Raw genomic sequence first — 47316 nt, 5'->3', positions numbered from 1 at the left:
CCCCGCGGGCTCGCGGGGCGCGGGGGGGGGCGGGGGGTCTCTCCCCGCCGGCCGGCCCCGGGCCGGGGATCGGCGCGGGGGGGGGGGGGGGGGGGGCGGCGACCCGCGGGGCGGGGGCGGGGCGCGGCCGGCGCGGGCCGCAGACCTTCCGAGCCGCTGGTCGCCTATGTCAGCGGCCGAAGGAGAACCGGCGCCTCTTCTGCCGCCGGAAGCCGCCCAGCGTGTCTGCTCCCTGCCGCAGCAGGCGAGTCGCCCGGCTGGGTCCGCGCCGTGCTTCGAGGGCGTCGCTGAGCTTGCGGGCGCCGGCGGCCGCGAGCGGCACGGCGATCGCCATGATGACGAAGCGTCGAATCAGGTTGGGCACCATGGCCGGACTCCTCGGGACAGTGGACGACACCACATATGTACCCGGCGTATCCAGAATCAAGCGTGGAGTTGAACCCCGTCCTGCGCAAGGTCTCGCTCGCGAGGGCACGCCGTCCGACGAAATGCGGCCTCCGTCAGCCGCGCAGCGGCATCAACCCCGGCCCCTCCGAACGGACGACCGCGTTCCGGTGAATGGCCGGAAGCGCCTCGGCAGGCCTCGCCGGCCCAGCATATTTTAGGCGGTAATAGGCGTTTAAAAACGATTGGATGCGTTATGAGAATTGTTCGTGCTGCCGGACTCATCCTCGGGGCCGCCGCGGCCGTCACGGGCATGGCCACCCCCGCCTTCGCGACGACGCCGGAGCCGCCACGCACCGTGGAAACCATGAAGGCGAAGGTCGACACGAAGGCGGACCACATCACCGCCAAGCTGCAGGCGCTGCAGGCCCGGCTCGCCGCCAAACCGAAGCTCGCGGCCGCCCGGACGGTCCTGCTGGCCGACATCACCAAGGCGCTCGCCGACACCGCCGCATGGCGTAAGCAGGTCGACGCGGCGACCACGAAGGCCGGCATCCGCGCCGCCGACCCGGCCCACCAGGCCGTCAAGGTCGACCTCGCCAAGCTGCACGCCGACCTCACCAGCGCCAAGGGCACGACGACGGCCGGCTGAGCCCTCGACGAATCGGACGGTGGCCGAGTCGCTTCGGCGCCCGGCCGGCACTTCGCGGGTCCCGGCCTCCCCGGCCGGGACCCGCGTTCATCGACCTACGGCTGTTTCTCCTCGCCGGTCAGGAGCTGGTGCAGGAGAGGTCGCTGGGCGCGGTGTTGCTGCTCCCGGTGACGGTGAAGCCGAAGGTGGTCGACGCGTTCGCGGCGAGGGAACCGTTGTAGGAGGCGTTGCGGACGCTGACCGCGCCGGTGGTGCCGGTGCCGGTTCCGTTCCAGACGCTGGCGAGGGTCTGCCCACCGGCCAGTGTCAGATAGGCGGTCCAGCCGCTGATCGCGGCGGAGCTGCCGTTGGCCACGGTCACCTCGCCCTGGAAGCCGCCCGGCCAGCTGTTCGCCATCCGGAACGTCGCGGTACAGGCGCCCGTCTGCCCGGTCGGGGGCGGCGTGGTGGGCGCGGTCGTGGGTGGCGTGGTAGGTGGCGTGGTGGGCGCGCTGGTAGGCGGTGTGGTCGGCGGCTGGGTGGTGGGTGCGGCGTTGAGCGCGCCGAGGACCGCGGCGTACGCGGGCTTGGGGTTGCTGTTGCGATCGAAGAGCAGCGGGTTCTCGCTGCCGCGCCAGGAGTCGCTGTCGCGGATGCCCCACGTCGTGATGCCGACGCAGCGGGGGACGTTCACGCAGGCCTGGGTGAGTCCCTGGTACTGGTTGGTCGCCGCGTTGGTGACGTCGACCTCGGTGAGCGCCACGTCCACCCCGAGGGCGCCGAAGTTCGACAGTGTCTGCTGGAAGGTGCTCGGCAGCGAACTACCACCGGTGAAGTGGGTCTGGAAGCCGACGCAGTCGACCGGCACCCCCCGGGCCTTGAAGTCCTTGATCATGTTGTAGACGCCCTGCGTCTTGGCGTAGTTCCAGTTCTCGATGTTGTAGTCGTTGTAGCAGAGCTTCACGCTCGGGTCGGCGGCGCGCGCGGTCCGGAACGCGGCCTCGATCCAGTCGTTGCCGGTCGCCTGCAGGTTGGACTGCCGACGGCTGCCGTCCTCGGCGAAGGCTTCGTTGACCACGTCCCAGTAGGCGAGCTTGCCCCTGTAGTGGGCCATCACGCCGTTGATGTGCTCGATCATCGCCGAACGCAGCGCGCTGCCGCTGAGGTTGCGCCAGAAGGCCGGTTGCTGTCCGTGCCAGGCCAGGGTGTGGCCCCGGACCCGCATGCCGTGCTGAACGGCCCAGTTGTAGATCGCGTCACCGGCGCCGAACGTGAAGTTGCCGCTGCTGGGCTCGGTCGCGTCGGGCTTCATCTCGTTGACGGGGGTCATCATGTCGAACTCGCGGTTGGCGATCGCGAGGAAGCCGGAGTCGCTGAGGCGGTCCTGCCCCATGGCGGCACCGAAATAGCGGCCGCTCAGCTCGGCCGCCGCCTTCAGGGTGGTCCCGGCTGCCCGGGTGGTGTCGGCGTGGGCGACATTGACCAGGACCATCGACGACGCGGCGACCAGCGCGGCGCAGGCGCCGCCGAGAAGCGGTCCGAATCGGCTGCCGGTACGGCGTTTCGGGTGTACGGGAATGTCGTGCATCGATGCGCTCCTCGGTGTTCATACGGTTCTCTGGGAGCGCTCCCACATTCCCGATATCGAAGTATGCCACAGCATTTGAGTGGGTGGTAGCGCCCGAACATCGGCTGTCTTCGATCGAGCGACGAACGGGGTACTCGGGAAGGATCCGGCAGGCTCAGATCCGCGACCACCGCTGATTCGCCGCGGCGGTGCAGGTCCACAGCAGTACGGCCGTACCGTTCGCGGTGAGATTGTGGTCGACGTCCAGGCAGAGCCCGGACTGGACACCCCGGACCGTACCGTCGCTGTTGAATGACCACTGCTGATTGGTGCCGCCGTTGCAGTCCCAGACCTGGACCTTCGTCCCGGCGGCGGCGTTGACCGGCGCGTCCAGGCACTTGCCGAGGGCCTGGATCGAGGCGCCGCTGACCGCCCAACGCTGGTTGGCGCCCCCGTTGCAGTCCCAGATGACCGGCTGGGTGCCGTTGGCGCTGTTGCTGCCGGGAACGTCGAGGCAGCGTCCGGACGAGGTACTGACCAGCGTTCCGGCCGTGCCGCTCCCCCCGGCGTCGCCGATCGTTCCCGGCACCGAGCGCAGCGCGGCGTACCAGGTGGCGGCCATCTTGTCGTAGCCGGCGGCGGTGGGATGGATGCCGTCGGTCAGGTCGGCCGCGGTCAGGGCGGCGTGCATGTCGACGAGGTGGACGTGCTTACCCGCGTTGACCTTGCTCTGCACGATGCCGGGAACGGCGGCGTTGAAGGTACGCGCGGCGGCCTCCTGGCTCGCCGAGGCCAACGGGATGATCGTCGCCACGAACACGTCCGCGGCCGGCGCGCCGGCGGTGATGTGGTCGATGAGGGCCGAGAGCCGGCTCGGCGCCCCGGCGAGGTTGTAGTTCTGCAGTACGTCGTTGGTCCCGATGTGCAGCAGAACCGTCCGCGGGGCGGCGGTACTGAGCCAGCCGGTGATGTTGGCGTCGATCTGGTCGATCCGCCATCCCGGATGACCCTCGTGGTCGTGGTCACCGAGGGCGGCCGGGCCGTTGGACTGCGTGCCGACGAAGTCGACCCGGTAACCACCGGCGGCCAGCCGCTGCCAGAGGCCGATGCGATAGCCGCCGGGAACCTGGGTTCCCTCGGTGATCGAGTCGCCCAGCGGCATGACCCGGACACCGCCGTTCGACTCCGCCGCGGCCATCCCGGCCCGGGTGACCGCGCCGGTCAGGGCCAGCACGGCGACGAGTACGGCGCCGAGGGCGCGCCGTTTGCTTCCGGCCATCTCGATCTCCTGAGGGGTGAGAGCGTTAACACGCTGTGCCCGAGGTTGCCAGAACGTCGTCGGACATTCAAGCACATGAATTTCGCGGAACTCCCGGGCTCATCGGTGAAAACCCGTTATCGGCACCCCGCGGAAATGGTCGGCTTGAACTGTCAGGAAATAGCCTGGCAATATCGGTGAATCCGAATGGGAGCGCTCCCACCCTCTCAGGTACCCCGCCCGTCGATCGTTGTGCCGCCACCGAGGAGACAATCCGCGTGAGACGCCTGCGCCGGCTCACCATGACCGTGGTTCTCGCGCTCAGCCTGAGCGTCGCCGCCGTCGCCACCCGCGCCGAGGCCGCCACCGGCTGCCGGGTCACCTACACCCTCACCAACCAGTGGCAGGGTGGCTTCGGCGCCTCGGTCACCGTCACCAACCTCGGCGACCCCGTCACCGGCTGGAACCTCACCTGGTCGTTCGCCGCCGGCCAGACGGTGAGCCAGGCCTGGAACGCCGCTGTCACCCAAGCCGGATCACAGGTAACGGCGAAGAACATGGACTACAACTCGAGCATCCCGACCGGGGGCGACGCCGGCTTCGGTTTCAACGGCGCCTGGACCTCGTCCAACCCGGTTCCCGCGGCCTTCGCGCTCAACGGAGTTCCGTGCACCGGCGACACCGGACCCACGACCGGGCCGACCACCGGACCCACCACCGGGCCCACCACCGGGCCCACCACCGGGCCCACCACCGGGCCCACCGCCGGGCCGACTACTGGACCGACCACCGGGCCACCTCCCTCGGCGCCGGTCACCTTCAGCAACCCGGTGATCTGGCAGGACTTCGCGGACGGCGACATCATCCGGGTCGGCGACGTGTACTACTACTCGGCGTCGACGATGCACTACTCGCCCGGCGCGCCCATCCTGCGCTCCTACGACCTGGTCAACTGGGAGTACGCCGGGCACTCGGTGCCCCGCCTCGACTTCGACTCACCGGCCTACGACCTCAACGGCGGCCGTGCCTACGTCAAGGGCATCTGGGCGTCGGCCTTCAACTACCGGCCCAGCAACCAGACGTACTACTGGCTCGGCTGCACCGAGTTCAACCGCACGTACGTCTACAGCTCGACCTCGATCGAGAACGGTTGGACCAGGAAGGCCCGCATCAACAACTGCTACTACGACGCCGGGCTGCTGTTCGACGGCGACACCCCGTACGTCGCGTACGGCAACACCACGATCAGCGTCGCCCAGCTGTCGCCCGATCTGACCTCGCAGGTCCGTGCCCAGACCGTTTTCCAGACCCCGTCGGGCATCGGCACCCTCGAAGGCTCCCGGATGTACAAGCGCGGCGACTACTACTACATCTGGTGCACCCGGCCGGCCAACGGCCAGTACGTTCTCCGCTCGACCAGCCCGTGGGGGCCGTACGAGCAGCGCCAGGTCCTGCTCGACCTGCCCGGCCCGATCAGCGGCGGCGGTGTCCCCCACCAGGGCGGCCTCGTGCAGACCCAGAACGGCGACTGGTGGTACATGGCGTTCACCGACGCGTACCCCGGCGGCCGGATGCCGACCCTCGCGCCGATCACCTGGACGAGCGACGGCTGGCCGACCCTGCAGACCGTCAACGGCCGGTGGGGCGCCTCCTATCCCCGGCCGAACCTGCCCTGGCACCCACTCGCCCCGATGACCGGCTCGGACGACTTCACCGGCGCGGCGCTCGGCCCGCAGTATGAGTGGAACCACAACCCGGACACCTCGAAGTTCAGCGTCGGCGGCGGACTGCACCTGTCCACCGCGACCGTGACCAACGACCTCTACAACGCCCGCAACACGCTCACCCGTCGCATCCCGGGCCCGACCTCGGCCGCGACCATCGCCCTCGACTACTCGGCGATGGCCGACGGCGACCGGGCCGGCCTGGCCATGCTGCGCGACCAGTCGGCCTGGATCGGGGTACGCAAGGACAACGGCGTCACCCGGGTCTCGATGACCAACGGCCTGACCATGTCGACCAGCGGGTGGACCACGACCGGCACCGGGAACGAGGCGGCCGGCGCGAACATCTCCGGCGGCCGGATCTGGCTGCGGGTCAACGCCGACATCCGGCCCGGCTCCGGCCGCACCGCGACGTTCTCCTACAGCACCGACGGCACGACGTTCACGACGCTGGGGCCGCCGTTCACGCTCACCAACGACTGGCAGTTCTTCATGGGCTACCGGTTCGGGGTCTTCGACTACGCCACCAGAGCCCTCGGCGGTTCGGCGACCGTCAACCAGTTCGCCGTCACCACCCCCTGACGGTCAAAGGTGATCGCCGGCCGGCCGCCCGGCCGGTCAGCTCCGGGCGATCTCGTCCAGCAGCCGGGCCAGCTCGGCCGGCCTGGACAGGAAGGGGGAGTGGCTGGTGGCGATCCGCCGCACACCCTTCGCGTGGCCGGACATCGACTCCTGCAGCGCCACCGGCAGCGAGCCGTCGTTCTCGGTGACGATGTATGTGGACGGGACGGTGTGCCATGCGGCCTCGGTGACCCGGTCCGCCCATGGCTGGATCCGCTGCCGCACCAGCCGGTTGACGGCCGACTCGGCCACGTCGTCCGGAACGTCAGCGTAGAGCTGGGCCCGGGGGTCGTCGCCGATCGGGAAGTAGCCCTCGGTGTCGTCCGGGTCGGGCATGCCGTGAAGCGTGAACATCGACTCGTTCACATCGGGCAGGTAGGCGGCCAGGTAGACCAGATGCTGAACGTTCGGCCGGCCGGCCGCGCCCTCGGTGACCGGGATGCCGCCGTACGAGTGGGCCAGTACCACGGCCGGCCCGTCGACCGCCTCGATTGCCGCGCGCACCGCCGCCGCGTCCTCCGCGAGGCCGCCAAGCGCCTCCGGCCCGCTGGTCACCAGCTTCACCGCGATGCTCGGATAGCCGAGCCGGTCCAGCTCGCCGCGCAGCAGATCGAAGGTCGACGGCAGGTGCCAGGCTCCCGGAACCAGAACAAACGTTGTCATGTCGTTTCCTTTATCGGACGCCGTGTCGGACAGTGTGTCCGAGTAAAGCATATGGGTAGCCGCCTAAAATTCCCGCATGCCATCAGTCACTCGCCGGTCCTCGTCCGGCGCGACCCGTCGCGCCGCGGTAGAGGCGAAGATTCTCGAGTCGACCGAGCGGCTGCTCGCCGGCGGCGCGCGTTTCACCGAACTGGGCGTACAGCGGCTGGCCGCCGAGGCCGGGGTCGCCCGGTCAACCTTCTATCTGCACTTCCGGGACAAGACCGAGCTGCTCCTGCGCCTGATCGACACGTTGGCCGACGGCGCGTTCGAACTGATAAGCACCGCCCCGCCGGTCGAGGGCATGGCCGGGATGGTCGAGGCGATGGTCCGCGACCTGAGCTACTACCGTGAGCGACGGCACCTGCTGGCCGCGGTGCTCGAGGTGGTCGCGTACGACGAAGTGGCGCGCGAATACTGGGACGGCCAGCTGCAGCGCTTCATCGAGCAGGCCGAGACCTGGCTGCGCGCCGACCAGCAGGCCGGCCGTACGGCGAGCGACCTGGACCCGGCCACCGCCGCCCGGGTCTTCGTCTGGGGCGGCTTCCAGGTCCTGGCCCACCAGGTCTTGACCGGCCCGCCGGACCAGGACGAAACGGTGGCCCGCGAGATCGCCAAGCTGGAGTGGTACGGCGCCTTCCGTCGCCCACCCGGCTAGCGCCGTTCGGAGCCCGGATCACCCACTCGGCGCGAGCGATGCCCTTCGGTCGAGCGGGCACGGCCCGACAACCTCATGCGGACAAACTCCCGGCCTCGTCGCGGACCCTGCGCCCGCGATCAAGAGCGTCGCTTCCCGGAAACCGGGAGGGCAGCGTTCTTTAGGTCTGACATTCAACCGGCTGGTGTGCCCGTTGCCCTGGTCCGGCCGCAAAGTTAGCCTCATCGATATACGTAGGCGGAAGCCGTTCACATATGTGGCAGCTGGACACCTCTGGGAGGCCGGAGACATGCAACGGATTGTTCGGTCGTTGGTCGCCGTCGCGGCGGCCGGCGCCGTCGTGACCGCGCTCGCCGCGGCAACCCCGGCGACCGGCCCGGGTGCCGGCTGCGCGGGCGAGCCGTGGATGGACACCCACCGCTCCCCCGGCCAGCGAGCCACGCTGCTCGTCGCGCAGATGACGCTCGCCGAGAAGACGCAGGAGATGCACACCCTCTCCGACGCCGAACACTCCCGCGAGGTGGCGCCGATCCCCCGGCTGTGCATCCCGGCGCTGCTGATGAACAACGGCCCGGCCGGGGTCGGCTCCGGCGGCCCGGTACAGCACGCGGCGACCGCGCTACCCGCTCCGATCGGTCAGGCGGCGACGTTCGACCCGGGCGCCGCCCGCGGCTACGGCGCGATCGAGGGCGCCGAGACCCGGGCGCAGGGGCGCAACCTGATGGAGGGCCCGAACGTCAACATCGCCCGGGTGCCGCTCAACGGCCGTACGTTCGAGGCGTTCGGTGAGGATCCGTACCTGGCCGGGCAGATCGCGGTCGGCAACATCCGCGGCATCCAGTCCCAGGGCGTGATCGCCGACGTGAAGCACTACGCCGCCAACAACCAGGAGGCCAACCGCGACTCGGTCAACGAGCTGATCGACCAGCGGACCCTGCACGAGATCTACGAGCCGGCCTTCCAGGCGGCCGTCCAACAGGGACGCTCGGGCTCGGTGATGTGCGCCAAGAACCTGGTCAACGGCGTGCACGCGTGCCAGAGTGCCGACCTGCTCGCGAACACCCTCAAGGACGCGTGGGGCTTCCCCGGTTTCGTCATCTCCGACTTCAGCTCCTGCCACGACACCGTCGGGTGCGCGGACAACGGGCTCGACATCGAGCTGCCGTCCGCCACCTACTACGGCGACGCGCTCACCCGGGCGGTCCAGTCCGGCCAGGTGAGCGAGGCCACGGTCGACGAGCACGTGCACCGCATCCTGGCCACGATGATCCGCTTCGGCCTGTTCGAGCGGCCGCCGACCACCACGCCGATCGATGCCAAGGCGGACGGGGCGGTCGCTCGCCGGCTCGCCGAGCAGGCCACCGTGCTGCTCAAGAACAGCCGCGGCCAGTTGCCGCTGGACAGCGACCGGCTGCGCTCGGTCGCGCTGATCGGGCCGGGCGCGGCCACCGCAACGACCGGCGGCGGTGGCAGCCCCGCGGTGGCGCCGCTCTACACCGTCAGCCCGCTGGACGCCATCACGAAGCGGGCCGGGCACTCGAAGGTCACGTACGCCGAGGGGATGCCGCCGGTGAACCTGGGACCGCAGCCGGCGGTGCCGAGCTCCGCCCTGCACAATCTGACCGCCTCGTACTATCCGAACAGCACCTGGTCCGGCGCGCCCGCACTGACCCGGGCCGAGCCGTGGATCGACACCGATTACCACTTCGTGCCCCCGGTGGCGGGCCTGCCCGCGACCGGCTGGTCGGTGCGCTGGACCGGGTCGCTGACCGCGCCGGTGACCGGTGACTACACGTTCAACCTGACCAGCCGGGGCGCGGCCACCCTCTACCTCGACGGCGCCCAGCTGACCCACGGTGGCGGCAACTTCCCGTCCGGCACGACCTCGGTCACCGTGCACCTGGTCGCCGGCGAGGCACACCAGGTGCAGGTCGACTATGCCGGCACGAGCACCATCGAGCTCGGCTGGACGGCACCGTCCGATGCGTACGACAGCGACATCGCCGACGCCGTGCGGACCGCCCGGTCGGCGGCCGTCGCGGTGGTCTTCGTCGGCGAAGAGGAGGCCGAGGGCATCGACCGGAGCACCCTGCAACTGCCGGGCTACCAGGACCGGCTGGTCTCCGCGGTGGCCGCGGCCAACCCGCACACGATCGTGGTGCTCAACACCGGCGGACCGGTGCTCATGCCGTGGCTGAACCAGGTCGCCGGGGTGCTCGAGGGCTGGTATCCGGGCGAGGAGGACGGCAACGCGATCGCGGCCACCCTGTTCGGCGACGCCGACCCGGCCGGCCGGCTGCCCATCACCTTCCCGAAGAACCTGGCCGACACGCCCGCCGACACTCCCGCGCAGTATCCCGGCGTGAACGGCGTCGCCACGTACTCCGAGGGCGTGTTCGTCGGCTACCGCCATTACGACGCGGCCGGCATCCGGCCGCTGTTCCCGTTCGGGTACGGCCTGTCCTACACCGGCTTCCGCCTCGGCCACCTGCGGTACTCCCCCGGCCGGGACGGCGTCACGGTGCGGGTCGAGGTCACGAACACCGGCCGGCGCACCGGCAGCCAGGTCGTGCAGGTGTACACCGGCATCCCGGGGTCGGCCGCCGTGCCCGAGCCACCGCACCAGCTGGCCGGTTTCGCCAAGGTGACCCTCCGCCCCGGGCAGACCCGCCAGGTCGTGATCCAGATCGCCGCGCGCGCGTTCGCTCATTGGGACACCGCGACCGGCCGGTGGGTGGTGCCTGACGGCACCTACCGGCTCTCCGCCGGCACATCCTCGGCGGATCTCCCGCTCTCCGCGACGCTCCGGCTTTCGGGCGTACGGCCGTGACTATCTGATCGAGCGCGTGGCCGGGGCCCCTTCAGCGACCGGGGGCCCCGGCCACGTACACGTCGCCGTCGGCCACCGCAACGTCGCGGTCGCTGCTGGCGCCGGTGGCCAGGATCCTCGCCGGGTCACGGTGATCGGCGATCACCTCGATCCGCTGCACGGCCCGCGGCGTGGCGATCGCCGACTCGAACCGCCAGCGGGTGCCGCCGGTCAGCCGATAGGTGGTGATTCCGGGCGTCCCCGCGTCGTCGGTGCCGTAGACCCGCCACGTCGTCGCGTCGAGGCGTTCCATGTCGCGGACCCGCACACCGGTGGTCACCTCCCGGTTGCGCCAGCCGCCGAGCGGCGACCACAGCGCGGCCTCGTCATGCACCCGGCCGTCCGCGTCGAGGCGCATCCAGACCACGAACGGCCAGGCGCCCAGCGTGCTGCCGACCAGGCTGATGTAATCGGGCGAGCGCGGGTTGACGGTCTGCAGCGGCGTGTCCACCACCTTGAGGTGCGCCTCCTGATCGGCGTCGTCGACGGTGGTGCCCAGGTCGTGCCCGTCCGCGGCGTGGAAGTGCAGATCGGCCGGGGTGAAGGTGGCGTAGTAGATGTTCCGGTGATAGCGGTCGTGCAGGTGGCCCTCGGGTCCGCCGCCGGCGAGGGTGTAGACGATCCCGATCCGCTCGCCGTGCAGCAGCGTGGCCGGCTCGTAGCGGAGCTGACCGACGTAGACCTCGTTCATGTTGTCGGCCCGGCCGAGCGGCGCGATCGCCCACCGGTCGCCGGTCAGCGACGCGGAACTCTGCCAGGTCAGCCCGTTGTCGGTGGAGCGCACGTACTTCATCGGCCGGGTGTCGGTCGGATAGCCCGGGTCGAAGTCGCCGGCCGTCTCCCGGATGAAGACGAAGAGCGTGCCGTCGGCGGTGCGTACCGGCATCGGATAGGTCGCGCCCAGTCCGGCCGGGATCTGCACGTCGGTCCAGGTTCCCTCGATCGAGTGCGGCTTCGGGGAGCGGGCCACCCAGAGTTCCTTGTTGTGCAGCCCCCGGAAGACGAGCAGGTGCCCGTCGGCGGCCTGCACCATCGTCGGGTAGTTGTGCGAGTCGTTGTCGCCACCGGCCACCAGCACGGGCGCCGACCAGGTGCGGCTGCGGTGGTCGTAGGCCTGCACGTAGTTGTCCTCGTACTGGCCTCCCCAGGAGATGAAGGTCTTCCCGGCGGCGGCGTCATAGAGGCCGCCCGCGACAGGCCGCCGGTCGGTGCGCGCGGCGACCGCGGTCGCCGGCGTCATGACCGGGGCGGAGGCGGGCGGCGGGGCGGCGCCCGCCGCGGCGACCAGGGCGGCGAACGACGCCGCCATTGCCTGTGTACGCATGGCAACTCCCTTGAGCGGCTCATGTCCACATATATAGACGCGATTCATATTCGTGGAAGTCAAGTAAGCACAAGTTAGCTTTCACTCTCATGGCCGTCAAGACGACGACATAGGCGCTTGCGGCAAACGCCTCCGTGAACAGCTGAGCTCACTTCGCTGCCTCGATCGGTGCCCCACGGGTGAGGCATACTGGCCTCGTCGTTGGATGGTGAACGCGGCGGTGGACGACGTCGCGAGCCGCACGTGTGCGGCAGCTGACTCGCGGCTGGGGTGTCGATGACGAGCGTTGACGGCAGAGCGGGTGTCCGGTCCCGGCGCCAGGGCTCGGCGCCCGCGGACGGCTACACAATGCTGCTGATCGAGGACGACCCGGGTGATGCCGTGCTGGTCCGGGAACATCTGGCCGACAGCGACGTGGTGGCTCGTCTCGAGACAGCCGGCACCCTGACCCAGGCGCTCACCTCGAACTGCACCCCCGATGGTGTGCTGCTCGACCTGCACCTGCCGGACGGGCACGGGCCGGCGGCGTTGCAGCAGGTCCTCAACCGGTGGCCGCAGTCCGCGGTCCTGGTCCTGACCGGTCTCAACGACGCCGCCGCGGCGGCCGCGGCGGTGGCCGCCGGCGCCCAGGACTACCTGGTCAAGGATCAGATCGACGGGCTTGTCCTCGGCCGCACGATCCACTACGCGATCCACCGCAAACGTGCTCAGAACGCCGAGCGCAGCCTGCGCGACAGCCAACTGCTGGCCAGCGAGAACGTCCGTCTTCAGCGGGGCCTGCTGCCCAAGCCGATCCTCGCCGACCCGGCCGTGCGCCTGGTCAGCCGATACCTTCCCGGGCGGCAGCGGGCGTTGCTGGGCGGCGACTTCTACGACGTCGTGCAGACCAGCGACGGCGCGGTGCACGCCGTGATCGGCGACGTCTGCGGCAGCGGCCCCGACGAGGCCGCCATGGGCGTCGCCCTGCGGGTCGGCTGGCGCACCCTCACCCTGGCCGGAGTGCCCAAGACCCAGCGGATGCGGCTGCTCGAGGACGTGCTGGTCGCCGAGCGCCCGCACGACGGCATGTTCGCGACCGTCTGCGGCGCCCGCATCGAACCGGACCGGTCGCGGGTCGTACTGACCAGCGCCGGGCACCCCGCGCCGCTGATCATCACCCCGGCCGGCGCCCGGCCGGCCGGGGTGCGCAACGGTCTGAGCCTGGGCATGTTCCCCGGCCGCGGCCGGTGGCACGAGTCGACGATCGCCCTGCCACCCGGTGCCGGCCTGCTGCTCTACACCGATGGCGCCTTCGAGGGTTTCTGCACCGACGGCACCCGCCTCGGCGAGGACCGCTTCCTCGACCTCGCCGGCCGCCTCGCCACGATCGGCGACCCGGTCGAATACGTCGACGCCCTGCTCGCGGCGGTGCAGCACGACGACGGCCGGCACAACGACGACACCGCCCTCCTCTACATCACCCACACCGGCGCCGCCCGGGCACCCGGCCCGGTGAGCCCCGGCCGCGCCTGATTAAAACTCGTAGAGATCGGGAATCCCCCCGCCCATGAAGGTGATCTCGGTGGCCGCGGCAGCGGTGCTCGTGGCCGGGCTGGCGGGGTGCGGGTCGGTCGGTGACCGGCAGGCTGCCGCGTCCGCCGCGGCGGTCCGCCTGCTGACCGCGGTGCAACAGCATGACGGCAGTGCCGCGTGTGTGCTCCTGGCCCCGAAGACCGCCGCGGAACTGACCGAGTCGGCGGACAAATCCTGTCCGGAGGCGATCCTCGACGAGAATCTGCCGGCGCCCGGCGAGGTGACCGGTGCGCAGGTGTACGGGCAGTGGGCGCAGGTCCGGCTGACCGGCGACACCGTGTTCCTGGCGGTTTTCGGTGGCGGGTGGCGGGTGGTCGCGGCCGGCTGCACGCCGCGTGGCGACCAGCCCTATGACTGCACGCTGCAGGGAGGTTGAGCTGATGCGGCCGTTGTTCACGCTTCTGCTGCTGGTCATCGCCGTCGGCCTGGTCTATTTCTCGGCGCTGGGGGTGCTGCACCGATGAAACGGTTCCTGCGGGACAACTCCCTCGGGCTGGTGTTCGGGGCTCTGTTCCTGATCGTGCTGATCGCGCAGGCGTTCGCCGGGCACGCCGACTTCAACCAGCAGCAGCTGACCGAGGGTCTGCCGCCGGTCTCCTTCGCCCGCTACGTGACGTCGGCCAGTTTCGGCGCCGACGTGCTGGAGAACTGGCAGTCGGAATATCTGCAGTTCTTCCTCTACATCTTCCTGACCGTCTGGCTGCTGCAGAAAGGGTCGCCGGAGTCCAAGGAGCTCGACAAGGCGGGCCTCGAATCCGAGCGGGAGCAGAAGATCGGCGCGTTCGCGGACGCCGGCTCACCGAAATGGGCCCGGGTCCGCGGGTTGCGGCTGTGGTTGTTCTCCAACTCGCTGGGCCTGGTCATGGGACTGATCTTCGTGCTGTCCTGGCTCGGCCAGTCCATCGCCGGGGTGGCCTCGTTCAACGAGCAGCAGCTCGGCGACCTGCAGGATCCGGTGTCCTGGCCGAAGTACCTGACCGAGCCGGACTTCTGGAACCGCACCCTGCAGAACTGGCAGTCCGAGCTGCTCGCGGTCGCGTCGATGGCCATCCTCGCGATCTACCTGCGGCAGCGGGGCTCCTCCCAGTCGAAGCCGGTCGGCAGCGCGCACACCTCGACCGGCGTCGAAGGCTGAGAGCACGGCACCCTCGTCGCCGGGCTCCTCATCCGCTCCGGTCGCAAGCCCATGCCGGAAGACCCGGCCGACGCCGAGATCGAAATCGCGCAGTCACTCGCCGAATGATCCGGTCCCTCCTTGGGCAACCAGAACGCCCGAGCCGGGCGGCCCGCTTCGTGGAAGGATCGGGGGAATGAAGGCGATCATCTACCGCGGCAACGGCGACCCCGAGGTTCTCCAGCTGGTCGATCGGGAGGTGCCCGCGCCCGGCGCGGGTGAGGTGCGGGTACGCGTCGTGGTGTCGGGCGTCAACCCGACGGACTGGAAGACGCGCTCCGGCGCCACCAACCCCCTGCAGTTTCCCGAGGTCACACCGCACCTCGACGGAGCCGGGGTGATCGACGCCGTCGGAGAGGGTGTCGACCCCGGCCGGGTCGGGCAACGGGTGTGGCTGTGGATGGCGACCGCCGGCCGGCCGACCGGCACCGCCGCCGAGTTCACCGTGGTGCCCGCCGAGCGGACCGTGCCGCTGCCCGACGAGGCCGGCTTCGACCTGGGGGCGTCGCTCGGCGTGCCGGCGCTCACCGCGCATCGCGCGCTCACCGTCTCCGAGGACGGGCCTCGCCGTCTGCGGCCAGGCGCTCTCGACGGCAAGGTGGTGCTGGCCGCGGGTGGCGCGGGGGCGGTCGGGCACGCCGTGATCCAGCTCGCGCGCTGGGCCGGCGCGACCGTGATCAGCACGATCAGCGGGCCGGAGAAGGCGCGGCTGGCCACCGCCGCCGGCGCCCACCACGTGGTCAACTATCGCGGCGACGACCCGGCCGGTGAGATCCGCGGGATCGCGCCGGACGGCGTCGACATCGTCGCCGAGGTGGCGCTCGGGGCCAACCTGGCGCTCGACCTGGCCGTGCTTCGCACGCGGGGCACGATCGCGACGTACGCCAACGACGGCGGCCGGCCGGTCGAGCTGGACGTGCGGCAGAACATGACGCTGAACAGCCGCTTCCAGTTCCTGGTCCTCTACACGGCCGGCTTCGACGTGCTCACCGCGGCGGTCGAGGACGTCGCCGCCGCGGTGCGCGACGGCGCGCTGCCGGTCGGCGAGGAACACGGGCTGCCGCTGGTCCGCTTCCCGCTCGACCAGACCGCCGAGGCACACCGGGCGGTGGAGAACGGCGCGGTCGGCAAGGTCCTGGTCGACGTCACCGATCGCTGAGGGTGCGACAAGTACGACAACGATCATTGAGGGCGTCGAGGAGTGCGGCGGCCACGATCGCGTGGCCGCGCGCGTTGATGTGCAACCCGTCATCGCCCAAAACCCCGTCGCCCTGGCCCGGGTGCTCGGCGAAGTCGACGTGGAGGCCGCCGTGGTGGCGGCAGAGGCGTTCGGTCAGCGCGCCGAGGGTGCGCAGCCGGTGGGCCGTCCCGGTCCCCAGGGTGGCGGAGAGGTCGAAACAGCCGAGCGTCACCACCAGCGCGCCGGCCCGGCTCAGTGGTTCGATCATGCCGGCCAGATCGGTCTCGACCTGTTCCGGCCGGAAGGAGCGCCGGGCGGCGTCGTTGGCGCCGGCCGCGACAACCGCCAGGTCGGGGCGGAACGCCAGGGCCGGCCCGAGCTGTCCGGCGCTGATCTCGGCCGCCCGGGCGCCGGCGACGCCGAGGTTGAGATAGGCGTCCGGGTCGAGGGCCCGCACCAGGCGCTCGGCCCAGGTCAGTGTCGGATAGCCGTCGACCGGGTCGCCCCGGTGGACGGCGATGCTGTCGCCGAGCACCGCGATTCGGTGCCAGGCCTTGGTTTCGGTCATGCGGCGGACCGTAGGCGGCCGGTCTTGAAGCTTTCTGGCGCGTCGTAGAGTCCACGGCGTGACCGAGGTGCGGTTGCGTTTGCTGGGTGCGGTGGGGCTGCGCGTCGACGGGACGGACGTGCCGCTGGGTCCGGCGCGGCAGCGTACGGTCCTGGCCGCCCTCGCGATGGACGCCGGCCGCCCCGTCCAGATCGACACCCTCGTCGATCGCGTGTGGGGTTCGTCCCCGCCCGACCAGGTCCGAAGCGTGGTCTACAGCTATGTCAACCGGCTCCGGCAGGCGCTGCGCGGGGCCCGCGACCGGGCGGCGCTGACCCGGCGGTCGGGCGGGTACGCGCTCGACATCGACCCGCCGTGCGTCGATCTCCTGCTGTTCGAGCGGCTGGCCCGCGGCGGTTCGCCGGCGGAACTCGACGCGGCGCTCGCCCTGTGGCACGGGCCGGCACTGGCCGATCTCTCCGGCGAGTGGGTGTCGCGCACCCGCGACCTGCTCGCGCAGCGGCGGCTCGACACGACGGTCGAGTGGGCGCGGGCCCGGCTCGCGGCGGGCGGAACCGACGCGGTGATCGAGGTGCTGCGCCCGCTGGTCGAGGAGCACCCGCTGGTCGAGCCCCTGGCGGCGCTGTTCATCGAGGCCCTGCACCGGCAGGGCCGGGGCGCGGAGGCCCTCGACCGGTGGGCGGCCGTACGCGGTCACCTCGTCGCCGAACTCGGAACCGAGCCCGGCCCGCAGTTGCGCGCGCTGCACCAGGTTCTGCTGCGGCCGACCGCGTCCGGCCCCAGTTCGCTGCCGGCCGACACCGCCGCGTTCACCGGCCGCGAGCGGGAGATCGCCCGGCTGGTACGGGCCGGCCCGGGTGTGCACGCCATCGCCGGCATGCCGGGGGTGGGCAAGACCGCTCTGGCGGTGCATGTGGCGCACCGGCTGCGGGACTCCTTCCCGGACGGGCAGATCTTCGTCAACCTGCACGGCCACACCGCCGGGCGCGACTCCGCCGATCCGGCCGAGGTGCTCGCCACGCTGCTCACCGCGGACGGGCTCGACCCGCGGCGGCTTCCGTCCGGTGTGGAAGCCCGTTCGGCGCTGTGGCGGTCGCGCATGGCCGGGCGCCGCGCGCTGGTCGTGCTCGACAACGCGTACGACAGCGCCCAGGTGACCCCGCTGCTGCCGACCGCCGACGGCTGCCTGGTGCTCGTCACGAGCCGGCGTTTCCTCGGCGACCTGCCGGCCGACGCGGTGCCGGTCGCGCTCGACGTACTCGCGTCCGACGAGGCCAGCGCCATGTTCCGCCGGCTCGCGCCGTCGCCGGGCGGTGACCCGGCCGCGCTGGTGGCGGCGTGCGGCCACCTTCCGCTCGCGGTCGCCCTGCTGGCCCGGCTGCTGCGCCGGCATCCCGGCTGGACGGTCGCCGACCTGCTGCGCGAGACCCGCGAGCGGCTCCTCGACGTGACGGCCGAGCACGCCAGCATCGCCGCCGCCTTCGATCTGTCGTACCGTCACCTGCCCGCCGTCCGGCAGCGCTTCTTCCGGCTTCTCGGGTCGCATCCGGGCACCGAGTTCGAGCCGTACGCGGCCGGCGTGCTGGCCGGTCTTCCGCCCACGGCGGCCCTGGCCGAACTGGACGCGTTGCACGCCGACCACCTGCTCATCGAGGTGGGCCGGCGCCGATACACGATGCACGACCTGATCCGCTCGTACTGCCGAACCCTGGCCGATCCGGCCGACCACGACGCCACCGCCCGCCTGCTCGACTTCTATGCCGCGACCGCGGCCGCCGCGAACGCCCGTCTCGCCCGGATGACCCGGCCGGGGCCACCGCCGCCGCCCCTTCCCGAGGGGGTCGACCCACTCACCTGGCTGCGCGTGGAGCGAGCCAACCTGCTCGCGGCCGCCGACCTCGGGCCGGTGGTGGCCGTCACCGCCGGAATGGCCGAGCTGCTGCGCCGGGACGGGCCGTGGAGCGAGGCGCTGGTCCGGCACACCGCCGCGGTCGAGCGGGCGGCCGGCGTGGAACGGGCCGGCGCGCTCCTCGATCTGGCCACCGTGCGGCGGCTCACCGGCGACTATCCGGGCGCCGCCCGGGACGCCCGCGAGGCACTGGCCGGTTATCGGGCGGTGAGCAACCGGCTCGGTGAGGCCAACGCCCTGGTCGTCCTGGCCAAGGCGCTGTCCCGGGCCGCCGGATATGTCGATTCGATGCCGGTCGTAGCGCGGGCGCTCGACCTCTACCTTTCCCTGGGCGATCGGCTCGGCGAGGCCGGCGCTCTCGTCGAGCTGGCGATCGCCCGCGGCATGACCTCCGACTTCCGCGGTGCCCAGCAACTGCTGCGCCAGGCGCTGGAGCGCTACCGGGCGCTGGGCGACCGGCCGGGCGAGGCGTACGCGCTGCGCGTCCTCGGCATCGCGCACGGCCGGGTCGGCGACTTCACCGGCGCGCGCGAGTTGCTGACCGAAGCGCTCGACCTCTACCACCGGCTGGGCGCCCGCATGGGCGAGGCTCTCACCCGCAACGACCTCGGGCGGGCGATGGCGGGGACCGGCGACTATCCGGCCGCCGTCGATACGCTGCGCGCCGCCCTGCGCGGCCACCGTCGCCTGGAACACCGGGTCGGACAGTCGACCGCCCTGCACTACCTGGGCGCGGTCCTCCGCCGCTCCGGCGATCTGGCCGGCGCCTCGACCGCGCTTCAGGGGGCACTCGCGCTCGACCGCGAGATCCACAACCGGAGCGGCGAGGTGATGGTTCTCAATGAGCTGGGCGCCGTACACCGGCTGTCAGGCGACGTCGACCGGGCTCTGACCGCCCACCGGGAGGCTCTCGCCCTGGCCGACGAGGTCTCCAGCCCGTTCGACCGGGCCCTCTCGCTGGCCGGCTTCGGCCGGTGCGCCATGGCCCGGGGCCGCACCGGCGAAGGCCGGGCCCAGCTTCGCGCGGCGCTGACCATCCTTCGGCGGATCGACGCGGCCGAGGCGGCGGAGGTGGCCGCCGACCTGGCGGCCCTCCCCTGAGGCGCAAGAATTCTTCCAGATCGCCGTCGCACGCTGCCGCCATGACAACGCTTTCCTACGCCCACGGGACTTCGACCGAACCACTGCTGGGCGACACCATCGGTGCTCATCTGCGGCGCACCGCCGACCGGCTCGGCGACCGGGAGGCGCTGGTCGACGTGCTGAGCGGCACCCGGTGGACCTATCGGGAACTCGACGACCGGGTCGACGTGCTGGCCCGCGCGCTGCTCGGACTCCACGTCGCCAAGGGCGACCGGGTCGGGATCTGGGCCCCCAACCGGCCGGAATGGCTGCTGCTGCAATACGCGACGGCCCGGATCGGGGCGATCCTCGTCAACATCAACCCCGCTTACCGTACGCACGAGCTGCGCTACGTCCTGCGTCAAGCGGGAGTCAGCGTGCTGGTCGCCGCCGAGGCGTTCCGCTCGGCCGACTACCGCGCGATGGTCCGCGAGGTCCGGCCGGACTGCCCGCGGCTGTCGACCGAGATCTTTCTCGGCACCGACTGGCACGACCTGCTCGGCCTGGCCGACGGGGTGACTCTCTCCGACCAGGATCTGTCCCCGGACGATCCGATCAACATCCAGTACACGTCGGGGACGACCGGCTTCCCCAAGGGCGCGACGCTGTCGCACCACAGCATCCTCAACAACGCGTACTTCGTGGCGCACCGCCAGGGGTGGTCGGCGGCCGACCGGGTCTGCGTACCGGTGCCGTTCTACCACTGCTTCGGCAACGTGCTCGGCACCCTCGCGGCGATGACCCACGGTGCGTGCGTGGTGGTCCCGGCGCCCGCCTTCGACGCGCGGGCCACGCTGGCGGCGGTCGAACAGGAGCGGTGCACCGCCCTGTACGGCGTACCGACGATGTTCATCGCCGAGCTGGCCGAGCCCGGGTTCGGCCGCTTCGACCTGTCCAGCCTGCGTACCGGAGTGATGGCCGGGTCTCCGTGCCCGGTCGAGGTGATGAAGCGGGTCGTCGCCGACATGGGGATGGCCGAGGTGACGATCTGCTACGGAATGACCGAGACCTCACCGGTGGCCACCCAGAGCCGCCGCGACGACGACCTGGACCTGCGGGTGTCCACGGTCGGCACCGCCCTGCCGCACATCGAGGTCAAGATCGTCGACCCGGTGACCGGCCTGACCGTGCCCCGCGGTGAGCCCGGCGAGTTCTGCACGCGCGGCTACTCGGTGATGCTGGGCTACTGGGACATGCCGGAGCGCACCGCCGAGGTGATCGACGCGGCCCGCTGGATGCACACCGGCGACCTGGCCGTGATGACCGCGGACGGCTATGTGAACATCGTCGGCCGCATCAAGGACGTCGTGATCCGCGGCGGCGAGAACGTCTATCCGACCGAGGTCGAGGAGTTCCTGCGCGCCCACCCCGGCCTCCTCGACGTGCAGGTGATCGGCGTGCCCGACGACCGGTACGGCGAGGAGGTGATGGCCTGGGTGATCCCCCGGGACGGCGCCGAACCCCCGACGGCGGCGGCACTGCGCGACTTCTGCGCCGGGCGGCTCGCCACGCACAAGATTCCGCGCTACGTGCTGGTGGTGGACGCGTTCCCGCTCACCGTGACCGGCAAGGTCCGGAAGACCGAGATGCGCGACCGGTCGATCCGGGAACTGGGCCTGGAGGCCGCCGCGGCCGCCCCCACGGCCTGAAGCCAGCTGACAGGTCAGCTGACCAGGCTCAGCATCTCGCGTTCGGCCGGTGACAGTTCGCAGTCGATGAGGTGCAGCTCGGAGACCGCCGAGTCGATCAGGGCGTCGAGGTTCTCGAGGCGGGCCGCGTTGGCGATCCAGAGGGTGGTCAGGGACGGTCCGATCACGTCGGCCAGGTCGATCACCCGGTGCGGCTCGGTCGGGGCGGCGGCGAGCAGGCGGATCTCGCGCAGCCCGGTCAGCCCGCGCAGCGGCGCCGAGCCGGCCAGCGAATAGTTGATCGTCACCAGGCGCTCCAGATGCGAGCAGTGCTGCAGGCCGTCCAGGTTGCCGCTCTGGCCGTTGCCGCGCAGGTGGAGCTGGGTCACGGCCCGGGCGCCGGCCAGCATCCCGAGGTCGGTGCCGCGCCAGTCGATGACCCGCAGCGCGGTCAGGTTGGGCCAGAGCCGCCCGACGCAGATCCCGGACCGGTCGGAGAGCAGCGCGCTGCGCAGCCGCAACTGCTCGACCGGCGGCACCGGCCGGTCCGAGTGGGTGGCCAGGGTGAGCGACTCCAGCCGCGGCAGCTGGAAGGCGGCCACGTCGTCGGTCACCGGCCAGGTCAGGTCGAACGAGCGAAGCCCGGCCAGTTCGTGCAGAAATCGTAGGTCGGCCGGCTGCCAGGTCTCGTCGGGCAGCAGCACCAGACCGTCGTACCCGCCCTCGTGGAACTCCTTGGCGGCCGCCTCGGTCCACGGCCCGGCCATGGCGACATACCAGTGCATGAGCGAGAAGTCGGGCATCAGTCCAGCGTCGCACGCGCGGGCGGCCACCGGAGCGAAACTACGACCGGGTAGTGGTCGGAGGCATCGGGATCGTCACGCACAACCCTCGCCGATGCAGCATGCAAACCGCCCGCGAGCAGCACATAGTCGAGTCGCATCGGCGCGAACTCGGCGCTTCGCAGTGCCGTCGGCACGGTGGTGCCGTCGCCCTCCCCGACCTCCAGCCAGGCATCGGAGAAGACGCGGGCGAAGGCGGCCATCGCCCGGGTGTCGATCTCACCGTCCGGCCCGAGGTGCCGCCGGCGATAGAGCGGCGGCAGCGGGCCGGGCACGGACAGGGAGTTGAGGTCCCCGGCCAGAACCACGGGACCGCGGTGGTCCAGCCGGGCGGTCAGCCAGACCGCCTCGCGGCGGCGGCGCTCCGACGCGTACGGGTTGAGGTGCGCGCTCACGACGGTGAGTGACTCGCCCCCGGAGCGCAGGGTGACCGCCGAGGCCGCGTGATGCAGCTGCCACCGGAACGAGCGCCGCCCGGTGATCGTCAGCGACGGGCGCCAGAACACCCCGACCGGCTGGCCGAAGACCGACCGGGCGACGTGCCCGGTCAGCCCGGTCGCCGCCTCGAACTCGGCCCGAGGAAAGCCCCGCAGCTCCTGAAGGGCCAGAACATCCGGCTGCTCACGCTCGACGAGGGACAGAATCCGGGGCAGCCTCGACTCGCCCCCGTGGAGCAGGTTCCACGTCATGACCTTCACGGAGCACCGTCCAATACAGCACCGAGATCCAGCAGGCGGCGAGCAGGGCGGCCCCGAGCGCATCGGTCGGATGGTGCTCGCCCCGGTACATGCGCGACAACGCGACCACGATCGGCATCACGATCGCCAGACCGATGAACACCCACCGCCACCATTGGCGAACACGGCCCGTGACGACGATCGCGATCGCGGTCCATAGGCAGATCGTCGCCGCGATGTGCCCGGACGGGAACGACGACGTCGGCATCTGGCCGTCGAGCTGGGCGACCGGCGGCCGGGGCCGGCCCACCGCGGCCGCGCTGCACAGGAACAGCGTGATCTCCCCGACCATGGTCAGCACGACGAACAGGACCGGCCGCCACCGTCGCCACAGAGCCAGCGCGAGCGGGCAGAACACCAGTGAGACGGCGAGGATCGCGTGGGTGTCGCCGGCTTTGCTGCCGAGCCAGCTCAGGTGGTCGAATGTGGGCGTGCGGAAGGTCTGCAGCCAGCGCGGCACCGCGTTGTCGGGCCCGCTCGGAATCACGTGGGTGAGCAGATAGCCGAGCACGTAGAGCAGCCCGAAGGTCAGCGTCCACCCGACCAGGATCTCCGCGCCCTTGGCCCACGGGTGCGGCAGAACCGTGCTCTCCGGGCTTTCCGCCGGAGCCGGGGCGATGTCGGCCTCCGGTTCGAGACCCTCCGCCGGCGAGGGGGTGGGCAGGCCCGCTTCGCGGCGCCAGACCCGGAACGCGTACGCGGTGACGCAGATCCACGCCACGCCGAGCAGCCACCCGGCCAGCACGTCGGAGACGAAGTGCACGCCCAGCGCGATCCGGCTCAGCCCGATCAGCACCACGATCAGCGCGGCCAGGGCCACGAACCAGCCCCGCCACCGGTGCCGCACGACGGCCAGGAAGACCAGCGTCAGCATGCCGTAGACGATCGTCGAGCCGAGCGCGTGCCCACTCGGAAAGCTGTTGCCCGAACCGTGCGCGACCGGGTCGGCGACCACCGGCCGCACCCGCCCGACCAGCGTCTTCAGCGACGGGTCGAGGATCAGCGCGCCGATCCCGGTGACCGTGAGATAGATCGCGAGACGCGGCTGCCGCCGGATCAGCAACGCCACGACGGCCAGCACGACCAGCGAGATCAGCGTGCCCGAGCCGCCGAGGTGGGAGATCGCGGTGGCGACCTTGACCGCCGGCGGATGGGCCGAGACGACCCGGTTGAGGTCGTTGGCGACCGACTGGTCGAGGTGGAGCAGCGGGTTCCAGTGGTAGCGCACGAGCAGCAGCAACGTGCCGAACCCGAGGCCGGCGGCCACGACGGCGACCAGGCCGGCCAGGCTGCGCTCGGCGAAATGCCGGAAGGGTAGACGCTCAACGACCACGGCTCGTCCTCTGCTTCGGCGGCTGCCGCCGGGCGGCAGCCGGTTTCCAGGCGTCCTGCTTGGCCGGCCGGCGCACGCCGACCCGCTTGGCCTCCAACTGAGCGGCGAAGGCGACCCCGATGAACAGGGCGAGGCCGGTCAGGTTGGCCCAGAGCAGCAGGGCCATGATCGCGGTCAGGGCCCCGTAGGTGGCGCCGAACTCGCCGCTGAGCCGGACGTACCCGGCGAGCAGGATGCTGGCCAGCCACCACAGCACGGTCGCGACCACCGCCCCGAACAGCAGCCACGACAGGGCGGGCTGGTGGCGGCGGGGGGCGTACCGGAAGAGCAGGCCCACCGCGATCACCGTGAGCAGCAGGCTGACCGGCCAGCGCACGAAGTCCCAGGTCACGCGCAGATCGCCGGCCCAGCCCCAGTGCCGCTCGGCCGCGTCGCCGAACGGGCGCCCGGCCACCAGCAGCAGAAAGCCGAACAGCGCGGGCACGCCGGCGACCAGCATCAGCACCGTCGCCCGGGTGTACTTCGCGACCGACGGCCGGTCACGCTCGACGCCGTAGATCCGGTTGGCGCCCCGCTCGATCTGGGCCATCGCCGTGGTCAGCGCGATCAGCCCGGTCAGCAGGCCCAGCACCAGCGCGAGCTCGCCGTGCTTGTCCTCGATCAGCTGCCGGACGAGCGGCTCGCTGGCCCCCGGGGTCACCGCCAGAACGGTGTCCCCCACGACCTTGCCACCGTTGTCGGCGCCGAGGTCGGAGACGAGCCCGGAGAACGCGATCAGGAACGGCACGATGGCCAGGCAGAGCTGGAACGCGAACGCGCGGGCGTGACTGAAGCCGTCGCCGTACCGGAAGCGCAGGAACGCGTCCCGGACCAGCGCCCACCGGCCGTAGCGGCGCAGCGCCCGGTACGCGTCGTCCGCCGAGAGGTCGTCCCCGCTCATCTCGCGGGTCTCGGGGACGGGTTCGACGCTGCTCATTCCGCCCACGCCTGCGCTTCGTCCGCCGCGGCGGAAGCGTCGTAGGCCAGGTCGGGATCGCTGTCCGGCTGCGGCACGCAGAGCAGCAGGGCCCGCCGCCGCAGGCCGATCTCCAGGGTGCGGCCGGGCTCGATCAGGTCGCCGTCGAGCTGGCGGGACTGGCGGTGGTTGCTGACGATCGTGACCCGCTCGGCGGTGTAGGTCTCCATCAGAGGCCTCCGCGGCCGGCGCAGCATCACGCCCAGGCTCAGCGAGACCCAGTGCCGCAGGTTGTTCGGACTCAGGATCGCGACGTCGAGTTTGCCGTCGTCCGGCTCGGCCGCCGTGAGCAGCCGGATGCCGCCCTGCAGGCGCCCGACGTTGCCGACGATCACCGAGCGCGGTCGCCGGGGCATCGGCGGCCCGTCGTCCAGCCGGATCCGCACCCGCATCGGACGGTCCCGCAGGTGCTTGAGCGCCCCGACCACGTACGCCGGCCAGCCGACCGCCTTCTTGGCGGTCTCCGACGTGCCCTCCAGCATCTGAGCGTCGAAGCCCATCCCGGCCATCACCACGAAACACCGGTCCTCGACCGTGCCGACGTCGATCCGGCGGCGCCCGCCGTCGAGGGCCACCTGCACGCCGGTCGCCGGGTCGCTGTCGAGGCCGAGGTTGGCCGCGAGCAGGTTGCCGGTGCCCGCGGGCAGCACGGCCAGCGCGACGTCGGTGCCGGCCAGGGCGGTGACCACGGCGGTCACCGTGCCGTCACCGCCGCACGCGAAGACCAGCTCGGCTCCGTCCCGGACGGCCTGTTCCGCCTGGCCCCGGCCGGGATCCTCCTTCGTGGTCTCGAACCAGGCCGGTGCCGGCCACCCGGCGGTGGCCAGGCCCTCCTCGATCGTGCGACGCAACTGGTCGAGATCGTTCACTTTGACGGGGTTCACCACGACGGCGGTGCGGGGTCCGGTCACGGCGGCAATGTGCCCACAACGGCAACTCGGGAATCATCCGTCACCGCGATGGGCAAGACTTGCCCCGTGAGTGAACTGACGTATGCACCGATCGGCCGGACCCTCACCGGCGATCTCCCGGACGGTTTCCGCCACCTGCGCTACCGCACCTACCTGGGCAACGGGGACGAACTGTTCCGGCGCTCCACCGAGGCGGTGATGACCTTCGCGATGCACCGGGCGATCGGCGCGAAGGTCGATGCCACGGCCGGCCGGGCCGCGACGGGCGTGCGGCTCACGGTGGGTGCCGGCCCGCTGCGCGTGCCGTGCGAGGTGGTCTGGGCGATCGAGGAACCGGCCCGGTCCGGGTGGGGCTACGGCACGCTGCCGGGGCATCAGGCCTCCGGGGAGGAGGCCTTCGAGCTCGTACGCGAGGAGACCGGTCGCGTGTGGTTCCAGGTCATCGCGTACAGCCGCCCGGCGCGGCTGCCGATGAAGGCGGCCGGGCCGGCGGCCGTGCTCGTCCAGCAGGCGTACGCCCGGCTCCTCGGCCGGGCGCTGAAGCGGCTCGGTACGGTGAACGGGTGAGCAACACGTCGGTCACCTGGTGGGGGCACAGCACCGTGTGGCTCGCCGACTCGGGCAGCACCCTGCTCACCGACCCGGTGCTCACCGATCGCCTGGCCCATCTGCGGCGCGCGGCCGGACCGACCCCGCGACTGCCGGGCGAGCCCGACGCGATCCTGCTGTCCCACCTGCACGCCGACCACTTCCACCTGGCGTCGCTGCGTGCCGTACCGGGAAAGCCGTTGCTGATCATGCCGCGTGGGGCCGCGGATTTCGCGGCCAAGGCCCTCGGGCCGCCGGCCGCGTCGCGCATCGTCGAGCTGGCGCCGGGCGAGCAGGCCGCCGTCGGCCCGGTCAAGGTGCGGGCCGTGCCGGCCGCGCACGACGGCGGCCGCGGCCCCTGGTCCCGTGAGCGCGCCCTGGCCGTCGGCTTCGTCGTCGAGGGCGCCGCCCGCACCTGGTTCGCCGGCGACACCGGCCTGTTCGACAGCATGTCCGAGCTCGGGCCGATCGACCTCGCGCTGATCCCGGTCGGCGGCTGGGGCCCCACGCTGGGCTCGCACGGCCACCTCGACGCGACCACCGGGGCCGAGGCGCTGCGCCGGTCGCAGGCCGGGTGGGCGGTGCCGGTGCACTACGGCACGTTCTGGCCGATCGGGCTGAATCGAGTGCGGCAGCACATGTTCCGCGAGCCCGGCATCCGCTTCGCCGAGGAAGCGGCCCGGGTCGCGCCCGACGCCCAGGTGCGGGTGCTGGCCCACGGCGAGACCCTGACCATCAACCCGATCGGCCACGTCGCGTGACCGCCGCTCTGGCCGCCCTGGGCTGGCTGTTCCTCGTAGTCTCCTTCGGCGCGATCATCCCGATCGTGCCCACCGGCGCCGCGGTCAGCGGTGCGGCCGCCCTCGCCTTCCACAACAACAAGATCGACTTCCTGTTCGTGATCGCCGCCGGCGCCGCCGGCGCCTACCTGGGCGACCTGGTCATGTACGCGATGTGCCGGCTCGGCGGCGAGCAACTGGCCCGGCGGCTCCGCTGGCTGCGCGACGAGGAACACCTGGCCGCGGTCAAGGAACGCCTGCACAAGAGCCAGGTGCCGGTGCTGCTGGTCTCCCGGCTGATCCCGGGCGGCCGGGTCCCGGTGCTGCTGGCGGCGGCGTTCCTGGGCCTGCCCTGGCGCACCTTCATCGTCGCCAACGCGCCGGCGTGCGCCCTGTGGGCCGCGGTCTACGCCGGCATCGGCGTGGCCGGCGGCTCGATCTTCCCCGAGCCGTGGCAGAGCGTGGTGGCGGCGGTCGCCCTGATCCTGGTCGTCAACCAGACCATCTCGTGGATCCAGAAGAAACGCCGTGCCGCCTCCCCCTCGGTTCCTCCCGCCCCGGTCCCCGACGCCTCCGCCGATCAGGTCAAATAGCCGCCCGGCTGGTCCCCGCCCGCGTCCAGCACCCGGCGTGCGCCGGACCTGGCCGGGCGACTCGGGGCCGCCGATGACCGCGACCCGCTCGTGGCCCTGCTGAGGCCGCCGGCGACTGCGCCCGAAAGCCATCGCCTCGGCGACGGCCGATCGTCATGGCTCCGGCAGCGCGCGCACTCACCGGGACCGGCTGTCTCCCCGCGCGCTCGGCCGCATGCTGCCCGCTCCGGCCGAGGTGGTGCCGAGGGCATTGGCCACCGCGGTGTGGCAGAGCTCGCCTCGATCGCGGGGAAGGTCGTCAGTACTTCAAGTATTGCCTGGTCATCTTCGCGACCTTTTCGACGACCGTGATGCCGGCGGCCATCGAGGTGTGGTCGTGTGAGAGCACGGCGATCGAGACGTCGGTGTTGGGGCCGGTGATGCGGCCGACCGAGTTGATGACCCATTTGCCGCCGTCGGCCGTGCGGGTGTCCCAGCCGTTCTTGACCGTGAAGACGTCGGCTGACGTCGCCGCCGCCGGGACGCCCCACTCCTGGGACTTGTCGACGCTGTTCATCAGGGTGAAGGCGAGCTTGCGGGAGTCGGCGTCGAGGGGTGACGACGTGGACACCAGCTGGGCCAGGAGCTTGACCTGGTCGTCGACTGTGGTGCGGGTCAGGCCCCACGCGCTGTTGACCTTGGTCTGGGTCAGGCCCAGGCGCTTGTCGCAGGCCTGGACGGCCGAGTTTTTGCCGAGCTTGTTGAACAGCGAGGTGGTGGCGTCGTTGTCGCTGAGCCTGATCATGCGCTTGGCCAGGGCGAGCTCGGTCGACGTGAGGTCGCGGTCCTTGTCCTGGGCGGTCAGCAGCAGGCACGCGAGCACCTGCACCTTGACCACGCTGGCCGTGTCGTAGGTTGACGTGCCGCGGTAGGAGAACTTCTGCCCGGTCTTCTTGTCGAGCACGGCGACCGAGAACTCGGGCACGGTCGCGGCGTACTTCTTCAAGGCCGCGTTGAGCGCGGTGACCTGTTTGGCCCTCGCCTGGGCCGCGAGTTCTTGCGGGCTGGGCCCGGTCGGGGTCGGGGACGACTTGCTGGTCGCCGCCGAGTCGGAGAAGCCGGCTAACGGCAGACTGCCGCCGTTGTGCTTGACGCCCAGTCCGACCAACCCCGCACCTCCGAGGATCCCCACTGCCGCCACGGCCAAGATCCAGCTTCGCGTACTCCGCACATGTTGCATAGTGCCGTGTCGAAGGCCGTCATGGTCGACCTGGGGGCGCCTCTTACCAACTTGGCAGAGACTTTCGACGGACTGCCGGGGTGGCATCACCGACAGTCACCGGTTCGAGTGCATCGGGAGGGCATGATGTGGGCTATGGCTTTCCCCTTGCCGTCGGTGGCGGCGATTGCCGACCTGACGCGCTCCGCGATCGGTCAGGTGCTGGAGACAGCGGCCGCGGCGGCCACGGTGCCGATGCGGGTCATGTCGCTGCTCGGCCAGGCCGAGCTGCTGGTCAACCGGATCACGGTCATCGCCGACCAGGCCGAGACGCTGGTCGGCCGGGTCTCCGCGATCGCCGCGGCGGCCGAGAGCACGGTCGGCGAGGCCCAGGTGGTGGCCGCGGCCGCGATGCGTACGGTCGCCGAGGCCGAGGAAATCTCGGCCGCCGCCGACGCCCTGGTCGGCCGGGCTGTTCAGACCGCCGACGCGGCGGCGCTGGTGGTCGGCCGGGCCGCCCAGATCTCCGACGACGCCGCGGCGGTGGTCCGGCAGGCGGGCGGCATCAGCGAGACCGCCTCCGATGTCGTGCACCGGGCGGCCGGCATCACCGAGGCCGCGTCGGGGGTGGTCGGCGAGGCATCGGTGATCACTGGAAGCGCTGAGTCGATCACGCAGCGCGCGGCGTCGCTGCTCGACGAATATGCCGAGACGCTGCGCAAGGCGGCGCCGCTCGCCGCCCGGTTCGTCGACGAGCTGTCACCCGATGAGGTGACGGCGGCGATCCGCATGGTCGACCAGCTGCCGAGGCTGCGGGAGCACCTGATCAACGACATCATGCCGCTGCTCGGCAAGCTCGATCAGGTCGGCCCCGACCTCCACAAACTGCTCGAGGTGACCGAAGACCTGCACCTCGCGATCGCCGGCCTGCCGGGGCTGAAACTGCTGCGGCGCCGGGGCGAGGAGCGCGTCGAGGAAGATCGTCATTAAGAGTCTTGACCATTCCGCCTGAGATCGACAAGTATCGATAGCAGCCGCTTTCCACCACCCCCTGGGAGTGCTGCTGTGGTCATTAAGAGGATCCTCGCTTCGATGGCCGTGGTCGCGGCCATCGCCCTGCCCGCCGCGCCCGCGTCCGCGGCCACCACTCTCGCCGCGGGCGGCCGATCGGCCGTGTACGGCGGCGGCCCGTTCTACAGCGGCGGGCAGTCCGTCATGAACACCCTGCGCGCGTCCGGCTTCACCACCGTCGTGCTGTGGGCCATCCACGTCCACGCCGACACCGGCGACCTCTACCTCAACGATCAGCTGGTCGTCTCCAACGGGCAGTACGTCGGCAACCCCGACTGGCCGGCCCAGCTGCGGACGCTCAAGCAGGCCCCGACCTCGGTCAACCGCATCGAGGTCTCGGTCGGATCGGCCGGCCCGGACGACTGGGGCGCCATCGCCACGTTGATCAGCCAGGGCGGCACCGGGACGTCGAGCATCCTCTACCGCAACTTCCAGGCGCTCAAGACGGCCACCGGCGCCGACGCCGTCAACGACGACGACGAGCAGCACTACGACCTGAACAGCACCACGTCGTTCGCCCGCATGGTGATCTCGATGGGCCAGACGTTCACGTTCGTGCCGTACACCGACATGGGTTTCTGGCGTTCCCTGAAGAGCAACCTCGGCGCGTCGGTCGACCGGGTCTACCTGCAGGACTACGCCGGCGGCACCGGCAACGACCCGGGCGCGTGGGCGAGCAGCCTGGGCATGCCGGTCGACCCGGGACTGTGGAGCAGGCACGGTTCGGGCTGCACGACCGGTGACAGCCCGGCCGACGTCGGCAGCAAGATGCAGGCGTGGAAGGCGTCGGCCGGAATCCAGGGTGGATTCATGTGGCTGTACGACGACATCCAGGCGTGCGCCGGCCAATATCCGGCGTCGGCCTACGCGTCCGCCATCAACAACGCCACCGGGGGCGGTGGCAGCACGCCGCCCTCGGTCCCGGCCGGTACGAACGTCGCGCTGAACCGCCCGGCCACCGGCTCGGCGTCGTGCAACTCCACCGAGACGCCGGCCAAGGCGGTCAACGGCAGCGTGAGCGGCGGTACGAGCGACAAGTGGTGCTCGCTCGCCGCCACCAAGACGATGCAGGTCGACCTGGGCTCCAACCGGACGCTGAACGGCTTCGTGGTCCGCCACGCGGGTGCCGGGGGCGAGGCCGCCACCTGGAACACCCGTGACTACGACATCCAGGTGTCGACCGACAACGCGACCTGGCGAACGGTCGTGCAGGCGCGCGGCAACACGGCCAACGTGAGCGTCCACAATGTCGCGACGTCCGCCCGCTACGTCCGGCTGAACGTCATCACGGCCGAGCAGGGCGGCAACTCGGCCGCCCGCGTCTACGAGCTCGAGGCCTACGCCTCCTGACGACCGTCCGGCATCAGAGAGCGTCCAGCAGCAGGTCGAGGTGGCCGGCGTGCTGGGCGGTCTCGCTGATCATGTGGACCAGCATCCAGCGCAGGTTGACGTGGTCCGTGCCGAACGAGATCAGCTCCGCCCGGTCGTCGAGATCATCCAGCGACGCGACCGCGGCCCGGCTGCGGTCGCACGCCGCCGTGTACAGCTCCCGCAGCGAGTCGAGCGAGTCGGAGGCGGCGGAGGTCCACGCCCACTGTTCTTCCGAGCCCGGCCAGGGGGCGGGAAAGTCCCGGCCCAGGAGCTTGTGGGTGAACCACAGATCTTCCATCTGGGCCAGGTGCTTGACGATCCCGCCGATCGTCATGTCGGTGCCGGCCAGCAGACGGGCGGCCGCCTGCGCAGGCGTCACCCGGTCGAGGCGGCTCAGCACGTCGGCGCGGTAGGCGTCCAGGAACGCGGTGAGGGTGGTCCGTTCGTCGGCGTTCAGCGGCGGATAGGTCACGGCCGCATTATGACGAACGAGCGGCCCCGCGAAGGGGCCGCTCGTCACCGGGGAACCGGGATCAGAACACCGAGACGCCGTACACGCCCAGCGGCTCGGTGACCGGCTGGAAGTACGTCGTCCCGCCGGAGGAGCAGTTGCCGCTGCCGCCCGAGGTCAGGCCCAGCGCGGTGCTGCCCGCGTAGAGCGAGCCGCCGCTGTCGCCCGGCTCGGCGCAGACGGTCGTACGGATCAGGCCGCTGACCGAACCCTCGGCGTAGTTGACCGTGGCGTTCAGCTGCTGAACCTTGCCGGAGTGGATGCCGGTCGTGGACCCGCGACGGTAGACGGTGCTGTTCACGGCCGGGGTGCCGGCCGAGGTGATGTCCTGCGAGCCGACCGCGCCGCTGATCGTGATGCTGGTGTTGGTGTAGCGGACGATGCCGTAGTCGTTGCCCGGGAAGCTGGTGCCCGCACGGGTGCCCAGCGTGGTCGACCCGTTGCTCCAGGATGCGCCGATGTTGGTGCAGTGCCCGGCGGTCAGGAAGTAGTACGTGTTGCCGCTGCGCACGTTGAAGCCGAGCGAGCAGCGGGCACCGCTGACGTAGATGGCGTCGCCGCCGGAGATCTCGGTGCTGATCTTGCCCGCGGTGGTCTCCAGGCGGGCCTTGTCACCGAGTTTGGCCACAATGGACTTGACGACGGCCAGCTTGGCGCCGGTCACGGTGCTGTCGGCGGTGACCACGATCTGGTTGGTCATCGGGTCGACGGCGAACGCGGTGCCGACCGTCTTGAGGGTCGTCTTGAGGCTCTCGTCGGCGGCGTTCAGTTCGGCGCCGCTGTGCTTGACGTAGCGGGGGGTGGCGCCGGCCGCGGTGACCGAGGCGGCGGTGGCGGCGTCGGTCACGTTGACGATGACCTTGCCGCTGTCGTCGACGTACGAGCCGGCGGTCTGGGCACCGAACTGGCTGTCGATGCTGGAGGCGAGGGCGGAGGGTGCGAACGACGGGTCGATGCCGGCTGCCGTCGGGGCGGCGGACGCGGGTGACGCGACGAGCGCGGAGCCGACGAGCACGAAGGCGGCCAGGCCGACGATCGGTCGGCGCAGGTTCCGGTTGAGCACTGGTTCCTCCCGGGGGATGGGGGGTACGCCGGATCCGGCGTACCGGTGCCCTCGCAGTATTGATGTTTCTCGATATTGGCACAAGCTCGGCAAACTCTTCGGAGACAACGGTCGAATCAGCGCTGACCTGGGGATATGCAACAGTCATACAGCGGTGGTATCACCGCTTTGGGATGGTCAGACACCGGCCAGGAGCGAATTGCCGACCAGCGCCGCCGCCTGCGCGCGGATCTCCGGCACCGCGGTCGTCTCCCACTGCGCCCCGCGCCGCAGCGGCCCGATCAGCCAGCGACCACGCTGCGGCCGCCCGTCCGCGCCGAGAAGCCGGCCCGACGCGTCGATGTCCAGACCCAGCCCGTGCGGGCCGACCCGCGCCCGCCCGGCCGCCAGCAGACCGGCGGCGAACGAACCGGCCGCGGCCGGAAGGCGCCCGGACCCGGCACAGTTCACGGCCGCCCCGAACCACTGGGCGCCCGCCTCCAACTCGGCCATCAGCCCGCCGGCCGGCGGCGCGACCAGCGAACGCAGCCCGCCCGCGCGCACCTCGAGCCGCCCCTCGGCCCGCAGCGCGGCCACCCGGGCCCCGACCGCCGGCGCCATCCGGTGCCGGTGACACTCCCACGGGCGGGCGAGATGACGCAGGAAGGCGTCCTGCTCGGCCGGGGTGAACGCGACCCACAACCGGTCGAGGTAGGGACGCATGCCATCGACCACGGCACGCCAGTCGCCCGCCTGCGCGGCCGATTCCCGTACGGCCCGGACGACGTCCCGCAGACTCGCGCAGTCGTCGAGCGCGGGAACCGCGGGCGGCGCCGCCCGTACGGTATGGGTCAGCGGCAGTTGGCCGCGCCGGCTGACCAGGGTGACCGGCGCGTCGCGGCGCCCGTCCGCGGTGAGCGTGAGCGCCGCGTCGACCGCGGTGAGCCCGGCCCCGATCAGCAGCACCGGCACGTGCGGGTCGATCGCCTCGAGCGCGCCCGGACGCCACGGATCGTCCACATAGTCCGGACATCGCGGGTCGACCGCCACCGCTCGCGCGGCCGCCGGGTGGCCGGTGGCCAGCACGACGTCGTCGGCCCGCACGAGTTCCCCGCCCGCGAGCACCACGCCCGCGTCACTCAGCACGGCCGCGCGCTCCCGGCGTACGGTCAGGCGGTCGCCGAACGCGGCGTGCGTCTGGTCGAGAACCGCTCGCAGATACCGGCCGTACTCCTCCCGGGGCCGGAAATCGTCCGGACCGCAACCGGCCCATCGCGCGAAACCACCGGGATCGTCCTCGTCGGCGCCCATCGCGGCGGCGCGCGAGTTGAGCAGATGCCAGGGTCGCGCCGCGTGGCCGTAGGCGAGCCCGCCGCCCGGCTCACCCGCCTCGATGAGCAGCACCTCGTCGCCGGTCGCCCGCAGGATCTGCCGGGTGGCCAGCACGCCCGAGGCGCCGCCGCCGACCACCGCCACCACCTTTCGCCGGGTCATCGGCGCCGGACCGAGACCGGTGCGTCGTCGGCCAGGCGGTAGCCGAGGCCGTAGACGGTGGTGACCAGATCGGGGTCGTCCACCTTGGTGCGCAGCCGGCTGACGTGCACGTCGACCGTGCGGTTGGTGGTGTGCGTGTGCCCCCAGACCTGGCTGAGCAGCTGGGTGCGACTGAACACCTGCCGCGGGTGCCGGGCCAGGAACAGCAGCAGGTCGAACTCGAGGCGGCTCAGCTCCAGCGGGATGCCGTCGCGCAGGGCGGTGCGGGCGATCGGGTCGAGGCTGATGCCGCCGGCCGGCGGTGGCTCGTCGAGTTCGACCGCGATGGCCGGGCCGGCCACGTCGACCAGGTCACGCAGGACCGCGAGCACGCGGTCGCGGCCGGCGGCGGCACCGCCGGCGATGCTGATGGTCACGGTGACCGGAGCGTCCGGCAGCAGTTCGGGTACGGCGAGCACAGTCATCCTCTTCTCCCATATGACTAGTAGGTTACGGGGCCGAGGATGGCCGCGGCGTCAGCGGCGCGCCCGATTACTCCCCGGGATCCGGCTTCAAGGAGGGCAGGTTGACGACGATGGCCTCCTGCGTGCTGCGGGCGATCACCACGACCGCCTCGTTGCCGGGGTCGGGGTTCTCCTCGCGGTGGGGCGCGAACGGCGGGACGAAGACGTAGTCGCCGGGCTTGGTCTCGAGTCGCTTCTCGGCCCCGGTCTCGCGGTCGAAGAACACGAAGACCGGATGGCCGCGGACGACGTAGATCGCGGTCTCGGACTCGCCGTGGTGATGGTCGCCGCTCGCCGCACCGGGCGAGACGTGCGTCTCGCCCATCCACAGCGCCCGGCTGCCCACGGTCTTGCCGCTGATCGCCTCGACCCGGGTCATCCCCGCGGTCTGTGCGGTGTCGCCGGACAGACCGGCCGGCACGACGTGGTGAAGTCTCCGATGGAAGTCATCGCTCATGCCCCCACTCTTGCCATGCCGCAACTCTGGCCGCAATCCGCCTCTCATGTCAACTAAAGCCTAGAGGTTTACTAGGATATGAGACTCACATTGACAGCGGGGTCGCGCGGCTGATGGTCTCGGGTTCCCGCATAGTAGGAGTGTCATGACCAAGACCGTTGTGGTGTCAGGAAATCCGCGACCGGCCTCCCGCACGTCCGCCCTGGCCGTCGCCGTCGGCTCGGCGCTCTCCGAGGCCCCCGCCGTCATCGAGGTCGGCGCTCTGGGGGCCGGGCTGCTCACCCCGGGCGACCCGGCGACCGCCGACGCGCTCGACCAGATCCGCTCGGCCGACCTGCTGGTCGTCGCCACCCCGACCTACAAGGCCAGCTACACCGGCATCCTCAAGGTGCTGCTCGACCAACTGCCGTCGGCGGCCCTGGCCGGCAAGCGGGCGGTGCCGGTGGTGACGGCCGGCATCGCACCCCAGGCCGCGGCGGCCGAGACCCTGCTCCGCCGGCTGCTCACCGAGCTGGGCGCCGAGGTCCTGCCCGGCCTGCCGGTCACCGAGGCCGACCTGCCGTCCTCCGAGGCGCTGGTCGCCGCCTACGCCCAGGATTTCCACAGTCACGTGACAGCCGGCTGACATGGCCGGCGACTAGGCTCGGCGGACAACACCGTCCCGCCCGGCGACCTCCTGCCCCCAGGCCGCCGAGCGGGACGGTTTCTTCTACGGCTGCACGGATTCTCTTCAGGGCTGCACGCTGAGGGTGTAGGTCGCGGTCGCCAGGTTGCCGGCCAGGTCCATGAACTGGACGGTGAAGGTCGACTCGCCCGCCTCGACCGGGGTTCCCGTGATCCGGCCGGTCTCGTCGAGGATCAGGCCGGCCGGCAGCAGGCCGTCACTCACGGCCCACGATCCGGCGCGGCCGTCGGCGACGGCCAGCTTCTGGGCGTACGCGGACCCGGCCGTCCCCGACGGCAACGAGGTCGTCGAGATCACCGGGGCGCCGCCGGTGACCGTGAAGGTGACGGCCCGGGTCACCGTGTTGGGCACGTAGTCGACGAACCGGACGACGACCGTGCTCGTGCCGGAGGCGGCCGGCGTACCGGAAAGCGTGCCGCTCGCCGAGAGCTTGAGCCCGGCCGGCAGGTGGCCGCTCGCGACCGACCACGAGCCACGGCGGCTCGACGCGAGCGCGAGCTTGCCGGTGAACGCCTGGCCGACCGCGGCCGGGAAGTGGCTCGACGTGATGACCGGCGCGGCGACCGGGGTGGGCACGTAGAGCAGCCGGTTGGGCGAGCCCTTGAGGTCGGCGACCCGGCCCGTGGTGGCCTTGGCGACCAGATAGTCGCGCACCTGGGCCGGGGTGTCGGCCGGGTAGGCGTCGAGGACCAGCGCGGCGGCGCCGGCGACATGCGGGGCGGCCATCGAGGTGCCGCTGAGCACCGCGGTCGCGGTGTTGCTGGAGGCCCAGGCCGAGCGGATGTCGACGCCGGGGGCGAACAGGTCGAGCACGCTGCCGTAGTTGGAGAACGACGCCCGGCGGTCCCGGCTGTCGGTCGCACCGACGGTGATCGCCGGCGCCAGGGCGGACGGGCTCTCGGAGGCGGCGTTGACGTTCTCGTTGCCGGCCGCGACGACGTACGTGACCCCCGACCTGATCGACTTCTGGATGGCCGCCTCCAGCGAAGCGCTGCGGGCGCCGCCCATGCTCATGTTGGCGACGGCCGGCTTCACGGCGTGGGCGGTCACCCAGTTCACGCCGGCGATCACGTCGTACATGTCGCCCTCGCCGGCGCAGTCGAGCACCCGGACCGCCACGATCTTGACCTTCTTGGCGACGCCGTACGTGGTGCCGCCGATCGAGCCGGCGACGTGGGTGCCGTGCCCGTTGCAGTCCTGGGCGGTGCCGTCGTGGTCGACGAAGTCGTAGCCGTTGGACGCCCGGCCCCCGAAGTCGCGGTGGCTGACCCGGACCCCGGTGTCGATCACGTACGCGTGCACCGAGTCCCCGTCGTCCATCGGTGTGTACGTCTTCGACGCCGACACGGTCCGCTGGTCGATCCGGTCGAGACCCCAGTCCGGGCTCTTCTGGACCGCGGCGATGTGCACGCGCCGGTCCTGCTCGACGTACCGGACAGCCGGGTCGGCGGCGAGCCGCCGGGCCTGGGTGGCCGTCATCGCGGCCGACACCGTGCTGCCGGCCCGCTGGAGCACCTTCGCCCCGCCGAGGTGGGTTCCGGCCGCACCGATGGTCCCGTCCTCGAGCGTGACGATGTAGCGCCCCGGGATCGCGCCGGCCATCCCCAGCCCGAGCACCCGGCCCTCGGCCGGCCGGGCCAGCGCGGGGGCGGCGGTCGCGGCCAGCGTGGCGGCCGCCGTGGCGGTGAGGATGACTCCGAGAGCGCGCATTCGCATGGCCGCTGATTCGGTCGCCGGCCGCCCCAGTTGAGAAACTCAGAGCCGTTGGGAAACTCAGAGCCGTTGAGCAACTCAGAGCCCCAGGCCGTCCACGAACCCGCCCAGGTCGGCGATCAGCAGTTCGGGCGACTGGTGGGCGGCGAAATGGCCGGGCCGGTCGTAAACATTCCAGGCGGCCACGTTGCGGTGCCGGGCCGCGACCAGACGGCGGAACGGCCGATAGTCGTCGGCGAACTGGGCGGCGCCCAGCGGCACCGTGGTCGGCTCGCCCGGCACCGGACGCAGGGCGTCCTCGCGGTAGATCCGCATGGCCGAGGCCACGGTGCCGGTCAGCCAGTGGATCGACACGTTGGTCAGCACGAAGTCGGGATCGAGGCCCTCGCGGTAGATCAGGCAGTGCCAGCCGAGCAGGCCGACCGGCGAGTCGGCGAGTGCGAAGGCCAGCGATTGCGGCTGCTGGGCCTGCACGTGGTGGTAGGCGCTCATGTTGGCCTCGAACCAGGCCTGGTCGTCGAGGGCCGCCCGCTCGTCGGGGGTCGGGTCGTCCAGGTGGCCGGGCGTGTCGGTCCAGAGTTGGGTGACGTGCACGCCGGCGACCGCGTCGGGGGCGATCCGGCCGAGCTCCGGGGCGATCGTCGAGCCCCAGTCGTTGCCCGCGGCGACGTACCGCCGGTAGCCGAGTCGCCGCATCAGCTCGGCCCAGGCGTGCGCGATCCGCACCGGGCCCCAGCCGCGGCTGCGGGTCGGCCCGGAGAAGCCGAAGCCGGGCAGCGACGGCACGACCAGGTGGAATCGCTCGGAGAGCGGCCCGAGCACGTCCAGGAACTCGGCCACCGATCCCGGCCAGCCGTGGCTCAGGATGATCGCCGGGGCGTCCGGGTCGGGGCAGCGGACGTGCAGGAAGTGGATCCGCTCGCCGTCGATCTCGGTGCGGAACTGCGGGTACGCGTTCAGCCGCCGCTCGACCGCACGCCAGTCGAAGCCGTGCAGCCAGTGGTCGGCCAGTTCGCGCACATAGCGCCCGGGCACGCCGTAGTCCCAGCCGGCGTCATCCAGTTCGTCGGGCCAGCGGGTGGCCGCCACCCGGCGGCGCAGATCGTCGAGGTCGTCCTGGGGAACTGCTACGCGAAAGGTCTCCATGCCCGGGTGACGATCAGGACGGCAGCTGCCGGACAATCGACGGGTCGGAGATTTTGTCGTCGGCGGCCAGCATGATCGCCTTGGAGAGGATCACCGAGAGCAAACGGTCGTCGTCGAACGGCAGCGCCGGGCTTTTGCCGCTCGGCTTTCCCGACGGGACGATGCACAGATAGCGGTCGGTCGGCTCGATCAGGACGTTGCCCGAGCCCAGGTGGATCTTGTAGGCGCCGCGGACCCCGGTGACCCGCAGGAACCGGTCGTCGAGCTTCACCCGTGCGGCGATGGTCAGCCGGGGCAGCAGCCTCCGCAGCACGTCGCGCCGCACCTTCGCGGCCGCGGTGAGCGCGCCGAAGCCGGTGCGCTCCCAGTATGGGAAGAACGGGTGCTCGCCCCGGTCGGCCCACGAGTCGTCGGCCGCGATCGAGGTGACCCCGACGAACAGGTCGACGTCGCGCATCGCCTCACTGAACACCAGCGGCGGCACCTCGGTCAGGGCCGCGGGCGTCCACGCCGTGCCGTCGCGCCGCGCGAACCGCACCTGGTCGGTCGAGCAGAAGGCCACGCGGCCGTGGACCTCCTCGTCGACCAGCTCGTGGCGGAACGACGCCCGCCACGCCCCGCCGGCGAACTCCCGGGTCGCCTCGCTGTCGTAGCCGCCGTCGAAGAAGCCCAGATAGTCGCCGTGCCAGCCGCGGGCCCGCATGAGCGCCGCCGCCTGCGGATAGCGCAGCACGTGGGCGGCGAACCGGTTGGAGTAGATCCGCGTCTCCTCCTCGGCCGGGGTGAGCGGATAGACCTCGCGAAACGCCTGCTTGAACGGCTGCCGCAGACCCGACTCGACGATGCGGTCGCGCCAGCCGGTCACCTCGCCGGGCGTGGCCCGCAGCGGGTGCCAGAGCCGGACCCGCTGGAAGCGGTCGAAAGGCGGAAGGGCCGGGGTCCACGTCACCCCGTCGTCGGACCCCTCCCAGATCAGCCGGGCGGCGATCGGGCCGGTGACCGGGTGCTCGAGGTAGCGCGTCACCCAGGTCTCCCACCCCCACTCCCGCTCGGCGGACAGGAGCCCCTCGAGACGCTCCCGTTCCCGCCCGAGCGTCCTGGTGAGCGCCTTGACCACCGCCCGCGGCTCGTCGGCGTCGACCCCGGGCGGCACGCTCTTGAGAGGTCGGCCGTCGCGCACCGCGCGCAGCCGCGCCTTCTCGCCGTCGATCTCGACGATCAGCTCCAGCCCGCCCGGCCGGCCGAACACCCGGGCCGGATGGTCGTCGACCGCCCGCTCGGCCGCCTCGCCCGGCGCCCAGCCGCGCCGCTCGGCCGCCCGGTCGAGAGCCGAGCTCACCCGGGTCTTCAACGCCTTGTATCGCACCGCCGCCGACAGCGCGACCAGGGCCCGGGCCGTGTCGCCCTCCCGCCCGGCCAGCGCCTCGACCGCGGCCGCGGCCACGCGCGGGGCGATCGGATAACCCACCGAGCGGCTCGGCGGCGACCCGGCCACCACCGCCGCCCGGGCCAGCGCCGCCGACGCCTCCTCGCCCGGGTCGGCCGCGACCAGCCAGACCATGCCCCGCAGCAGGGTGTCGGTGTCTTCGTGGATCTCTTCGCCGCGCGCGGCGAACGTCTCGAGCATCACCCGCGCGACGGCCGCACCGTCGGGCGCGGCGGCCAGCCGGCTCTCGGCCGTGCGCAGCCAGCCCCGGGTGGGAACCGGCTTGGCCAGCGAAACCGCGTGCAGCAACAGCGGCCGCATGCCGGTGCCGCTCAGCCGACCGCCCAGCGCGGCGCGGATCGCCGGGCCGACCCGGTCGCCGTCGTGCAGCAGATAGGGCGGCAGGTGGTCGGTGAGCCGGTCGATGACATCGGAGTAGAGCCGGGTCACCCGCAGCCGCTCGTCGAGCGTGTCGATCTCGTCGCGGGCGGACAGCACCGCCTCGAAGACCGGCAGCAACCCGGACAGCTGATCATCGGGCAGCTCGGCCGCGATCAGCGCGGGCAGATGGTGGGCCTGGCCGAGGTGGCGCGCCTCCGACTCGGCCAGCACGGCCAGCGACCAGAGCAGGTCGTCGCGGCGGAACCCGACCGGTCCTCGCAACAGCGCGACCCAGGCCCGGCCGACGCCCACGCTCGGCCAGTCGTCGTACGCGTGCCACAGTGCGATCTGCAGGGCGACGAGCCGGCGCTGCTCGGCCGGCCAGGGACCGACCACCTGCCGCATCTCGCGCAGGCCGACCATTTCGGCCATGCGCCCGACCGCCTCGGCGACCAGCGCGATCGGCTCGCCGGCCGGATCGTCGGGCACCGGGAGGCTGACCGGGCCGAGCGGCCGCTCCAGCCGCGTCTCGTCGAGCCCGGCCGGGCCGGGCGGCACCTCGGGAAGCAGCGAGCGCCACATCAGCCACCGACCAGGGGCACGAGCCGGATGAACGCGACCTCGGCGGCCCGGCTCAGGTCGATCACCTCGTCGAGATCGTCGACCTGCCGCTCCCCCGCGATCATCACGAAGCCGTTGCGCGCGAACTCCGCGCAGGCCGCGTCGAGCTGCCCCGCGGCCGCCGGGCCACCACCGGCGTCGAGCCGCAGCCGCAGCAACTCGCGGGCGGTCATCTCGTCGGGCAATCCGGGCAGCAGCCAGGACTCGATCTCGCGCCCGGTCATCGTCTCGTCGCACACCTTCACGTCGGCCACGGCGCACATCCTGGCCCACGGGTACGACAGAAATAACCGTCCACCCGGATGCGTTCCATCGACGCGTCGGCTGAACGCCCGGCGCGGAGAGAGGTTCCGTCATGAAGGTTCGCAACTCGCTGCGGTCGCTGAAGAGCAAGCCCGGCTCGGTCGTGACCCGCCGCCGCGGTCGCCAGGTGGTCATCAACCGCAAGAACCCGCGGTGGAGCGGTCGCCAGGGCTGACGCCACGCGGTGAAACGGGCGGCAAACCGGGGCCGCACGCGATAGTTTAGAGACAGCGAAGGCCGGAGTCCCGCCGCCACGGGGCTCCGGCCTTTCTCATGCGCCCGTTCACGACGGCGCGAAACCCCGTACATTCTCTGCTCGTGCCCGGTGTCGCGTACCCCATGGAAAGCAATCGCCGCAGCAGCGCCGCCTTCGGAAGGCACGTGGTCGCCCAGGCGCTTCGCGCCGCCGACCCGGCCGCCGCCGAGGCGGCGGACCGGGAAACCGACTGGCGGAAGGGTTATCTGCGTCACTTCCGGGCTCTGGTCGAGGCCGGACTCGACGGCCATGACCGGGCGATCGCGGCCGCCGGGCTGGCCGCGGTGCACGACCGCATGCGGTTCGTGCACGGCGATGCCGAGACGAGCCTCGACGAGGCCCTCGAGACCGAACCCGACCGGCCATTCTCGACGATCGACATCGCCGGGGCCGAGGCGGCGGAGAAGGAACTGACCCTCCCCTACCGCGGCTCGCTGCTCAGCGGCGCCTCGCTGCGACGGCAACTCGACGTCTGGGTCGCGAACGGCGTCATCGAACCGTCGTGCTCGGAGGCGGTCCGCGAGGTGGCCGACAATCCAGGGTGGCTCGACCTCTCCGACCAGCGGCTGGTCGTGCTCGGCGCGGGCGCCGAGATGGGCCCGCTGCCGGCCGTACTCGGTTGGGGCGCAACGGTTGTCGGCCTCGACCTGCCACAGTCGTGGGACCGGGTCCGGGCGGTGCGGTCGGCCGGGCGCCTGATCGCGCCCGCCCGCGGCGACGTGCCGGGCGCCGATCTGCTCACCGACCTGCCCGCGGTCGCCGCCTGGCTGCGCGGCATCGAGGGCCGGCTGATCCTCGGCAACTACGTCTACGCGCCGGGCGCCGCCTATCCCCTCCTGTCGGCCGCGGTCGACGCGCTCGGCGTGCATCTCGGTCGCCACCGGGCCGATCTCGCGCTCGCCTTCCTGGCCACCCCGACCGACGTCTTCGCGGTGCCGGGCGAGGCGGTCACCCAGGCCCGGGCGCGGTTCGACGCGAGGTCCCGGCGGGCCCGGCTCACCGCCGCGGCTTCCGGCGGCCGGCTGCTGAGGCCCAACTTCCCGTACGCGGCGAGCCCCGCCGTCAACGACAGCCTGGTCGCCCAGCAGGGCCCCAACTACGCGCTCGCCAAGCGCATCCAGCGGTGGCGGGCGACCGTGGCCCGCGCCGACTCGACGGTCAGCCTCTCGGTCGCCCCGCCGACCCGCACCCGCTCGGTCACCAGCAACCGCATTCTGGCCGCCGCCTATGCGGGCGCCCACCTGTTCGACGTCGAGGTCTTCGAGCCGGCGACCGCCAACAAGCTCATGGCCGCGCTGCTGGTGCATCAGATCCGCAACCCGCGGCCCCCCGCGTCCCGGGTCTGGGAGGAGGAGGCGTTCGGCGCGGTTCACGGCGGGCTGTGGCGTACGCCGTACTCGCCGCGTACGGCATTGCCGCTGGCCGCGGTCCGCGGCCTGTTCCCCCGTGGTTAGACCGAGACCCGGCCCTCGATCCAGTCGGTGAGGTTCTCGGGCCGGTCGGCCTTGCCGTAGAGCCAGCCCTGCACCAGATCGCAGCCCTGCGCGCGGAGCCAGTCCCGCTGGACCGGGGTCTCCACGCCCTCGGCGACCACCCGCTGGCCCATCGCCCGGGTCATCGCCAGCACCGCCCGCACGATCGGCTCGTTGGTGCCCTCGGCGCCGACGTCCGACACGAACGAGCGGTCGATCTTGACGATGCCGACCGGGAGCCGGTGCAGGTAGCTGAGCGACGAGTAGCCGGTACCGAAGTCGTCCACGCAGAGCGTGACCCCGAGCGCCTTGAGCGCGTTCAGGGTGAGCAGCGCCGCCTCGATGTCCTCCATCACGCCCGACTCGGTGATCTCCAGCCAGAGCGCGGACGGCGGCAGCCCGGTCTCGCGCAGCACCTCGTCGACGATCCTGACCAGCGAGCCGTCGCGCAGCTGGCGTACGGCCACGTTGACCGAGACGTGCAGCTGCCGGTCATCGGAGATCCACTCCGTGAGCCGGCGGGCCGACTCGCGCAGCAGCCACGTGCCCATCTCCACGATCATCCCGGTCTCCTCGGCGATCGGGATGAACTCCATCGGGCTCACGTGGCCGAGCTCGGGCGAATGCCAGCGCATCAGGGCCTCGAAGCCGTCCAGCTCCCCCGTCGCCAGGTCGACGATCGGCTGATAGTGCACGGCCATCTCGCCCCGGTCGACCGCGCCGCGCAACGCCTGCTCGACCTTGACCCGGTCGCGCACCTCGTCCCGCAGCGAGGCGTCGAAGAGCGCGTACGCGTTCCGCCCCGACCCCTTCGCCTTGTACATCGCGGTGTCGGCGTCCCGGATCAGCTCGAGCGCGTGCGCGCCGCCGTACGACCTGGCCACCCCGATCGAGGCCGAGACGACGACGTCGCCGACCGACAGGCCGAACGGCCGCGCGAACTCCTCCAGCAGCCGGCCGGCCAGCGACTCGGCGAGCCGCAGATGCGACGGGCTGGCCAGGGCGATGACGAACTCGTCGCCGCTGATCCGGGCGACCAGGTCCTCGGAGCGCACCTGGGCCCGCAGCCGCTCGGCGACCGCGCACAACAGCTCGTCGCCGACCTGGTGACCCCAGTGGTCGTTGACCATCTTGAACCGGTCGAGGTCCAGGAACAGCAGGCTGATCTCCTGGTGACAGATCTCGTCGGGTTTGGCGGTGACCTCGTCCGCCCACCGGGCGACGGTCTCGGTGAGCAGCTCCCGGTTGGGCAGATCGGTCAGCGCGTCGTGGGTCGAGCGGCGCCGGGTGACCCGTTCCGCCTTGGCCCGCGAGTTGTTCGAGCGCACCACCCGGCCCAGCACCGACAGGATCAGCAGCGTGCAGAGCACGGTCCGGATGACGTCGTTGACACGGGTGCTCAGCGGCATCATCGAGGTGACCACGACCGGCCCGGCCATCATCAGCGCGATCAGGGCGATCCGCAGCCGGCTCAGGTCACGCACCACAACCTGCTGCGGCTGGGTCAGCGTGCGGGCCGACCGCATCAGCGCGGCGGCCGGGAACAGCACGAACATCAGCATGAACAGCGAGTCGAGCTCGTGCTGGGAGACGTCGGCCAGCATGCCGTTGCGCAGCGTGAACAGCGTGTCGGCGACGAACATCGCGCACGACCCGAGGACCAGCATCCAGAGCGCGGGCTGGCGGGCGCCACCGGCCAGCATCAGCTGCGCCACCAGCACCAGCAGCACGACGTCGAAGACCGGGAAGAACGAGTCGACGACCCGCAGCGGCGCGGCGTCCGGGTGCATGGACGGCGAGATCAGGAACGTCCAGACCATGAACGCGGCGGCCAGCCCGACCAGCAGCGCGTCGATCCGCGCCGGATCGTCCTCGCCGGCCCGCCGCCGGCTCAGCATGCCGATGAACGAGGCCCCGATGCACAGGTAGGCCCCGACGATGAGAGCATCCGGGATCAGCGCCGCACTCGTCGGCGGAATGGCCATGGTCGCCGGGAAGACCGCCCGGATCGCCGAGGTCAGCACGAACAGGTAGGCCGCGGCGCTCAGCAGCTGCCACGGGCGGCGCGCGCTCGCGTCGACGTTACGGCGCGACCCGACATGCAGGGCGATCAGGCCGGCGACCAGGATCACCGCCATCGCCGGGGCCTGCAGCGCCGCCGGGCCGAACGCGAAGACCGCGAGCGCGGTGAAGCCGACACCAAGGTGCAGCCGGCCGGCGCCCGCGACGGTACACCGCGGCACCGGCCACCCGGCCGCCTTGTGGAGCTTCACGGCTCAGATCATCGGCCGGGCGCCACGCGGCTTTACCAAAGTCTTTGTGCTTATCGGCGTGCTCTTCGCAACACGCCGGGCGATGCGGGCTTATCCGACTTTTATTCGCAATTCCCGGGACCGCTGAGGCGGCAGCCATGCAGGGTGGCAGTGGCCGATCAAGTGAGACCACGGGGGTTCACGTGCACCGAAATCGGGCGAAACGCCGCGCTGTCGCGGCCTTGGCCAGCGCCACACTCTTCCTTCTCCCCAGCGGCGCCGCTGCCGCTGACCTTCGCGGCGGAGTAGCTGCCGCCGCCCTTCGCGCAACAGCGGCCGGCGGCGCAGTCGCTGGTCGCCCGACAGCGGCGGCCGACCCGCGCAGCCGGCCCGCTCTGCAGACGTTGCCGTTCGCGACGCTCAGCCGGTCCGCGGCCGGAGGCGCGACCCTGCACGAACACACCACCAAGCCGTTCAGCCTGCTCGGCGTGACCTGGGCCGACCCGACCGTAGCGATCACCGGTGTCGTACAGATCCGCACCCGAGCCCGCGGAACCGGCCGCTGGACCGGGTGGCAGAACCTGGAATCGGACGGCTCGCAGCCCGGCGACGCCCGCGGCTCCACCGACCCGCTCTGGGTCGGCGAATCCGACGGCGTGCGGGCCCGTGTCGTCGGCGGCGCCCGCCGTGCGCTGCCGGCCGGCCTCCGCATCGACCTGATCAATCCGGACGCGTCAGCCGCCTCCCCCACCCCGGCACTGGGTGGGTCGAGTAAACCAGCCGGGACCGACAAACTCGCCCGCTCATCCACCGGCAACGCGATATCCACAGCCGGCACGCGCGCCCAGGCCGTCCCGCTTCCCACCCGTCCCGTCCCCGGCATGGTCACCCGCCGAGGCTGGGGCGCCAACGAGAGCATCGTCCAGGGCGCCCCCGAATACACCGGCCCGGTCGGGGTCTTCTTCGTGCATCACACCGCGACCGGCAACTCCTACTCCTGCTCCCAGTCGGCCGCCATCGTCCGCGGCATCCAGGCCTACCAGGTTCGCAGCAAGGGCTGGGACGATATCGGCTACAACTTCCTGGTCGACAAGTGCGGCAACGTCTTCGAGGGCCGCGCGGGCGGTGTCGGGCGGCCGGTGCTGGGCGCGCACACGCTCGGCTTCAACACCGACGCGAGCGCGATCGCGGTCATCGGCACCTTCGACCGCATCGGCGTCAGCTCGGCCGTCCGGACCGCGATCGCGACGGTGGCCGCCTACAAGCTGGGCGCGTACGGCAATGATCCCGCGGGCAGGGTCACCGTGATCAGCGGCGGCGGGAACCTGTACCCGAAGGGCGCCCGGGCCACCTTCTGGCGCATTTCCGGTCACCGCGACGCGGGCCGCACCGACTGCCCAGGGGACGTGCTCTATTCGCAGCTTCCCTCGATCCGGAAGATCGCCGGGGCGGCTCCGGCCGGGCTGCGGTTCCAGCACATGACCGGGGCGGTCAAGCGGGGGCGGCTGCTCTACACGCGTGGTGCGATCAAGCCGCTCTGGAACCTCGCCACCCCGAGCGCGCTGATCAACCGGTTCGAGATCCTGGTCGACGGCGCGCTGGTGCTGGCCGAGCCGGGCGGGCACCGGACGGCGCTGTTGCATCTGACGCCGGGCGGGCACACGGTGACGATCCGGGCCGAGCACCTGTCCGGGCGGGTCAGCACGGTCACGGCCGAGGTGGTCT

General features: G+C 71.6%; 41 protein-coding genes (1 of these 41 only partly in view). 19 read left to right on the top strand and 22 right to left on the bottom strand.

All coding sequences use genetic code 11. The features are described 5' to 3' along the window. Window positions 1–169 precede the first annotated feature (169 nt). A complete protein-coding gene (locus AB0M88_RS05950) occupies window positions 170–367 on the bottom strand; it encodes a hypothetical protein (protein WP_364096026.1) in 198 nt (65 codons plus the stop codon). A 273-nt stretch (window positions 368–640) separates the two neighbouring features. On the opposite strand from AB0M88_RS05950, the gene AB0M88_RS05945 reads away from it, so the two are divergent. Continuing rightward, complete coding sequence (locus AB0M88_RS05945; RefSeq protein ID WP_364096023.1) at window positions 641–1036, top strand: hypothetical protein; 396 nt, start codon at window positions 641–643, stop codon at window positions 1034–1036. A gap of 118 nt (window positions 1037–1154) precedes the next feature. Here AB0M88_RS05945 and AB0M88_RS05940 read toward each other — a convergent pair whose 3' ends face one another. Both AB0M88_RS05940 and AB0M88_RS05935 read right to left on the bottom strand, forming a co-directional pair. Beyond that, on the bottom strand, window positions 1155–2603 hold the full coding sequence (locus AB0M88_RS05940) for an endo-1,4-beta-xylanase (protein WP_364096020.1): 1449 nt from the start codon (window positions 2601–2603) through the stop codon (window positions 1155–1157). A 154-nt stretch (window positions 2604–2757) separates the two neighbouring features. Beyond that, window positions 2758–3780, bottom strand: a complete 1023-nt coding sequence (locus AB0M88_RS05935; RefSeq protein WP_364096160.1) for a ricin-type beta-trefoil lectin domain protein — start codon at window positions 3778–3780, stop codon at window positions 2758–2760. Between the two features lie 362 nt (window positions 3781–4142). Between AB0M88_RS05935 and AB0M88_RS05930 the strand changes: the two genes are divergently transcribed. Then, window positions 4143–6146, top strand: coding sequence for a family 43 glycosylhydrolase (locus tag AB0M88_RS05930; protein ID WP_364096157.1), 2004 nt, complete (start codon window positions 4143–4145; stop codon window positions 6144–6146). A gap of 36 nt (window positions 6147–6182) precedes the next feature. Here the strand turns inward: AB0M88_RS05930 and AB0M88_RS05925 are convergent, their stop codons facing one another. Continuing rightward, complete coding sequence (locus tag AB0M88_RS05925) at window positions 6183–6848, bottom strand: alpha/beta hydrolase (RefSeq protein WP_364096018.1); 666 nt, start codon at window positions 6846–6848, stop codon at window positions 6183–6185. Window positions 6849–6924: 76 nt separating this feature from the next. Here AB0M88_RS05925 and AB0M88_RS05920 point away from each other — a divergent pair, with 76 nt between their 5' ends. Both AB0M88_RS05920 and AB0M88_RS05915 read left to right on the top strand, forming a co-directional pair. After that, the gene (locus AB0M88_RS05920) at window positions 6925–7545 is read left to right on the top strand and encodes a TetR/AcrR family transcriptional regulator (protein WP_364096014.1); all 621 of its coding nucleotides are present in this window, start codon (window positions 6925–6927) and stop codon (window positions 7543–7545) included. Window positions 7546–7834: 289 nt separating this feature from the next. Further along, complete coding sequence (locus AB0M88_RS05915; RefSeq protein WP_364096011.1) at window positions 7835–10375, top strand: glycoside hydrolase family 3 C-terminal domain-containing protein; 2541 nt, start codon at window positions 7835–7837, stop codon at window positions 10373–10375. A gap of 31 nt (window positions 10376–10406) precedes the next feature. Here the strand turns inward: AB0M88_RS05915 and AB0M88_RS05910 are convergent, their stop codons facing one another. Next, window positions 10407–11738, bottom strand: coding sequence for a BNR-4 repeat-containing protein (locus AB0M88_RS05910; protein ID WP_364096008.1), 1332 nt, complete (start codon window positions 11736–11738; stop codon window positions 10407–10409). 276 nt (window positions 11739–12014) lie between these two features. Here AB0M88_RS05910 and AB0M88_RS05905 point away from each other — a divergent pair, with 276 nt between their 5' ends. From AB0M88_RS05905 to AB0M88_RS05890, 4 genes are all read left to right on the top strand, one after another. After that, window positions 12015–13250, top strand: coding sequence for a fused response regulator/phosphatase (locus AB0M88_RS05905; RefSeq protein ID WP_364096005.1), 1236 nt, complete (start codon window positions 12015–12017; stop codon window positions 13248–13250). A 49-nt stretch (window positions 13251–13299) separates the two neighbouring features. After that, a complete protein-coding gene (locus AB0M88_RS05900; RefSeq protein WP_364096002.1) occupies window positions 13300–13686 on the top strand; it encodes a hypothetical protein in 387 nt (128 codons plus the stop codon). An 84-nt stretch (window positions 13687–13770) separates the two neighbouring features. Continuing rightward, entirely contained in the window at window positions 13771–14445 is a 675-nt protein-coding gene (locus tag AB0M88_RS05895; protein WP_364095999.1) for a DUF6766 family protein, read from the top strand. Between the two features lie 175 nt (window positions 14446–14620). Further along, complete coding sequence (locus tag AB0M88_RS05890) at window positions 14621–15643, top strand: NADPH:quinone reductase (RefSeq protein WP_364095996.1); 1023 nt, start codon at window positions 14621–14623, stop codon at window positions 15641–15643. Here the strand turns inward: AB0M88_RS05890 and AB0M88_RS05885 are convergent. Continuing rightward, complete coding sequence (locus tag AB0M88_RS05885) at window positions 15630–16232, bottom strand: SGNH/GDSL hydrolase family protein (protein WP_364095993.1); 603 nt, start codon at window positions 16230–16232, stop codon at window positions 15630–15632. The two genes, AB0M88_RS05890 and AB0M88_RS05885, sit on opposite strands and share 14 nt — an antisense overlap. Before the next feature lie 58 nt (window positions 16233–16290). Here AB0M88_RS05885 and AB0M88_RS05880 point away from each other — a divergent pair, with 58 nt between their 5' ends. Beyond that, window positions 16291–19242 (top strand): tetratricopeptide repeat protein, encoded by a 2952-nt coding sequence (locus tag AB0M88_RS05880; RefSeq protein ID WP_364095990.1) that lies wholly within the window; start codon window positions 16291–16293, stop codon window positions 19240–19242. Window positions 19243–19283: 41 nt separating this feature from the next. Then, window positions 19284–20912 (top strand): AMP-binding protein, encoded by a 1629-nt coding sequence (locus tag AB0M88_RS05875; RefSeq protein WP_364095987.1) that lies wholly within the window; start codon window positions 19284–19286, stop codon window positions 20910–20912. 14 nt (window positions 20913–20926) lie between these two features. Here AB0M88_RS05875 and AB0M88_RS05870 read toward each other — a convergent pair whose 3' ends face one another. The 5 genes from AB0M88_RS05870 to AB0M88_RS05850 are packed head-to-tail and all read right to left on the bottom strand — an operon-like array spanning window position 20927 to window position 25729. Then, complete coding sequence (locus AB0M88_RS05870) at window positions 20927–21694, bottom strand: hypothetical protein (protein ID WP_364095985.1); 768 nt, start codon at window positions 21692–21694, stop codon at window positions 20927–20929. Further along, window positions 21694–22422 (bottom strand): endonuclease/exonuclease/phosphatase family protein, encoded by a 729-nt coding sequence (locus AB0M88_RS05865; RefSeq protein WP_364095982.1) that lies wholly within the window; start codon window positions 22420–22422, stop codon window positions 21694–21696. Before AB0M88_RS05865 ends, AB0M88_RS05870 begins: the two co-directional genes overlap by 1 nt. Continuing rightward, window positions 22355–23803, bottom strand: coding sequence for a phosphatase PAP2 family protein (locus tag AB0M88_RS05860; protein WP_364095979.1), 1449 nt, complete (start codon window positions 23801–23803; stop codon window positions 22355–22357). Before AB0M88_RS05860 ends, AB0M88_RS05865 begins: the two co-directional genes overlap by 68 nt. Then, a complete protein-coding gene (locus tag AB0M88_RS05855; RefSeq protein WP_364095976.1) occupies window positions 23793–24779 on the bottom strand; it encodes a YihY/virulence factor BrkB family protein in 987 nt (328 codons plus the stop codon). Before AB0M88_RS05855 ends, AB0M88_RS05860 begins: the two co-directional genes overlap by 11 nt. After that, on the bottom strand, window positions 24776–25729 hold the full coding sequence (locus AB0M88_RS05850; RefSeq protein ID WP_364095973.1) for a diacylglycerol kinase family protein: 954 nt from the start codon (window positions 25727–25729) through the stop codon (window positions 24776–24778). The genes AB0M88_RS05855 and AB0M88_RS05850 overlap by 4 nt, the downstream gene beginning before the upstream one ends. A gap of 66 nt (window positions 25730–25795) precedes the next feature. On the opposite strand from AB0M88_RS05850, the gene AB0M88_RS05845 reads away from it, so the two are divergent. The 3 genes from AB0M88_RS05845 to AB0M88_RS05835 are packed head-to-tail and all read left to right on the top strand — an operon-like array spanning window position 25796 to window position 27689. Next, on the top strand, window positions 25796–26296 hold the full coding sequence (locus tag AB0M88_RS05845) for a DUF1990 domain-containing protein (RefSeq protein WP_364095970.1): 501 nt from the start codon (window positions 25796–25798) through the stop codon (window positions 26294–26296). Beyond that, complete coding sequence (locus AB0M88_RS05840) at window positions 26293–27078, top strand: MBL fold metallo-hydrolase (protein ID WP_364095967.1); 786 nt, start codon at window positions 26293–26295, stop codon at window positions 27076–27078. The genes AB0M88_RS05845 and AB0M88_RS05840 overlap by 4 nt, the downstream gene beginning before the upstream one ends. Then, window positions 27075–27689 (top strand): VTT domain-containing protein, encoded by a 615-nt coding sequence (locus tag AB0M88_RS05835; RefSeq protein ID WP_364095964.1) that lies wholly within the window; start codon window positions 27075–27077, stop codon window positions 27687–27689. Before AB0M88_RS05840 ends, AB0M88_RS05835 begins: the two co-directional genes overlap by 4 nt. A gap of 298 nt (window positions 27690–27987) precedes the next feature. On the opposite strand, the gene AB0M88_RS05830 is transcribed toward AB0M88_RS05835, so the two are convergent. Next, the gene (locus tag AB0M88_RS05830; protein WP_364095961.1) at window positions 27988–28836 is read right to left on the bottom strand and encodes a serine hydrolase; all 849 of its coding nucleotides are present in this window, start codon (window positions 28834–28836) and stop codon (window positions 27988–27990) included. Between the two features lie 207 nt (window positions 28837–29043). Here AB0M88_RS05830 and AB0M88_RS05825 point away from each other — a divergent pair, with 207 nt between their 5' ends. Both AB0M88_RS05825 and AB0M88_RS05820 read left to right on the top strand, forming a co-directional pair. Next, window positions 29044–29877: a hypothetical protein gene (locus tag AB0M88_RS05825; protein ID WP_364095959.1), complete on the top strand. Its 834-nt coding sequence runs from the start codon at window positions 29044–29046 to the stop codon at window positions 29875–29877. Between the two features lie 102 nt (window positions 29878–29979). Next, window positions 29980–31308, top strand: a complete 1329-nt coding sequence (locus tag AB0M88_RS05820) for a discoidin domain-containing protein (protein ID WP_364095956.1) — start codon at window positions 29980–29982, stop codon at window positions 31306–31308. Between the two features lie 13 nt (window positions 31309–31321). Here AB0M88_RS05820 and AB0M88_RS05815 read toward each other — a convergent pair whose 3' ends face one another. The 5 genes from AB0M88_RS05815 to AB0M88_RS05795 all read right to left on the bottom strand — a co-directional run bounded on the left by AB0M88_RS05815 (window position 31322) and on the right by AB0M88_RS05795 (window position 35336). Then, a complete protein-coding gene (locus tag AB0M88_RS05815) occupies window positions 31322–31801 on the bottom strand; it encodes a DinB family protein (RefSeq protein WP_364095953.1) in 480 nt (159 codons plus the stop codon). 61 nt (window positions 31802–31862) lie between these two features. Next, window positions 31863–32903 carry a S1 family peptidase gene (locus tag AB0M88_RS05810; RefSeq protein WP_364095951.1) on the bottom strand — a complete coding sequence of 347 codons (1041 nt, stop codon included), beginning with the start codon at window positions 32901–32903 and terminating at the stop codon, window positions 31863–31865. A 177-nt stretch (window positions 32904–33080) separates the two neighbouring features. Beyond that, window positions 33081–34376 carry an FAD/NAD(P)-binding protein gene (locus tag AB0M88_RS05805; protein WP_364095948.1) on the bottom strand — a complete coding sequence of 432 codons (1296 nt, stop codon included), beginning with the start codon at window positions 34374–34376 and terminating at the stop codon, window positions 33081–33083. Beyond that, window positions 34373–34840: a winged helix-turn-helix domain-containing protein gene (locus AB0M88_RS05800; RefSeq protein ID WP_364095946.1), complete on the bottom strand. Its 468-nt coding sequence runs from the start codon at window positions 34838–34840 to the stop codon at window positions 34373–34375. Before AB0M88_RS05800 ends, AB0M88_RS05805 begins: the two co-directional genes overlap by 4 nt. Window positions 34841–34907: 67 nt before the next feature. Further along, window positions 34908–35336, bottom strand: coding sequence for a cupin domain-containing protein (locus AB0M88_RS05795; protein WP_364095944.1), 429 nt, complete (start codon window positions 35334–35336; stop codon window positions 34908–34910). A 145-nt stretch (window positions 35337–35481) separates the two neighbouring features. On the opposite strand from AB0M88_RS05795, the gene AB0M88_RS05790 reads away from it, so the two are divergent. Continuing rightward, entirely contained in the window at window positions 35482–35961 is a 480-nt protein-coding gene (locus AB0M88_RS05790) for an NAD(P)H-dependent oxidoreductase (protein WP_364095941.1), read from the top strand. A 105-nt stretch (window positions 35962–36066) separates the two neighbouring features. Here AB0M88_RS05790 and AB0M88_RS05785 read toward each other — a convergent pair whose 3' ends face one another. The 4 genes from AB0M88_RS05785 to AB0M88_RS05770 all read right to left on the bottom strand — a co-directional run bounded on the left by AB0M88_RS05785 (window position 36067) and on the right by AB0M88_RS05770 (window position 41571). Then, a complete protein-coding gene (locus AB0M88_RS05785) occupies window positions 36067–37737 on the bottom strand; it encodes a S8 family serine peptidase (protein WP_364095938.1) in 1671 nt (556 codons plus the stop codon). A 75-nt stretch (window positions 37738–37812) separates the two neighbouring features. Beyond that, window positions 37813–38880 (bottom strand): epoxide hydrolase family protein, encoded by a 1068-nt coding sequence (locus tag AB0M88_RS05780; protein ID WP_364095935.1) that lies wholly within the window; start codon window positions 38878–38880, stop codon window positions 37813–37815. Window positions 38881–38893: 13 nt separating this feature from the next. Then, window positions 38894–41269 carry a DUF4132 domain-containing protein gene (locus AB0M88_RS05775; RefSeq protein WP_364095932.1) on the bottom strand — a complete coding sequence of 792 codons (2376 nt, stop codon included), beginning with the start codon at window positions 41267–41269 and terminating at the stop codon, window positions 38894–38896. Beyond that, complete coding sequence (locus tag AB0M88_RS05770; RefSeq protein WP_364095930.1) at window positions 41269–41571, bottom strand: hypothetical protein; 303 nt, start codon at window positions 41569–41571, stop codon at window positions 41269–41271. Before AB0M88_RS05770 ends, AB0M88_RS05775 begins: the two co-directional genes overlap by 1 nt. A 92-nt stretch (window positions 41572–41663) precedes the next feature. Here AB0M88_RS05770 and AB0M88_RS05765 point away from each other — a divergent pair, with 92 nt between their 5' ends. Beyond that, the gene (locus tag AB0M88_RS05765) at window positions 41664–41786 is read left to right on the top strand and encodes a ribosomal protein bL36 (RefSeq protein ID WP_364095927.1); all 123 of its coding nucleotides are present in this window, start codon (window positions 41664–41666) and stop codon (window positions 41784–41786) included. A 164-nt stretch (window positions 41787–41950) separates the two neighbouring features. After that, a complete protein-coding gene (locus AB0M88_RS05760; RefSeq protein ID WP_364095924.1) occupies window positions 41951–43321 on the top strand; it encodes a hypothetical protein in 1371 nt (456 codons plus the stop codon). Here AB0M88_RS05760 and AB0M88_RS05755 read toward each other — a convergent pair. Then, window positions 43318–45612 (bottom strand): EAL domain-containing protein, encoded by a 2295-nt coding sequence (locus tag AB0M88_RS05755; RefSeq protein ID WP_364095922.1) that lies wholly within the window; start codon window positions 45610–45612, stop codon window positions 43318–43320. The genes AB0M88_RS05760 and AB0M88_RS05755 overlap by 4 nt on opposite strands. 383 nt (window positions 45613–45995) lie before the next feature. Here AB0M88_RS05755 and AB0M88_RS05750 point away from each other — a divergent pair, with 383 nt between their 5' ends. Beyond that, window positions 45996–47316 carry the 5' portion of a peptidoglycan recognition protein gene (locus AB0M88_RS05750; protein WP_364095919.1) on the top strand. 617 nt of this gene lie beyond the right edge of the window, so only the first 1321 of its 1938 coding nucleotides appear in the window; it begins with the start codon at window positions 45996–45998; its stop codon lies off the right edge, out of view.

Origin of the sequence: Actinoplanes sp. NPDC051411 (genome assembly GCF_040682075.1) — a bacterium.
Classification (GTDB): domain Bacteria; phylum Actinomycetota; class Actinomycetes; order Mycobacteriales; family Micromonosporaceae; genus Actinoplanes.
The sequence above is the reverse complement of the archived record's forward strand: the minus strand, read 5'-3'. Positions and strand labels throughout refer to the sequence as shown.

What these genes read in the sequence shown, in the direction of transcription:
- AB0M88_RS05950 (WP_364096026.1), bottom strand. Translation starts at nt 367, where the DNA reads ATGGTGCCCAACCTGATTCGACGCTTCGTCATCATGGCGATCGCCGTG.
- AB0M88_RS05945 (WP_364096023.1), top strand. Translation starts at nt 641, where the DNA reads ATGAGAATTGTTCGTGCTGCCGGACTCATCCTCGGGGCCGCCGCGGCC.
- AB0M88_RS05940 (WP_364096020.1), bottom strand. Translation starts at nt 2,603, where the DNA reads ATGCACGACATTCCCGTACACCCGAAACGCCGTACCGGCAGCCGATTC.
- AB0M88_RS05935 (WP_364096160.1), bottom strand. Translation starts at nt 3,780, where the DNA reads ATGGCCGCGGCGGAGTCGAACGGCGGTGTCCGGGTCATGCCGCTGGGC.
- AB0M88_RS05930 (WP_364096157.1), top strand. Translation starts at nt 4,143, where the DNA reads ATGACCGTGGTTCTCGCGCTCAGCCTGAGCGTCGCCGCCGTCGCCACC.
- AB0M88_RS05925 (WP_364096018.1), bottom strand. Translation starts at nt 6,848, where the DNA reads ATGACAACGTTTGTTCTGGTTCCGGGAGCCTGGCACCTGCCGTCGACC.
- AB0M88_RS05920 (WP_364096014.1), top strand. Translation starts at nt 6,925, where the DNA reads ATGCCATCAGTCACTCGCCGGTCCTCGTCCGGCGCGACCCGTCGCGCC.
- AB0M88_RS05915 (WP_364096011.1), top strand. Translation starts at nt 7,835, where the DNA reads ATGCAACGGATTGTTCGGTCGTTGGTCGCCGTCGCGGCGGCCGGCGCC.
- AB0M88_RS05910 (WP_364096008.1), bottom strand. Translation starts at nt 11,738, where the DNA reads ATGCGTACACAGGCAATGGCGGCGTCGTTCGCCGCCCTGGTCGCCGCG.
- AB0M88_RS05905 (WP_364096005.1), top strand. Translation starts at nt 12,015, where the DNA reads ATGACGAGCGTTGACGGCAGAGCGGGTGTCCGGTCCCGGCGCCAGGGC.
- AB0M88_RS05895 (WP_364095999.1), top strand. Translation starts at nt 13,771, where the DNA reads ATGAAACGGTTCCTGCGGGACAACTCCCTCGGGCTGGTGTTCGGGGCT.
- AB0M88_RS05890 (WP_364095996.1), top strand. Translation starts at nt 14,621, where the DNA reads ATGAAGGCGATCATCTACCGCGGCAACGGCGACCCCGAGGTTCTCCAG.
- AB0M88_RS05885 (WP_364095993.1), bottom strand. Translation starts at nt 16,232, where the DNA reads ATGACCGAAACCAAGGCCTGGCACCGAATCGCGGTGCTCGGCGACAGC.
- AB0M88_RS05875 (WP_364095987.1), top strand. Translation starts at nt 19,284, where the DNA reads ATGACAACGCTTTCCTACGCCCACGGGACTTCGACCGAACCACTGCTG.
- AB0M88_RS05870 (WP_364095985.1), bottom strand. Translation starts at nt 21,694, where the DNA reads ATGCCCGACTTCTCGCTCATGCACTGGTATGTCGCCATGGCCGGGCCG.
- AB0M88_RS05865 (WP_364095982.1), bottom strand. Translation starts at nt 22,422, where the DNA reads ATGACGTGGAACCTGCTCCACGGGGGCGAGTCGAGGCTGCCCCGGATT.
- AB0M88_RS05855 (WP_364095976.1), bottom strand. Translation starts at nt 24,779, where the DNA reads ATGAGCAGCGTCGAACCCGTCCCCGAGACCCGCGAGATGAGCGGGGAC.
- AB0M88_RS05825 (WP_364095959.1), top strand. Translation starts at nt 29,044, where the DNA reads ATGGCTTTCCCCTTGCCGTCGGTGGCGGCGATTGCCGACCTGACGCGC.
- AB0M88_RS05820 (WP_364095956.1), top strand. Translation starts at nt 29,980, where the DNA reads ATGGCCGTGGTCGCGGCCATCGCCCTGCCCGCCGCGCCCGCGTCCGCG.
- AB0M88_RS05805 (WP_364095948.1), bottom strand. Translation starts at nt 34,376, where the DNA reads ATGACCCGGCGAAAGGTGGTGGCGGTGGTCGGCGGCGGCGCCTCGGGC.
- AB0M88_RS05800 (WP_364095946.1), bottom strand. Translation starts at nt 34,840, where the DNA reads ATGACTGTGCTCGCCGTACCCGAACTGCTGCCGGACGCTCCGGTCACC.
- AB0M88_RS05795 (WP_364095944.1), bottom strand. Translation starts at nt 35,336, where the DNA reads ATGAGCGATGACTTCCATCGGAGACTTCACCACGTCGTGCCGGCCGGT.
- AB0M88_RS05790 (WP_364095941.1), top strand. Translation starts at nt 35,482, where the DNA reads ATGACCAAGACCGTTGTGGTGTCAGGAAATCCGCGACCGGCCTCCCGC.
- AB0M88_RS05785 (WP_364095938.1), bottom strand. Translation starts at nt 37,737, where the DNA reads ATGCGAATGCGCGCTCTCGGAGTCATCCTCACCGCCACGGCGGCCGCC.
- AB0M88_RS05780 (WP_364095935.1), bottom strand. Translation starts at nt 38,880, where the DNA reads ATGGAGACCTTTCGCGTAGCAGTTCCCCAGGACGACCTCGACGATCTG.
- AB0M88_RS05775 (WP_364095932.1), bottom strand. Translation starts at nt 41,269, where the DNA reads ATGTGGCGCTCGCTGCTTCCCGAGGTGCCGCCCGGCCCGGCCGGGCTC.
- AB0M88_RS05770 (WP_364095930.1), bottom strand. Translation starts at nt 41,571, where the DNA reads ATGTGCGCCGTGGCCGACGTGAAGGTGTGCGACGAGACGATGACCGGG.
- AB0M88_RS05765 (WP_364095927.1), top strand. Translation starts at nt 41,664, where the DNA reads ATGAAGGTTCGCAACTCGCTGCGGTCGCTGAAGAGCAAGCCCGGCTCG.
- AB0M88_RS05760 (WP_364095924.1), top strand. Translation starts at nt 41,951, where the DNA reads ATGGAAAGCAATCGCCGCAGCAGCGCCGCCTTCGGAAGGCACGTGGTC.